Annotated in this window: 38 protein-coding genes and 10 pseudogenes (2 of these 48 running past the window's edge); 36 read left to right on the top strand and 12 right to left on the bottom strand. The window is 58.3% G+C overall.

Features of this window, described 5'->3' with window-relative positions:
- Both JJB99_RS31760 and JJB99_RS37040 read left to right on the top strand, forming a co-directional pair.
- Window positions 1-1,176: the 3' portion of a thiamine pyrophosphate-binding protein gene (locus JJB99_RS31760; protein ID WP_200496095.1), read on the top strand. Its footprint begins 489 nt before the window's first position; 1,176 of the gene's 1,665 nt are visible here — the last part of the coding sequence; the start codon falls outside the window, past its left edge; the stop codon is at window positions 1,174-1,176.
- Window positions 1,176-1,766 (top strand): annotated as a pseudogene (locus JJB99_RS37040) (amino acid dehydrogenase); the annotation flags it as partial. The gene JJB99_RS31760 and the pseudogene JJB99_RS37040, both read left to right, overlap by 1 nt.
- Here the strand turns inward: JJB99_RS37040 and JJB99_RS31750 are convergent.
- Window positions 1,762-2,227, bottom strand: a pseudogene (locus tag JJB99_RS31750) (IS5 family transposase); the annotation flags it as partial. The pseudogenes JJB99_RS37040 and JJB99_RS31750 overlap by 5 nt on opposite strands.
- A gap of 1,003 nt (window positions 2,228-3,230) precedes the next feature.
- Between JJB99_RS31750 and JJB99_RS31745 the strand changes: the two are divergent.
- Window positions 3,231-4,349 (top strand): annotated as a pseudogene (locus JJB99_RS31745) (IS630 family transposase).
- A gap of 390 nt (window positions 4,350-4,739) precedes the next feature.
- On the opposite strand, the gene JJB99_RS31740 reads toward JJB99_RS31745, so the two are convergent.
- Window positions 4,740-5,558 carry an IclR family transcriptional regulator gene (locus JJB99_RS31740; RefSeq protein ID WP_200496094.1) on the bottom strand — a complete coding sequence of 273 codons (819 nt, stop codon included), beginning with the start codon at window positions 5,556-5,558 and terminating at the stop codon, window positions 4,740-4,742.
- Between the two features lie 385 nt (window positions 5,559-5,943).
- Here JJB99_RS31740 and JJB99_RS31735 point away from each other — a divergent pair, with 385 nt between their 5' ends.
- The 12 genes and pseudogenes from JJB99_RS31735 to JJB99_RS31680 all read left to right on the top strand — a co-directional run bounded on the left by JJB99_RS31735 (window position 5,944) and on the right by JJB99_RS31680 (window position 20,970).
- Window positions 5,944-7,014, top strand: coding sequence for an ABC transporter substrate-binding protein (locus tag JJB99_RS31735; RefSeq protein WP_200496093.1), 1,071 nt, complete (start codon window positions 5,944-5,946; stop codon window positions 7,012-7,014).
- Window positions 6,999-8,153 (top strand): ABC transporter ATP-binding protein, encoded by a 1,155-nt coding sequence (locus JJB99_RS31730; protein ID WP_200496092.1) that lies wholly within the window; start codon window positions 6,999-7,001, stop codon window positions 8,151-8,153. Before JJB99_RS31735 ends, JJB99_RS31730 begins: the two co-directional genes overlap by 16 nt.
- On the top strand, window positions 8,150-9,949 hold the full coding sequence (locus JJB99_RS31725; RefSeq protein WP_246775061.1) for an ABC transporter permease subunit: 1,800 nt from the start codon (window positions 8,150-8,152) through the stop codon (window positions 9,947-9,949). Before JJB99_RS31730 ends, JJB99_RS31725 begins: the two co-directional genes overlap by 4 nt.
- A gap of 1,346 nt (window positions 9,950-11,295) precedes the next feature.
- Window positions 11,296-12,122 (top strand): annotated as a pseudogene (locus JJB99_RS36725) (tyrosine-type recombinase/integrase).
- A gap of 109 nt (window positions 12,123-12,231) precedes the next feature.
- Window positions 12,232-13,286, top strand: a pseudogene (locus JJB99_RS37035) (IS91 family transposase).
- 412 nt (window positions 13,287-13,698) lie between these two features.
- Window positions 13,699-14,154, top strand: a pseudogene (locus JJB99_RS31705) (transposase); the annotation flags it as partial.
- Between the two features lie 563 nt (window positions 14,155-14,717).
- Window positions 14,718-14,939, top strand: coding sequence for a hypothetical protein (locus tag JJB99_RS36005; RefSeq protein ID WP_210347631.1), 222 nt, complete (start codon window positions 14,718-14,720; stop codon window positions 14,937-14,939).
- A 30-nt stretch (window positions 14,940-14,969) separates the two neighbouring features.
- Window positions 14,970-15,722, top strand: a complete 753-nt coding sequence (locus JJB99_RS31700; protein ID WP_200496091.1) for an SDR family NAD(P)-dependent oxidoreductase — start codon at window positions 14,970-14,972, stop codon at window positions 15,720-15,722.
- Window positions 15,723-15,919: 197 nt separating this feature from the next.
- Window positions 15,920-17,608, top strand: a complete 1,689-nt coding sequence (locus JJB99_RS31695; protein WP_200496090.1) for a thiamine pyrophosphate-dependent enzyme — start codon at window positions 15,920-15,922, stop codon at window positions 17,606-17,608.
- Window positions 17,609-18,005: 397 nt separating this feature from the next.
- Window positions 18,006-18,290, top strand: a pseudogene (locus JJB99_RS37030) (hypothetical protein); the annotation flags it as partial.
- Between the two features lie 85 nt (window positions 18,291-18,375).
- On the top strand, window positions 18,376-19,152 hold the full coding sequence (locus tag JJB99_RS31685; protein WP_200496089.1) for a maleate cis-trans isomerase family protein: 777 nt from the start codon (window positions 18,376-18,378) through the stop codon (window positions 19,150-19,152).
- A 759-nt stretch (window positions 19,153-19,911) separates the two neighbouring features.
- On the top strand, window positions 19,912-20,970 hold the full coding sequence (locus tag JJB99_RS31680; protein WP_200496088.1) for an alpha/beta hydrolase family protein: 1,059 nt from the start codon (window positions 19,912-19,914) through the stop codon (window positions 20,968-20,970).
- Window positions 20,971-21,065: 95 nt separating this feature from the next.
- Here the strand turns inward: JJB99_RS31680 and JJB99_RS31675 are convergent, their stop codons facing one another.
- On the bottom strand, window positions 21,066-21,548 hold the full coding sequence (locus JJB99_RS31675; RefSeq protein ID WP_200496087.1) for a MarR family winged helix-turn-helix transcriptional regulator: 483 nt from the start codon (window positions 21,546-21,548) through the stop codon (window positions 21,066-21,068).
- A 511-nt stretch (window positions 21,549-22,059) separates the two neighbouring features.
- On the opposite strand from JJB99_RS31675, the gene JJB99_RS31670 reads away from it, so the two are divergent.
- The 6 genes and pseudogenes from JJB99_RS31670 to JJB99_RS31645 all read left to right on the top strand — a co-directional run bounded on the left by JJB99_RS31670 (window position 22,060) and on the right by JJB99_RS31645 (window position 32,430).
- Window positions 22,060-23,562, top strand: a complete 1,503-nt coding sequence (locus JJB99_RS31670; RefSeq protein WP_200496086.1) for a porin — start codon at window positions 22,060-22,062, stop codon at window positions 23,560-23,562.
- A 735-nt stretch (window positions 23,563-24,297) separates the two neighbouring features.
- Window positions 24,298-25,160 (top strand): annotated as a pseudogene (locus JJB99_RS37025) (tyrosine-type recombinase/integrase).
- 8 nt (window positions 25,161-25,168) lie between these two features.
- Window positions 25,169-26,368 carry an IS91 family transposase gene (locus tag JJB99_RS31660; protein WP_200496085.1) on the top strand — a complete coding sequence of 400 codons (1,200 nt, stop codon included), beginning with the start codon at window positions 25,169-25,171 and terminating at the stop codon, window positions 26,366-26,368.
- 707 nt (window positions 26,369-27,075) lie between these two features.
- The gene (locus JJB99_RS31655; protein WP_200496084.1) at window positions 27,076-27,417 is read left to right on the top strand and encodes a hypothetical protein; all 342 of its coding nucleotides are present in this window, start codon (window positions 27,076-27,078) and stop codon (window positions 27,415-27,417) included.
- A gap of 399 nt (window positions 27,418-27,816) precedes the next feature.
- Window positions 27,817-29,469 (top strand): acetolactate synthase large subunit, encoded by a 1,653-nt coding sequence (locus JJB99_RS31650; RefSeq protein WP_200496083.1) that lies wholly within the window; start codon window positions 27,817-27,819, stop codon window positions 29,467-29,469.
- Between the two features lie 510 nt (window positions 29,470-29,979).
- Complete coding sequence (locus JJB99_RS31645; RefSeq protein ID WP_200496082.1) at window positions 29,980-32,430, top strand: CaiB/BaiF CoA transferase family protein; 2,451 nt, start codon at window positions 29,980-29,982, stop codon at window positions 32,428-32,430.
- A 436-nt stretch (window positions 32,431-32,866) separates the two neighbouring features.
- Here the strand turns inward: JJB99_RS31645 and JJB99_RS31640 are convergent, their stop codons facing one another.
- A complete protein-coding gene (locus tag JJB99_RS31640) occupies window positions 32,867-33,013 on the bottom strand; it encodes a hypothetical protein (protein WP_200496081.1) in 147 nt (48 codons plus the stop codon).
- An 855-nt stretch (window positions 33,014-33,868) separates the two neighbouring features.
- Here JJB99_RS31640 and ectB point away from each other — a divergent pair.
- A complete protein-coding gene (gene ectB, locus JJB99_RS31635; protein ID WP_200500382.1) occupies window positions 33,869-35,116 on the top strand; it encodes a diaminobutyrate--2-oxoglutarate transaminase in 1,248 nt (415 codons plus the stop codon).
- 94 nt (window positions 35,117-35,210) lie between these two features.
- On the opposite strand, the pseudogene JJB99_RS31630 reads toward ectB, so the two are convergent.
- From JJB99_RS31630 to JJB99_RS31600, 7 genes and pseudogenes are all read right to left on the bottom strand, one after another.
- Window positions 35,211-35,473: pseudogene (locus tag JJB99_RS31630) on the bottom strand (IS256 family transposase); the annotation flags it as partial.
- Window positions 35,474-35,508: 35 nt separating this feature from the next.
- Window positions 35,509-35,760: a hypothetical protein gene (locus tag JJB99_RS31625; protein ID WP_200496080.1), complete on the bottom strand. Its 252-nt coding sequence runs from the start codon at window positions 35,758-35,760 to the stop codon at window positions 35,509-35,511.
- Window positions 35,757-37,409 (bottom strand): IS66 family transposase, encoded by a 1,653-nt coding sequence (gene tnpC / locus JJB99_RS31620; RefSeq protein ID WP_200496079.1) that lies wholly within the window; start codon window positions 37,407-37,409, stop codon window positions 35,757-35,759. The genes JJB99_RS31625 and tnpC overlap by 4 nt, the downstream gene beginning before the upstream one ends.
- Before the next feature lie 72 nt (window positions 37,410-37,481).
- Complete coding sequence (gene tnpB / locus JJB99_RS31615) at window positions 37,482-37,829, bottom strand: IS66 family insertion sequence element accessory protein TnpB (RefSeq protein ID WP_200496078.1); 348 nt, start codon at window positions 37,827-37,829, stop codon at window positions 37,482-37,484.
- Complete coding sequence (tnpA, locus tag JJB99_RS31610; RefSeq protein WP_200496077.1) at window positions 37,826-38,218, bottom strand: IS66-like element accessory protein TnpA; 393 nt, start codon at window positions 38,216-38,218, stop codon at window positions 37,826-37,828. The genes tnpB and tnpA overlap by 4 nt, the downstream gene beginning before the upstream one ends.
- An 88-nt stretch (window positions 38,219-38,306) precedes the next feature.
- Window positions 38,307-39,315, bottom strand: a pseudogene (locus JJB99_RS31605) (IS256 family transposase); the annotation flags it as partial.
- Window positions 39,316-39,410: 95 nt separating this feature from the next.
- Window positions 39,411-39,587: an integrase core domain-containing protein gene (locus JJB99_RS31600; protein WP_200496076.1), complete on the bottom strand. Its 177-nt coding sequence runs from the start codon at window positions 39,585-39,587 to the stop codon at window positions 39,411-39,413.
- Window positions 39,588-39,917: 330 nt separating this feature from the next.
- On the opposite strand from JJB99_RS31600, the gene JJB99_RS31595 reads away from it, so the two are divergent.
- The 13 genes from JJB99_RS31595 to JJB99_RS31540 all read left to right on the top strand — a co-directional run bounded on the left by JJB99_RS31595 (window position 39,918) and on the right by JJB99_RS31540 (window position 54,824).
- The gene (locus JJB99_RS31595) at window positions 39,918-40,886 is read left to right on the top strand and encodes an ornithine cyclodeaminase family protein (protein ID WP_200496075.1); all 969 of its coding nucleotides are present in this window, start codon (window positions 39,918-39,920) and stop codon (window positions 40,884-40,886) included.
- 394 nt (window positions 40,887-41,280) lie between these two features.
- Window positions 41,281-42,438: a dipeptidase gene (locus JJB99_RS31590; protein ID WP_200496074.1), complete on the top strand. Its 1,158-nt coding sequence runs from the start codon at window positions 41,281-41,283 to the stop codon at window positions 42,436-42,438.
- Between the two features lie 380 nt (window positions 42,439-42,818).
- Window positions 42,819-43,157, top strand: a complete 339-nt coding sequence (locus tag JJB99_RS31585) for a hypothetical protein (RefSeq protein WP_200496073.1) — start codon at window positions 42,819-42,821, stop codon at window positions 43,155-43,157.
- Between the two features lie 187 nt (window positions 43,158-43,344).
- Window positions 43,345-44,436: a uridylate kinase gene (locus JJB99_RS31580; RefSeq protein WP_200496072.1), complete on the top strand. Its 1,092-nt coding sequence runs from the start codon at window positions 43,345-43,347 to the stop codon at window positions 44,434-44,436.
- A 311-nt stretch (window positions 44,437-44,747) separates the two neighbouring features.
- Entirely contained in the window at window positions 44,748-45,464 is a 717-nt protein-coding gene (locus JJB99_RS31575; RefSeq protein WP_200496071.1) for a hypothetical protein, read from the top strand.
- Between the two features lie 587 nt (window positions 45,465-46,051).
- Window positions 46,052-46,216: a transposase gene (locus tag JJB99_RS36495; RefSeq protein WP_246775058.1), complete on the top strand. Its 165-nt coding sequence runs from the start codon at window positions 46,052-46,054 to the stop codon at window positions 46,214-46,216.
- Between the two features lie 42 nt (window positions 46,217-46,258).
- Entirely contained in the window at window positions 46,259-46,930 is a 672-nt protein-coding gene (locus JJB99_RS31570; protein WP_349629029.1) for an IS4 family transposase, read from the top strand.
- Window positions 46,931-47,515: 585 nt separating this feature from the next.
- Complete coding sequence (locus tag JJB99_RS31565) at window positions 47,516-48,544, top strand: radical SAM protein (protein WP_200496070.1); 1,029 nt, start codon at window positions 47,516-47,518, stop codon at window positions 48,542-48,544.
- A gap of 97 nt (window positions 48,545-48,641) precedes the next feature.
- Entirely contained in the window at window positions 48,642-50,093 is a 1,452-nt protein-coding gene (locus tag JJB99_RS31560) for a hypothetical protein (RefSeq protein ID WP_200496069.1), read from the top strand.
- Between the two features lie 160 nt (window positions 50,094-50,253).
- A complete protein-coding gene (locus tag JJB99_RS31555; protein WP_200496068.1) occupies window positions 50,254-50,778 on the top strand; it encodes a hypothetical protein in 525 nt (174 codons plus the stop codon).
- A gap of 739 nt (window positions 50,779-51,517) precedes the next feature.
- Complete coding sequence (locus JJB99_RS31550; RefSeq protein ID WP_200496067.1) at window positions 51,518-52,264, top strand: YqcI/YcgG family protein; 747 nt, start codon at window positions 51,518-51,520, stop codon at window positions 52,262-52,264.
- Between the two features lie 201 nt (window positions 52,265-52,465).
- Window positions 52,466-53,719 (top strand): APC family permease, encoded by a 1,254-nt coding sequence (locus JJB99_RS31545; protein ID WP_200496066.1) that lies wholly within the window; start codon window positions 52,466-52,468, stop codon window positions 53,717-53,719.
- Window position 53,720: 1 nt separating this feature from the next.
- Window positions 53,721-54,824, top strand: coding sequence for a 4Fe-4S cluster-binding domain-containing protein (locus JJB99_RS31540; RefSeq protein WP_200496065.1), 1,104 nt, complete (start codon window positions 53,721-53,723; stop codon window positions 54,822-54,824).
- Between the two features lie 972 nt (window positions 54,825-55,796).
- On the opposite strand, the gene JJB99_RS37020 is transcribed toward JJB99_RS31540, so the two are convergent.
- Window positions 55,797-56,267 (bottom strand): isocitrate lyase/phosphoenolpyruvate mutase family protein, encoded by a 471-nt coding sequence (locus tag JJB99_RS37020; protein ID WP_433995739.1) that lies wholly within the window; start codon window positions 56,265-56,267, stop codon window positions 55,797-55,799.
- A gap of 932 nt (window positions 56,268-57,199) precedes the next feature.
- On the opposite strand from JJB99_RS37020, the gene JJB99_RS31530 reads away from it, so the two are divergent.
- Window positions 57,200-57,671, top strand: the 5' end (the start) of a protein-coding gene (locus JJB99_RS31530) for a cytochrome-c peroxidase (protein WP_200500381.1). 536 nt of this gene lie beyond the right edge of the window; only the first 472 of its 1,008 coding nucleotides appear in the window; its start codon is at window positions 57,200-57,202; the stop codon falls past the right edge of the window.

Here is a 57,671-nt window from a genome sequence, read left to right as displayed (position 1 = left end):
CCGGAGAACATGCTGACCGAAACCGCCGCCGTTGCCGATGCGATGCGCATCGAGCCGGCGGCAAGCTGGCCGGCGCCCGCTGACATCGAGCGCGTCGCTGCCATGCTTGCCAGCGCTAAGGCGCCGCTCGTCATCCTCGGCGGCTCGCGCTGGACCGATGAAGCCACCAAGAGCATCGCGCGCTTTGCCGAACGGTTCGACCTGCCGGTCGCGACGTCGTTCCGCCGGGCCTCGCTGATCGACGCCGATCATTCGCATTACGCGGGCGATCTCGGCATCGGGCCGAGCCCGGGCCTGAAGGCGCGCATCGAGGGCGCCGACGTCATCCTTCTCATCGGCGGCCGCATGTCGGAGATGCCGTCCTCGTCCTACACGCTGCTCGATATTCCAACCCCGCAGCAGAAGCTGATCCATGTGCATCCGGCTTCGGAGGAGCTTGGCCGCGTCTATCAGCCGGCCCTGGCGATCCAGGCCGCGCCTGCCGCATTCGCCGCTGCCGTCGAGACGCTAAAACCCGCCGCTGTAGTTGCCTGGAAAGGCGAGGCCGCCAAGGCGCATGCCGATTACCTCGCCTGGACCGACAAGGCGCGCGAGCTGCCGGGCACGTTCCAGTACGGCCAGGTCATGACCTGGCTGCGCGACCGCCTGCCGAAGGACGCGATCGTCTGCAACGGCGCGGGCAATTATGCCGGCTGGATCCATCGCCATCATCGCTTCCACAGCTTCGCCGCCCAGCTCGCGCCGACCTCGGGCTCGATGGGTTATGGCGTTCCGGCGGCGGTGCTCGCCAAGCGGCAATATCCGGATCGGGTCGTCATGGCCTTTGCCGGTGACGGCTGCTTTCTGATGAACGGACAGGAATTCGCGACCGCCGTGCAGTACGACGCGCCGCTGATCGTCATCGTCGTCGACAATTCGCAATACGGCACCATCCGCATGCACCAGGAGCGCGACTATCCCGGCCGCGTGGTCGGCACGCAGCTGAAGAACCCGGATTTCGCGATGTATGCGAGGGCGTTCGGTGGCCATGGCGAAAGGGTCGAGCGCACCGAAGAATTCGCGCCGGCATTCGAGCGCGCGCTCGCCTCGGGCAAGCCGTCGATCCTCCACTGCATCATCGATCCCAGGGCGATCTCGGTCGGCAAGGATTTTGTGCCGCAGGAAGCGGCGCGCTGATGAGCACAATGATAGGCCATCACGTTACCATCATCGGAGATGGCGCAGTTGGCGCGATCAGCGCCATCGAGGCGCTGCGATCGATCCTCGGCGATCCCGGAGGCACGGACGCCGCGAGCTATCGCAACGCCGGCTGGCTAATCGTCGCATTCGGCGATTCCGAGCATTTGGAAAAAGGTGCCGGGCTATCTGATAGAACCGCTCGGGCCCCCTCGCGATCCGCTGGTCCCAAGGCCTTGCACCCGTTGATTCGGTATCTGCTCGCGGGCCGTTCGGAAGTGCGCGTCGAAAAGACGACCGTGCATTGCTTGATCTCCTGAGGGACGCACCGCTGCTGCACAGGAAGCTCGCGGAAGATGCCGGCGTTCCCCGACCTGATTAAACGCAACCGGGCGGTGCATGTCTTCCCCTCGCGCGCTTTGACGGCGATCTCGGCTGGCGCGTCCGCAAGCGCGTTTGCACCGAACGGCTGGAGATCTCCTGCGACGGGATGCGTCAGCGCGAGTCCAATCTCGATCTGCGCCAGAAATTCGTCAGGTGGCGGAAGAAGCCGGGCGTTGCCGAATCCCGGCGCCTATGTCGCCGCGCTCCCTTGGCCGCGATGGCTTGGCGTAAGCGATCGGAGTCATAGGTTGTATCGTCCATAACGAACTCGGCGGACAGTCTCCTCGATCAAGGCTGCGACTTGCAGCACATCAGCCCTTCTGACCGGCTGTCAGCGTAAACCGCTCAGGACATCCCAAGCCTCGAACCGCCATGTGGATCTTGGTGCTCAGACCGCCGCGAGAACGGCCGATCGCTTGATCTTCAGCCCACTTTTTGGTCGGCAGCGTGCTGATGGCTCGGACGAAGCGTGGAAGCAACATCAGGTATTCGAATTCCGAATCATCCGACATCGCCTCGAAGATACGCCACCAAACACCCTTGATGCTCCAGCGACCGAACCGCCGCGAACGCTGGTCCAATCGCCGAACACCTCTGGAAGATCCCGCCAGGGATCGCCCGTACGCACAATCCACAGGGCGCCCTCCACGAACATCTGGTTGTCGCGTCTAGTCTAGTCGGGCCTCCGGGCCCACGCCGCGTCGCTCAAAACCAATCCATCATCACACGTAAGACTGCCACCCAAAAGCAATCTTGAATCTGATTTGTCGCCTCAAGGGAAATCCCAAAAGTCGATACCACCCAGACCACCGATTCCATGAAACCTGCGGAAATGTAGCAGGTTGAATTGGTGGAACGGACGGGTTGTTGGCGGATTCCTCGCTTGCGGTTGGCGAAACGAGGAGCTGTGCTATGCCAGGATGGCGGCGAGCGGTCGAATTGGCAATGAGTGATAATGAGTGATGAAGAGATGGCGACGTGGGCGGCTCTTTTGCGGTCGAGAACTGAGCTGGCGGGCCTGGGTATCGCGGGCGCAGATGCTGCTGGCGTACCGGGAGAATCCTTCGTTCTGCGCGGTGAGCCAAAGACTTGGGGTCTATCATCAGACGGTGCAGCGCTGTGTCGATGCCCACTGGCGGCCCCTCGATGATCGTCCGCGACCGGGCAAGAAGCCAACAATCACGCCTGAGGCCAAAGCCTGGTTGGTGTCGTCGGCATGCGACAAGGCCAAGGATCACGGCTATCCGCATTAGTTGTGGACGACGCGGTTGCTGGCACGCCATGCACGCGAGCACGGACTGGCAACAGGGCATGCGCGTTTGGCCAGTTTGCTCCAAGGGAAGTGGCTCTGCACCGTGATTTTGACGGGTTGCGTCTGGCGACAGTCAGATTAGCTCCAGCAGGTTTTTGGGATCAAGGAGGACCTCGATGCTGCGACGGGTCCTTGGCTGGCTTGTGATGAGGCCGGCGCGTTCCAGCGTCAGCACCATTTGGTGAACCGACGGCGGGCTGACGTGTTGGTTTCGGCCGGGGACCTGCGATGCAGGCGGGTATAAAGGTTGATAAAAGCCAGGTACTGCCCCTGCTTGGGCGTGAAGATTTTTGCCGTAGGACTCACTCCGGCCGTCCGATTCAGTTGTTCGTGCGTGCCTCGGCCGAGGAGGCATGCCATGAATGTACGCTATCGGGTCGAACTCAGCCAAGTCGAGCGCACGGAACTCAAGACGTTGCTCAGCGGCGGCAACATGCGTCCCGCAAGCTCAAGCGGGCACAGATTTTACTGGCGCCGATGGCGGAGAGCCGGCGACGAGGAGATCGCCAGGAGCCTCGGCGTGGGCGGCTCGACCGTGTATCGGACCAAGCGACGCTTTGTGGAAAGCAATCTGGAGCGGCGCTGAGCGAGGAACCGCGCCCCGGAGCGGAGCGTAAACTCACGGGCAAGGAAGAAACCCTGCTGGTGGCGACCGCCTGTGCCAGTCCGCCAAAGGGGGTGCCCGCTGGACGCTTAAGCTGCTGGCAGGCGCAATAGTCAAGCTCACCGAACACAAGAGCCTGTCGTACGAGACGGTTCGGCGCCGCGTGGCGGAAAATGACATGAAACCCTGGCGCAAAGACATGCGGTGCATTCCGCAGATTGATGGTGAATACGTCGCTCGCATGGAGGACAAGCTCGACCTCTACGCCGAGGCGCCCGACCCAAAGCGGCCAGTGGTATGCTTCGACGAAAGCCCGGTGCAGCTCATCGGCGAGGCGCGTCAGCCGATCCCGGCCGAGCGCGGACGGCTCGAACGTAACGATTACGAATATCGTCGCGATGGCACGGTCAATCTCTTCGTTCTCCTCGACGTGCATCGTCCCTGGCGCAAGGTCAAAGTCACCGAGCGACGAGCGGCCGGAAGACTATGCTCAATGCATGCGCGACCTCGTCGACATCCATTATCCCGATGCCGAAATCAGGCGGGTGGTCCAGGATAATCTATCAACTCACTGTGCTGGCGCCTCGTATCAGACGTTCTCGCCCGCCAAGGCCAAGCGGGTCTTGCGGCGGCTCGAGTTCCGCTACACCTCCAAGCATGCAAGCTGGCTCAACATGGTTGAAATCGAGATCGGTGTCTTTGCGGGACAGTGCCTCGATCGCAGGATCGACGACCCCAACCGACTGCGCTGCGAACATCGCCGGGGAACGGCAGAGAAATGCCTCTGGCTTCCGCATGAAATGGATGTTCACAACGGACAAGGCTCGCGCCAAAATGGGACGCGCCTATCCCGCTACTTCCAAAGAGTCATAATCACTGTGCACAGCCACTAGCTAGTCTCTCTAGGCATTTTAGCTAAGCGACAGTGGCCTTTGCACCGGCAAGTTTGAGGTCGAATCTGTGGCGACGAACCGCCTCCCGCTCATGTAGTTTGCGGACAGGAGCCGCCAGGGTCAGCCGACCGACTCTGCACTTCGGCAAAGCGTTGTCACAAAGGTGCGCCGACCGCTTTGCGTCTATCTGTCGGAGTTGCATGCATCGCGCAGAATATGCTTACGCAAGCGAAGTGCGAGCCCTCCTTGACACGGTGTCGCATCTTTCCTTCGTCACGCGGCCAATTCATTTTCTGCCTGTCTCCACGATGCGCCTCTCTCGTGGTCTCCTTTTCTCAATAGCAGAGGACCTGTGCGCGCGCAAAATGTGTCAACTATGACCAATATACTTCTTGACCTCTCTTGTTAGAGTGGTGGTGTCACTGGCGGGAGTCCTTGTCGCCCAAAATTCATCTCCGATCATGCCGGCGATTTCGATGGCGCTTCGCCTGAGCGCGACAATTGCCTTTACGACTTGGTTTGCCCCTCGCGAGCCGCTCGGCATGGATATGCTGAGCGCCATCGGCGTCGGCTCAGTCGGAGCTGACAGGGCAACGGCCACCGATGTTAATCCCAGGAACAATTCCTCGACGATGATGCTCCAGCCTCTCTCGCGGACATTCGCGAGATCGACCAGCAACTCGGGGAGGTCCGTCTTGGTCCTTTTAGTCCAGACAGGCAGCTTGCCCGATGAGAGAAGTTTCCGGGCCTGGTCGGCAGGCATTCTGGCAAGCAGCGCCTTTCCAGCCGCGCTCGCGTTGCAAGGCAAGAGGTTGCCCGCATCGACGTGGAAGCCCTGGTCGACCTGGCCCGGAAAGCGGCTAATCAGCATAACCTCGGTGCCGGTCAGAACGGATACCCAGCAGCTCAGGCCCGTCTCAAGCACGATCTTGCGAGCGCCCTGGTTCACGAGCTCGGCAAGGCGATTGTGCGAATGATAGAGCAGGCCCAGTTTATAGGCCAAAGGACCGGGCCGATAGGCGCGATCCGGCCCTTGCTGAATCAGACCCGAGGCGGCCATCGACGCAAGGAGGCGCGATGAGCCGCTTGCGGTCAATCCGAACCGCGCCGCAGCGGCGCTGACGGTAACCGCCGGTGTCTCGGAACTGAATATCGTCAAAAGCTGGATGGCAGTGCGAACTGTCTTCACTTCTATCTCACTCCCTCTTTTTTTGGCCCCTACTTGCAATATATGCAATATATTTGAATATTTACAAGTTTATTTCGCTCTGGCATGGTACGTCACACGATGCGAGGGCATTAGCAGTTACTGAGCGAGCAGGAGTGCCGAGGCACAGAAACTCACATGAGAGTTGTCGCTGCTCTGTAGTGCGATAGCGTCGAGGTTATGACCTGCTAAGGCATTCCAGTGGCACTCCAATCTGCTTAAGTGAGACCTCCCGGCCGACTTGGTCCCTGTGCTTCGCACAGACGTGCTGTTGAAACATGCGCAACCAAGGCCGCGGAAGTCGGTCGCGTCCAAAAACTTTGCCGTACCCACACGCGTCACAGAACGGTTCAGCAGGGAGAGGAAAATGGCGATCGAAAAGACGATGTTGAGCCCGGCGCGGAGAGCTTTCGTCAAGAGCATCGTAGGCGGCGTCGCCAGCTTGGCGGCTCCCTTCATCCACCGCGGTTACGCGGCCGAGCAACTCGTGGTGCGCGACCCGGGAGGGGTCGTCAACGACGCGGCTATTAAAGCATTCTATAAGCCGTTCACAGAGGAAACTGGAGTCAATGTAGTTGGCGTCACCTCCCAGCTCGAGCCGCTGAGCCAGATCCGCACTATCGTCGATAGCAAGTCATATCTCTGGGACATCGCGCTGTTGTCGATGCAGGCGCAGCGGATCCTAGGCGAGGCGGGGTATCTGAATGAGATCGACCTTAATGCGCCCGGCATTAGGGATATTCTTTCCCAGGCGAAGTCCAAATGGGGTGTGGGCGTGCAGATCTACGCGACGGTGTTTGCCTACAATACGCAGACTTATGGAGATAAAGCTCTGACTTCTTGGGCGGACGTCTTTGATCTCAAGAAGTTTCCCGGACGTCGCGGTCTGCGGAAATACCCGATCGATACGCTGGAATCCGCAGTCATGGCGGACGGGGTCTCGCCGAGGGACGTCTATCCCTTGGATCTTGAGCGAGCCTTCGCGAAACTCGACCAGGTTAAGCCTGGCGTCGATGTGTGGTGGAGCAACGGGGCCCAATCATCCCAGATCGCTTCCTCGCGCGAAGTCGATATCGTTTCGACCTGGAATGGACGTATTCAGGCGGCCATCGACGATGGCGCGCCCTATAAGATTGTCTGGAACCAAGGCATATGGGCGGCTGACGGCTACGCCATTCCCAAGGGGAATCCAAAGGCGAAGCTGTGCCACGATTTCCTGACGTTCTGCGCCAGACCGGGCCGGCAGGCCGAATTTTCGAAATGGGTCCCGTATAGCCCACCAAATCCTAAGGCCTTCGAGTTCATTGACAAGGCTCGCATCCCGCTGATGCCAACTGCGCCGGGCCGTCTCGAACACATGCTGATGGAGAGCAGCAACTATTGGGCCGAGCATTTGGAGAAGGTCACGGCCCGCTTCAACGAATGGATCGTGAAGTGATCCCGCGCGCCTTTGCCCCCGCAACTGAGACTTCGTCAGCACGATCCATATTGCTGGGCGCCGAAGCACCGCCGCCGAACTCGAAGCTAAAAATTGAGCAGCTTGAGAAGCACTATGGGAACGTCCAGGCGTTGGCTCCCACGAGTCTCGAAGTGCGGGCGGGCGAATTCCTGACCCTGCTCGGACCTTCCGGCTCCGGCAAAACGACGCTGCTCATGGCGATTGCGGGGCTCGTGCAGCCCGATCGGGGCCGCATCTGGATCGATGGCCAGGACAGCACCTCGCGCGCCGTCCATGATCGCGACATCGGAATGGTGTTCCAGAACTACGCGCTCTTCCCTCATCTCGACGTCTTCGAGAACGTTGCTTTTTCTCTGCGCGTCAGAGGTGTCAGCGAGGCACAGATCCGGCAGCGCGCGCAATACGCCCTGGCTCTGGTGCAACTCGATCATCTGATACGGCGCTTTCCGAAAGAACTGTCGGGAGGCCAGCAGCAGCGCGTCGCGATCGCGCGCTCGCTTGTCTACGAGCCGAGCATCATCCTGATGGATGAGCCTCTGGGCGCTCTTGACAAGCGGCTTCGCGAGCAGATGCAGGCGGAGATCCGGCGCATCCATCGGCAGCTCGCCGTGACAGTTATCTACGTTACGCATGATCAAGAAGAGGCGCTCTCGATGTCGGACCGCATCTGCCTCATGAACGGTGGATCGATTGAGCAGATTGGCCGTCCGGAGGAGCTTTATTTTTCGCCCAGCACACTCTTCGCTGCGAAGTTTCTCGGCGAGGCCAATATTCTTGCGGCGAGGCGCACTTCCCACGATAAGTCGGTCATGGTGGCCGGGACAATGATTGAGCTTGCCGAGTTGCCGGATGGTGTACCGGAAAGCCTCTCGGTCTTGATCAGGCCCGAGAGCTTTCTGCTTGAGGCACCGCACACCCCGGCCAACTGCATCGAGGGGCGGCTCGTCGACATTACCATGCTTGGACCACTCACCCGGCTGGACCTCGTCTGTGACGACGATACGTCGCTCGTCGCGAAACTGCCGACTCGCAGGAAGCTAGCGACCCTCGAACCCGGCCAACGTATTAACCTTTTCTTCGCACGCGAGGACGCGATCATCGTTTCGGAGGCACGATGAGCATGCGTTGGGCTACTTTCGCTCCGGCAGCTCTGCGGGCCGGCCGTCTCAGCGATGCCGCTCTCCTCTTCCCGGCTTTGGCGCTGCTGTTGCTGATCTATATTGGGCCCGTCGTCTTCTTCCTAGGATCGAGCTTTATCACCCCGGATCAGGGCTTGAGCGTTGCGAATTACGGCAAGCTGTTCCGTAGCGCTGCGTACTTCACAACAATCATGAACACGCTGAAGCTGTCCCTCACGACCACGGGGGTCTGTATCCTGATCGGTTATCCCGTGGCATATCTCATGTCGACCATGAGGGGCGCCTCGACCTTAGTGCTGCTGGTCGTCCTGCCATTCTGGACGAGCTATCTCGTGCGCACCTTCGCCTGGATCATTCTGCTCGGACGCAACGGCGCCATCAACAACCTACTGCTCTCGACCGGCATTGGCCAGCTGGAACTTTCCTACAGCTTCTTCGCGGTGGTTACAGGTATGACCCATGCGATGCTCCCGCTCGCCATCCTCACCATGTTCTCAACGATGCAGAACATACCTTCCCATTATGGCCGCGCCGCAGGCACGCTGGGCGCACGAGGTGCGCAGGCGTTTTCGCGCGTCTACCTACCGCTCTCGCTTCCGGGTGTCGCGGCTGCCAGCCTCATGGTCTTCATCATCTGCCTCGGCTTCTTTATAAATCCCGCGCTGCTCGGCTCCAGGCGGGAGACCGTCGTCACCCAGTTGATCATTGACCAGCTCAGCACATCGCTCGACTGGGGCTTCGCTGGGGCGGTCTGCTTGCTGCTGCTCGTAGTCGCACTGGTGATCGTTGCAGCCTATCAGAGCTCCTTCGGGCTGACGGCAGTCACCGGCATGCAGTCCACCCATCGCGCCGGCCCGCTTCGTCGGACGCCGGGCAAGCTCGCGGTCAGGCTCGTCGGCGCGTTCGGCCAAATCCTGAGTGCGCTCGGGCGCGGCATTGAGCATATGCTACGTAAGGCCGGCGTGCCGCGCCGATCAGGCTTCCTGCGTCTGCCGCTCGCTGCCTTCGTCGGACTTGTGCTGATCTTTCTGATAGTGCCGGTTCTCTTCCTTGTGCCAGTTTCGTTCTCGCGGACTTCCTTCATGGTCTGGCCGCCGAATCTCTTCACCTGGCGATGGTACCAGAGTTATCTGACCGAGCCGATCTGGATCTCAGCCATTGTCCGCTCAGTGATTGTCGGATTTTTCTCGGCTGCAATCGCGACCTTTGCGGGAACACCGGCGGCATTCGTGTTGGTCAGGGGCAGAATACCTGGCAAGCAGTTGCTAATGAACATTATCATCGTGCCGATGGTCCTGCCGCATATGGTGCTAGCGATCGCGCTGTTTGCGCTTTATTCCAGGATCGGGCTCGTGGGCTCCATGATGGGCTTGGTGCTCGCCCATGCAGTGCTCGCCATCCCGCTCGTGGTAATCACCGTCTCCTCAGTTCTGCGCAATTACGACCACCGCCTCGATCAAGCCGCAGCGATCCTTGGTGCAACTCCGCTCAGGACATTCTGGAGGGTAACGCTGCCTCTCATCGGAACTGGCATGTCTTCGGCTTTCCTGTTCTCGTTCATCAACTCCTTCGACGAGTTGACCGTCGCCTTGTTTGTTACCGGCGGACTGACGGCGACCTTGCCCAAACAGATGTGGGAGGATGCGATTAATCAGGTCTCGCCGGGGCTCGCGGCGATCTCAACGGTAATGCTGCTCGTCCTCACCATGATCCTGCTATTGGCCCTGCTGCTGCAGCGCAAGTCAGGCTCCACTGCGATCGACCTTCGCGGCTGAGCCTACACCCGAACTTCGAGACGAGGATGGCTTCCAGTGAGCACTTTCGATGGCCCTTTACGGCTCCCGACCGTACGCCCTTGGTTCAAAGCCATGCCGCACTGACGGACGGAATGGCGGGCGGGCGAAAGGTTTGGGGATATCCTAAGACCGGCAGGTAGCGGCCAGCGGCTCCATTCGTGCGAGCGTTTCCCGGCTTGGCCACCGCCTGATCGATATCATACGAGCCTGCCGCCGTGCAATTCGACAAACCAATTCTGCATCCGTGGCTGCAGGTGAAGCGCATCTCGCGTGGCGACGGCTCCGGCTTTGATGTCGATCAGATCATTCTAAACGAGCTCGCCGGTGCAAATGTGTCGCGGCAAGGCAGGGGTCTTGCGCGCATCGAGCTGGGTGGACGGCCTGCCATGGATCCGCTTATCGAGTTTGACGTGAGTCGCAGCCGGCGCCGAGCATATCGTGGCCGAGTTCATGCTCAGCTACGGGCGCGTTTTGCACGACAAGCTGGCCGAGGCGCGTACGCCAGTAGAGGACTTAGGTAGTTCCATCGGTGAGCCGCGCGGAATCTCTACGCCAGGCCCTTAAGAAGTTATCTGGCAAGCACTCTCTCGCAGCGCATGCGAGACGCCAACGCGCCGAACGACAAGCCGCCAATATTCGCGCGTTGCCATGAATCAGAAACGCACACACGTCAATAACGCGCGTCCGCTAATGGAAGCCGTCGTCCGCAATCTATCGTCAATTCTGGAAATACCCATGTTGAATCTCAACTTACGTCTCTGCTCGTTTCCAGCACCTGTATTGACGGTGCCCGATGTTGGGTCGCACGGCCGCTCGCCATCGATGCAGCAGCGCGAGCGCAACGTGATTGGGCGTCTCGCACAGCACGTGGTGGATCAGCAGTTTTGCTCAAGTGGACCTGCTTATGCTGGACAATGCCGATGACCTAGCGCGCATTCTGATTGCGGAGATGGGCAAGCCATTTCTCAAGTCGAAGGGCGAAATCGCTTATGGCGCCAGCTTCATCGAGTGGTTTGCTAAGGATCCCGTGTCTATGGGCGATCCCTGGTCATCAGGTCAACAAGCGCATTTTCGTGCTCAAGCAACCGATTGGCGTCGCGCCATAAATTCCACCCTGGAACTTCCCGAATGCAGTGATTGCGCGCAAGATCGGCCCGGCGTTAGCCGCCGGCTGCACCTTCGTCGCGCGTCCTCCGAACTCACGCCGTTATCCGCACTCGCTATGTAACGGCCGCCTCCTGTCTGAGAGGATCGAGGGTTTTCAGAACCCAACCCTTCAGACAGGAGGTTTTTCGAAGGTCCAGGTGAGCCCCCTCCGCCGACGCATGATCGAGGATATGACTGTCCGCAATCTGTCGTCGGCGACGCAGCGATCATATCTCAACGCGGTATCGAAGTTCAGCCGATATTTTGGCCGATCGCCCGACCGTCTAGGCTTGGAGGATGTCCACGCGTTCCAGGTTCATCTGGTGGCGACGGGGATCTCATGGCCGGCCTCAACCAGATCGTCTGTGCGTTGCGCTTTTTCTACGGCGTGACGCTCGGTCACAGCACGATCCCGGAGCGCATCGCCTATGCGCGGGAGTCACGCAAGCTGCCGGTCGTGCTGGGTGCCGACGAGGTAGTGAGCTTTCTGGAGGCAATCCCGAGCCTAAAGAGCCGCATAGCGTTGACGACAGTCTATGCCACCGGATTACGCGTGTCGGAGGTGGTTTTCCTCAAGGTCGCGGATATCGACAGCCAGCGGATGGTGATCCGGGTCGAGCAAGGCAATGGCGGCAGAGACCGTTACGTCATGCTCTCGCCGCAGCTTCTGAAGATTCCGCGGGCCTATTGGCGGCTAACCCGGCCGACGCGCTGGCTATTTCCTGGCCGCGACAGTGAGCGGCCGCTTGATGCGACCGTGCTGCACGCGGCGTGCCGCTCGGCCCACATTGCAGCCGATCTGAAGAAGCGCGTGACTGTGCACGCTGCGGCACAGTTTTGCGACCGATCTTCTGGAGAACGGCGCCGACATTCGTGTCATCCAGGTGCTGCTCGGCCATACCAGCCTGCGAAGCACCGCACGCTACGCCCAGGTTGCCACCAAAACGATCAGCCAGACCCGAGTCCGCTTGACCGGCTGCGATTGGAGATCGTTCCGCCCGGCTGATCGGGCATCATGGGTCCGGCTTTGGAGGTGGCGGACGTATTCCGCCGCCACGGCGAAGCCTTTTCGACAGGCGCATGCCGGTCACCTCGGCCGCATCGAGCGCCGCGCGATGGGCGCCATCACCGCGTGTCGGACGGCGGTGCTCGGCGGCCATGTCGAGCAATGCGACGACTGCGGCGCTACGCACATCGCCTACAACTCGCAATCGGCATTGCCCGAAGTGGCAGGGCGCGGCGCGCGCGCAATGGCTTGCCGAGCGGCAAACCGAGCTCCTTCTGTGCCGTATTTCCACGTCGTCTTCACCTTGCCGGCGCCCGCCGGAGAGATTGCCTTCCATAACAAGGCGATCGTCTATGCCATCCTGTTCTGCTGCGCGGCAGAGACGCTCGCCACCATTGCGGCCGATCCCAAGCATCTCGGCGCTCAGCTCGGCGTGACCGCCGTGCTCCATACCTGGGGCCAGACCCTGCAACACCATCCGCATGTCCACTGCATCGTGCCCGGCCGTGCACCTTCGCTCGACGGCAAACGCTGGGTCGCTTGCCGGCCCGGCTTCTTCCTGCCGTGCGCGTCCTCTCTCGGCTGTTCCGCCGTCTGTTTCTGCAAGAGCTGCAAGCCGCCTTCACGGCCGGCCGGTTGGGCTTCTTTGGCGATCTCGTCTATCTCGCCGATCCCGCCGCGTTCACCCAGCGCCTCGATCAGCTCCGACGGACCGACTGGGTCGTCTATGCCAAGCCGCCATTCGGCGGGCCCGAACAGGCGCTGCTCGGCCGCTATACGCATCGCGTCGGCATCGCCAACAGTCGGCTGATCTCACTCGCCGATGACAAGGTGAGCTTTTCCTGGAAGGACTCTCGGCAGAATCGCAAAGCCAAGGTGATGACGCTTGATGCCGGCGAGTTCATTCGTCGCTTTCTCCTGCACACGCTGCCGGACGGCTTCCACCGCATCCGCCACTATGGCTTCCTTGCCAACGGCGGACGCAACGATAAGATTGCCCTCTGTCGTCAACTCCTCGCTGTCCGCAACGCGCCAACTGATCAAAGAGCCGCCACCGACCCCCTCGTCAAATGCGAGATCCCGTCTGCCCACATTGCGGCGGCCCGTGCGGCGCGTCGATGTCGTCCCGCGAGCCTGCGCCCGCAACCATCTGTTTCGTTGTGATACGTCATGACCGGCGCCTCCACCATCCGGCTCTTCCGTGACCAGCTTCTCGGCGGCAAAGTCCATTGTCGCCGCGGTCGCGTTCGTCACCGAACACCCCGCCAGTCGTTCGGCCACGCCTCCCAGCGCCGCAAATCCGTCACGGCATCGCGCCCTTTGTCCGAGCAATGGGGCCGCTCACATCAGCTCAATGCCTCGCCGACGCGCGGCGACTACAGTCGCACCTTCTCGGCAGCCGCACTGGCTGCACTATCGGCATAGCGCCCCGCAACTCCGCGGCTTCTTCAATCCAGCTTCTATGAGGTCGCACGCTACGACAGAGCGCGGGCTCGCCTTTGCCCCGCTACCTCACAGAACCCTCAAGACTCCCTTTCGCCGCGGACCATGATTCTGTGGTGCATCTGAGGGGCCGATGCGGCCGAAGAAGCACAAGCCGACGGGCTCGAATGACCTGTTCCGGGCGAGGCTGGACCAGATCATCAACCCGAAGCACGAGCTGGTTCAACTCGCTTGCAAGATCGATTGGGGCTGGATCGACGGCGAGGTCGCGCTGCTCTACAGCGAGAATGGCCGGCCCGGGATCGAGACCCGCTTCATGATCGGGTTGCTGTTGCTCAAGCATATTTATGGGCTGTCCGATGATGGCATTTGCGAGCGCTGGGTCGGCGACCCGTATTTCCAGTTCTTCACTGGCGAAGAATTCTTCCGGCATGCCTTGCCGCACGAGCGCTCGGACCTCAGCTATTGGCGCAAGCGGCTCGGCGACAAGCTGGAACGGCTGCTAGCTGAGAGCCTGCGGGTGGCGCACGAAGCCGGCGCGTTACGCAGTCAGGGCCTCAGGCGCGTCACGGTCGACACCACGGCGCAGCTCCAGAACGGCGTCGACTTCGGTCTTCGATTTCTCTGTCCACGCGGAGTCAAATTGCTCTCAGAAGTCTGTGCAGCCCCGGATCCAGGGCTCTTGGAAATTGCCTGGATCGACCCGAAAGCCTTTCGGTTCGGGAAACGGCGGCAGCTTCGGCTTAAGACGTTGTGGGGCGTTGATCCGGTCTGCGACGCGAGTGTCGGCGTGGTGAGTAGACCCAACGCGATTTGCGAGCCGGCTGGCCCTGTATGATCGGTCTGGCTGCCGCTGGACGATGCCTGACGAGGCGAATGGGGCCAGCAGCCGGAAACAAACGCTTGTTCAATCCGAGACGATCAGCAGCGCTGATCGGCGGAGCTGTCCTGGCGGTCATCACAAAAACCGCCTGCATCGCCGTAACAGGCAGGCCGTGCTTCCGTCCACCGCGTTTCCTCAGCTTCTGTCCAAACTCACGAGAGCAGAGTTGCATAATATGCAAGAAATTTCTCTATTGGCAAAAACAAAAAAGGCTGCCATCGTTATGTCGAAGCCGGCGCGGGCCCGGCTGCCATTTGGGAAATCCGCCTATGCCAGTACTGCGTCGGAGGTCGCTTCGAGCCTCAAACCAGGCAGTTGCGCAGAAGCTCATCGTTGATGTCGGGCGTCATGACATTGGCGTGCTGATCGGACGAAGTATTCCCATCGCGCTCTATCGTTCTGTTGTCGATATCGAGCATCCGCTCAATGCTCGACTTGGCCTTCAGCGAAAAAGCCCGGCCAAGAATTCAGACCTTCCAGCTCAAAGCTAGCTGCCAAATAACAAATTCAGAGAGACGGCTATGTCTGAAAGTAAGCGGAAAGTCGCCCTAGTCACTGGCGCTGGTCGAGGAATCGGCAAGGCGACGGCTCTCGTGCTCGGCAGGCGCGGTTTCGATGTTGCAGTGCACGACATTGACGCAAGCACAGCGGTCGAGACCGTCGCGCTTGTTCGCAAATTCGGTGTCGAGGCGGAAAGCTATGCTGCCGATGTGTCCGACCGCGAGGCGATGCATGGTGTCGTGGCGACCGTCGAGAGTCGCTTCGGTCAAATCGACATCTTGATCAACAATGCTGGGATCTCGTCGGACCGTTGTCCGGTCGAAAAAGTCACCGAGACAATGTTCCAGCGCTCGATCGGCGTACATCTCGCTGGAACCCTCTGGACAACGCAAGCAGCTATCGCCGGCATGAAGCGGCGAAGTTTCGGCAGTATCGTCAATCTCTCGTCGGTCCAGGCTCTCGTTGGCTGGCCCGAAGGCGCGACTTACAATGCGGCCAAGGGTGCCGTCCTCGCGCTCTCAAAGGGTTGGGCCAAGGAATTCGCGCCCTGGAATATTCGCGTCAACGTCGTCGCGCCCGGGCATACCGAGACTGAGATGACGGTACGTAATGACCCGCCTGAGTTGCGGGCGGAAAAGGCTAAGACAATTCCGCTCGGACGCTACGCGCAACCTCATGAAATGGGTGAAGCTATCGCTTTCTTAGCAAGCGACGAGGCGTCTTTCATTACCGGGCAAGTACTCAGTCCGAACGGAGGCTTCGTTATAACGTGAGGAATTTCCTCCAGTTCGATCCACGCGAAAATCAGGACCAGAATTCGTATGATTGTTGCGCCGCAGGTGGTGTTCCCGGTTAGCGAAGGGTCGCCGGTAACACATGATTCCAGTCAGTCCCAGAAAAATCCGAAGAAATGTTTTGGATACATCAACCAGGTCACTAATTCCCGAAACTTCAATTCGCAAGGAACGCTATGACTAACAAGAACAGCACAACGGGCGCTCAAGGTGTAAGCGAAGCGCTCGTCAGGCTTGGCGTAACTCACATCTTCGGCATGGATACCCCTGAGCCGTTATATATCGACTTGGATCAGAGCATCCGGGCGATCACGATCCATGATGAGCGCGCGGGCGCAGTAATGGCCGATGCGTTCGCCAGGACATCAGGTCGCGTTGGAGTGTGTGGCGCGATACGCGGTCCCGGTGCAACGAACTTGTTGTCTGGCCTGGCGGAGGCCTACAACTCGTCTACGCCGGTGTTGGCGCTCGTCAACGACGTCGCAACTGCAAATCTCGACCGTAACCCCATCCAAGGTATCGACCATGTCCGCCTATTCGAACAGGTGACTAAGTGGGGCAGGCGGGTCGATACTTCCGAGCGGACGGCTGACTACGTTGTCCATGCGATGCGCGTGGCAACGACAGGTCGGCCGGGGCCGGTTCTGCTCGCCTTTCCAGACTCCGCTCTGACCAACGGCCCCGTTAACCCAGTACAAATCACTGAACCCGCCGCGTATCCGCGCGTGCGCGTGTCGGCTGATCCAGCGCTCATTAAAGTGGCCGCGCAGCAGATCGAGTCCGCCTCTCGCCCAATAATGATCGCTGGCGGTGGACTGCATCTGTCGCAGGGTTATGAGGCGCTGCAAGCGCTAGCCGAGCGGCGGCAAATTCCAGTCGCGACTACCCCATTGGGCAAAGGCGCTATCGCGGAGATACATCCGCTTGCTGCGGGGGTAGTCGGCGCCTACACGGCTGGCCCAGGGGCGCGAGGATGGATCGCGAATCAGGCTGTGCGTGAAGCAGATCTGGTGGTCCTTGTGGGCACAAAGACCGATTCAATCGCGACCAACGACTGGACCATCCCCGCAGTTGGCCAGCAGATCATCCATATCGATATCGATCCGCTGGAGCTTGGCAGGACCTATCCGGCGCTGGAGATCGCCGCGGATGCGAAGCTAGCGCTTGATCAACTTGTTCAGTCGATAGCCCCGCGGACGAAGCCGTGTGCTTGGACACGAGAGCTGCAATCTAAGATCTCGGACTGGCAAGCGAACTTCGAAGCTCTTGAGATGAACTCGGAGACCATCGACCCACGCCTCATATATCGTTCTTTGAACGCCCTCTTGGGCGAAGACGATATTGTAACCACAGATGCTAGTTACTCGTCAGCTTGGGGAATGGATTTGCTTCGGTACAAGAAGGCAGGTCGCAAGTTCCTCGCGCCGCGGGGCTTCGCCGGTCTAGGGTGGGGCGTGCCCGCGGCGATCGGAGCTAAGTTCGCTAAGCCGGAGGCGGCCGTGTTTTGCGTAACCGGTGATGGCGGATTCGGCTACGTCGCGATGGAGATGGAGACGGCGGCTCGCTACGACGTACCGATCTGTGTGATCGTACTCAATAATGGTATTCTAGGCTTTCAGAGGCACTACGAGATCCATCGTTTCGGCAAGACGATCGAGACGTCCTTTACCGCTGTCAACTATGCAGACTTGGCGCGCACGCTAAACTGTGATGGCATACGTGTAACAACTCCAGCGGAATTTGAGGCTGCTCTACAGAAAAGTCGGGGGCTGCGCCGCCCGCTGCTCATCGATGTCGTGACGCCGCCAGATGCCCGTCCTCCGATTAGCACGTTCGCGTACGCACCGGTTGACGCCCGGCATTGACGGTGAATGGCTGGCGATGGTTGGATTCTAGGCTTTGACGTGGCTGAAGGGTGGCCAGTTGTCGTCGGCGGTGCCGACTTGCTCGGCTCGGCGATCGCCCGCGGCTTTCCTCCGAGGGCCCATGCGTTGCGGCCTGGGGTATGAATGAGGCTAGCTGCACGCCCCTCGCGGCGTCTGCTGCCGAACCGAATGACATGACTGCCTCTTTCGACAGCCTGAGTTCTCAGGCGGTCGCGAGAGATTATCCTCAATCCAACAGATGGCCGCCGATCGAAAATTTTCGGGTTCAAGCTGACTACAACGATGGTTCAACTTAAGGACGGCTCAACGCACGAGCCGCCTCGTGTAGTGTGAGAGAGATTCTCTGGCCTAGAAAAGCAGACATCAAAATTCGTTGGTGACCGATTCAAGGGACGGGCTGCGCTTGCAACAGGGGGGCTGGGGCCATTGGCAGAGCGACAGTAACGGCCTTGCCGCAGAAGGGGCGCGGATCGTGGTCTGGGATCGCGATATTACGGGAGGAGAGAAGTTCCTAGGCGAGATGCGTCACGCCGGGCACGGTGTCCCCTTTGCCGAGGTAAATGTAAACGACTCATCCGCCATTCTGGCAGATGCCGAAGCGCTTAAGAAAGAGTTGATCCCCGACATCATCGTGAACAATGCTGGCGGCGCTCTCGACAAGCATCACGGCTTCACCGATCGGTCTAACGATGATTGGGCGCAGGTTCTCCAAATCGGAGCACGGGAGAAGAGTGAGGTTGGATTACATGAACAAAGTATCGGATCGCTATATACGCAACATGCCGTTCGAGACGGACGCTGGCGTTTCTGCGCGTGCGGCACTCGGGTTAATTGTACTGGCAAGCGACCAGAGCATCGAATACGAGTTCCGCCGCGTCGTCACCCTGCCGGGAGTCGGAATTTACGAGTCGCGGATTTACAATGCGCCGGAAGTGACGCCGGACACGTTGAAGGCGCTGGAAAAGGAAATCACTCAGGGCGCAAAGTTGATCCTACCTGGCGTCCCCATCGACGTTATGGCCTTCGGCTGCAACTCGGGAACAATGATTCTCGGAGAAAACGTCGTCTACGAAAAGATCAGAGCTGCGCGGCCTGGCGTGCCCTGCACCTCTCCGGTCACGGGCACGATCGCAGCATACAAGCGGCTTGGTGTGTCGCGCATTGCGGTGCTGACGCCGTACAGCGACTCGGTCAACGATTTCGTATCCAACTTCCTGCGAGAGCGTGGTCTTGACGTGGTGGCGTTAGGTTCGTTCAATGAGGAAAACGATCACAAGGTTGCCCGGACGTCACTCGCGTCGATTAGCAAGGCCGTGCTGACGCTTGGCCGGATCGAGGGCGTCGAAGCGGTGCTCGTTGGCTGCACGAGCCTTCGCCTTGTTGACGAGGTCGCGAAGATCGAACAAGAATTGGGCAAGCCTGTTACATCGAGCAATCACGCAATGGCATGGCACGCCTTGCGATTGGCTGGCATTCACGACACCATGCCCAAGTTTGGCAGATTGTTCGAACTATCGGTTTGACAAGAGCACAGGATGGCGTCTCACCATTGGGACAACGACCTCCGCCAGAAGATCGCAGAATCGATCCTCTGTCTCCCGAGGCCGTTGTTATTTGGGACAAGCATGACCAGACTCCCGTTCTGGAACGAAGTACTGTGAGCTCTGCCCGGAAGTGGCCGCAATGATGCAGTCGGGTATGTATTTTCCTGACATCGTGGGGCAAAGCAGTCGCCGCAATCAATTTATGATCGAGGGGTCAATCGAAGACTGGTATTCGCGGCGGTTGGAATTCCATCATCGCTGTGAAAGCTACATAGAACAACAACTCGCCAGCGGCCAATGGTGCGGATGTCGGACGACCTACGCCATGAGGGCGGGTGATCAGCATGCACACGGATCTCAACGGACCATCCGACCGTCGGCGTCATGGTGGCATTTAGTGCGTTGGCGCAACGGTTCGATTTGTATGCAAGCTGCGTTGTGGCTGCTCGATGCTCTGTATCGCACAAAAACCCGCAAATTGTAGTGATCAGACGCAGAATTTCGGAGAGACGATCGGGTATCTTGAGGAATTTCGACTTCGCGCTTCTCGTAATATTCTCGTAACAAATGGAGAGTCTGAGAACTGAGTTGTTGCTGACAGACTCGACGCGGCTCCTACTATCTCGACGCGCAGAGTGTTCATTCACGGCCGGCATCTTACACGCTGCTAGATAGCTGACCAATGAGCATCAGCACCAGGGGGCAAATCGGATGGGGTACGCTACTAGGCCTTATTTAATGGGCGATCTTTCGTCCACACGGCGAGGCGCCGCGGCATTCTTGGACAATTTACCTGTCGACGACCCCCACGCGGCTATAGGTCAGCAGAACTGGATCACCAGATGGACAAAGATCGGAGATGAGTACTGCCTTCTTGGTGACTTGAATATCAAGAAAGGAGCTTTCGATGAGGCGACCGACGCTTGGCTCTGTGCGCTAACTGCCTTTGAAACTGCCAGGCGACTAGTTGATCAAGACGATCCGCGAAGTGTGGACGTGTTAGCCAAAGTCGACGGCGGCATTCAGAGGTTCGAATTGTCTCTGGCGCAAAAAATAGAGCGGGTAAAAATTACGTGTTGCGATCACGCTGAACTTTCAGCCTATTATCTGCCGGCCGGTAGTCCCGATTTGCCCGCATCCGCAGTCATTTGCATCAGTATGGAACAAGAAACAGGAGCGACGCTGCTCGGAAGGCTCTTGCCCGTGGTGATTGGCCGGGGCATGTCACTTCTCGTTATCACTCACGACGACGTCTCAAGTCACTCGCGCGGCAAATCCGAAGCACTGTTGTCGTTCTGTTTGGATTACTTATCAGCTCGGCGGGACGTTGATGACACTCGGATCGGTGTCTATGGAGAAGCATTTTCGGCCGTTCTCGCTACTGAATTTGCTGTGTCCGATGGTCGCCTGGCTGCGGCCGTCTGCGACGGTGGCCTTTGGAATTGGGCTCGGATCGTAGCGTCAGTCGATTGGCTGACGCGGACAGCAAACATCGCCCTGGAGAACGACGCAATATCGGCACGTCGCTTGCAGTTTATACGACAGTTGAGGTGCCCCGTCCTCGTGGTTGCCGGTGGACGTGGCATCGTTAGCGTCTCGGAGGCGACCAAGTTACAAGCCTATTGCATGGCAGCGCGAATTGATCTGGAGCTAGCCCTACCGCGGATGATCCGGAGCCCCGGGAGGGGAATCGAAAATTTCGTGACTTCCGACGATTGCATCTTTGGATGGTTGGAGCACAAACTTGCGCTCAATTCACATCAATATGTTGTAGGCCAAGATAATCAGATAACTTGAGACCAAATCGCTGCCAACCGTCACACGGTCCGTCATTGCATGGTGCCGAAACGATAGGCTTTGTTGGCAAGCTCGGCCACCGGTGAATCTGGTCCCTACAATACGCCTATACTCAGCTTTTGAGACGCCAGTCGGCTATTTTTGGCGATCGAGACTAGTCGTTGATTCAGGTAATGAACGGACGCCTCATCTAGCCCGTCGAACATCGTTGTGTTAAGGGCTTGTCTCTTGATTGACAGTTTCTCGATTTCTGCACGTGCCTTTTGAGTCAACGACATCTGGACAAACCTTGCATCATCCGGCGATGGCGCGCGGGAAAGGAATCTGATCAATTCTAGTTTCTTGGTTTGATTGGTAACAAAGGCTGGATGGATTCGTAACTTGTTTGCAACGGCTATTCCCGAGACACCACGACCTTCATCAAGTGCGTCAATTGCCATTAGAATCAACCATTGCGGTTCGGTTATTCCTAAGATTTGAGCCCAGCTCTTATGTATTTCCTCAAGTTGAGAGTGGATTTCGACAATGTTCCAGATGAAATCCCTAACGGCTCTATCGAGTTGTTCCTTTTCGGCCATGTTGGTTTCTCCGCTATAATTCGGTGCCGCCGACAGGGCGCACAGTTAATCCCTTAGTTAGCGGGAACACCTGTATTCTACTTGGGACATCTGAGGCCCCCGAACAAGCGTCTGCGCAACATGGTGGCCATGCTAAAAATTAATTGACGAAAACAATTGATAGTGATAATCAACAGCTAGGCCGTTAACAGCTTCTGCCAACGGTCATCGTTTAAGACCTCCAAATGGAACCTCCGGGATGCCCCCCGGAGGTTTTGTTTTATTCTATCGATACGACCGACATTGGCATGGGTTTGGCGCAAACCAGGCGTTACTCAAGCGCAACAGATAGCGCCAAAATTAGATTGCAAAAATTAATTAATTGCACCAATGAATTTCAGAAATTATAGGTCGATGGACAGCGAGGGGGCGCCTCGAAGTCGTTCCGTCGAGCATTGGCCCGTACGACGAGGCTAGCAGCGGTGGATCTATGAAGGGCGGACAAAGACGTTTCCAACTCAGAGGTTAATCGATGAAACTGACAAAGAGTGTTATCCTAAGTTCTGTAGCAATGTTGACCGGAGCCGGGGCGCAGGCGGCCGATCTTCCGGTAAAGGCGAAGCCGGTCGAGTACGTGAAGATCTGCTCGTTGTACGGGGCCGGGTTTTATTACATTCCGGGATCCGACACCTGCATCAAGCTCGGCGGATATGTGCGAGCAGATTTCACCGCACACGCCTTTGACTTCACGGCCTACAACAGTGGTTCGGCCGCTGCGAACAACCGTTTGACGAACTACTTTGGCGCCCGATCTCGCGTAGACCTCAATATCGACAGCCGCACCGCGACCGAATATGGCACGCTACGTACGTTTGCCGATGTGGTGTACACTTGGACGACCGGTAGTACCACCGGCGCTGGTGCCGGCCCCACTGGCGGTGCCACGACCTATAGTGGTGACGCCCTCGCGGGCGGTTCGCTTGGCGTCTACACTGCCTTTATCCAATTCGCTGGTTTCACCTTAGGGCACGCGATCTCACAATTCTCCGCGCCCTGGACTAACTATCCGGCGAACCTCTTTGATGGTCTGCCTGGCGGCGGGGGCACGGTCGTTGGTGTCAACCAGTTCAGCTACACTGCAGACTTCGGGCAGGGTCTCTCGCTCTCGCTCTCGGCGCAGGACCCAACGCTGAACTACCAGACTAACCTCTGGAACGTGAGCGCCGCCACCAGTGCGGGCGTCGCTGGTGGCGCTTATGGTGCCAGTGACTTCGGTGGCACGCGAGCTCCTGACCTCGTTGCCATGTTCCGCGTCGATCAGGCTTGGGGGCTGTTTCAGGCTTCATTCGCGGCGCATGACAACCACGCCGGCTACTACGGCCAATACGAAACCTCCGGCTATCCCGCCGACAAGTGGGGCTGGGCTGGACAATTGGCGTTGTCGATCAAGAACCTGCCGACCGGGCCGGGCGACACGATCAATATCCAGGGCGTGTATACCAATGGTGCAAGCCGTTACAACTTCCAGGAATTTACGAGTACCAGCTACTCGATGTTCGGTGGTACTGGATTGGCCGGTGCCTATGGGAGCATCGGTTTCGCCGGTCTGTCCGATGCAGTATTCGTGGCTGGCTCTGGTATGGAACTGACCACAACGTATGGTATGAACGCTGGTTACACGCACAACTGGAATCCGAACTGGAACACGTCGCTCTATGGTGGTTGGGGTGCGGTCCGCTACAACGGGACGGCCAAGAGTTATATCTGCGGTGGCGCCGCGATGGGGGCGCTCTTGACGGCTGGTTCGATCTGCAACCCAGACTTCGACCTTTGGGTTGTCGGTACGAAGGCGACTTGGACGCCCGTGAATAAGTTTGCCATCTCGGGCGAGGTCAATTACGAGCGGCTTAACCAGAACTATTCGGGGTCGATCGTCTACCCCGGTTCTGCTGCGACTGCCAAACCGCCTGCGATCTATCAGGTCAAGGATCAAGGCACCGTCTCGTTCACGGTTCGCGCGCTTCGCGCTTTCTGAACCTAGTCGCCGATCATACATGTTGACAAGCCCCCCGGCGAGAACCCGCCGGGGGGTTGTTTATCGCGAAACGTCGTTTGAGCAGCGCAGCATCTGGGCAATCTGATCGCGAAGATTGGTTGCGGTTGGAATCAGAAACTCTCTCCCTTGAGGGTTCTGTGAAGTCGCGGGCCCGGCGGTGCCTATTGCGCAGGGCGCGAGTACGACCTGCCGGATTGAACGATGCCGCGAGTTGTTTGGCACAATCGAGAAGCAACGCGGACGCGAGCCAAATTTGACGGTAGCTACGCAATCGTTGCAAAGAGCGATTGGCTCGGCAAGGACGCTCTCGCGGATCGGCTGCTGGGAGTGAGAAATCTTCAGATCGCTACGCGGACGGAGTTGCCATAGACGACCCAATCATATGTCTGAGTTGATTGAGCCCAGTGGAAGGCTGTGGGCTCCGCAAGCTCCAGCTCGCTATGCTGGCCTGCAAGGCCGAGTTCATCGCGCGGCGTCAGTTGCAACGGTCGTCGGCCAGTATCATTGGATTCCACGCCGCAAGATCGTATGTCGCGCTTCGGCCGTGGAGTTGGGGGACATCACTTTTGAGCCGAGGTCCGAATTGGACAGAGGACTAAACCGCTCGCGCGGTAGGGCGCTGCGGCTGGCGGCACGGCCAAGAGGATAGCGCAATGGGGCGTCCTGTCTTGAGATGAGGGGTTCGCAACCTTCACTCAAAACAGGAGCATCCCCATGACCGACGAGGCAATGAGCGCCGTTGCGCCGGCGCATGATCGAAGACAGACGATCCGCAAGCTCGCGCCGAAGACCCAATGCGACTACGTGCAAAACTTCGCGGCGTTTCTCGGGCGATCGCCCGATACGGCGAGCTTCGAGGACGTGCGCCGCTACCGGTTGCATTTGATGGCGAGCGGCGTTGGCCTGTCGACCATCAATCAGACCGTCTCGACCCTACGGTTCTTTTTTAAGGTCACACTCAAGCGCCATGAGATCGTCGAGCACACGCATGTCATTCACGAGCCGCGCAAGCTGCCGGTAGTACTCAGCGTGGAGGAAGTGGCAAGGCTGCTCGATGCCGCGCCGGGGCTGAAGTACAAGGCGGCGCTGAGCGTGCCTACGGCGCCGGCCTGCGCGACACCGAGGTGATCTCGCTCAAGGTCCCCGACATCGACAGCAAGCGGATGATCATCCGCGTCGAGCAGGGCAAGGGCGGCAAGGACCGTAACGTGATGCTATCGCCGAGTCTGCTCGAGTTGCTGCGGGCCTGGTGGAAGGCGGCGCGGCCTCAGGGTTGGCTGTTCCCAGGCCGCGATCCGGCGCAGCCGATGACCACCCGCCAGCTCAATCGCGCCTGTCATGCCGCCGCCCTGATGGCGAAGATCAATAAGCGCGTCTCGTTGCACACCTTGCGGCACAGCTTCGCCACCCACCTGCTCGAGCAGAACATCGATGTCCGCGTCATCCAGGTGTTGCTCGGTGACGCCAAGCTCGACACCACGGCGCTCTATACCCGCGTCGCTACCAAGACGATCAGCGAGGTCATGAGCCCGCTGGAGCACATCGCGCTCAAGAAGGAGATCCGGCCGCCCGGCTGACGCGGCGCGTGTCGCGCCCGGCCTTGGAGGTTGCGGATGTCTTCCGCAGCCATGGTCCGGCATGGCGTCGAGCCCATGCCGGCCATGTCAGCCTCGACCAGCTGAAGGTGATGTCGGCGATTGAGCGTTGCCGCACGGCAGCGCTCGGCGGCCATGTCGCGCGTTGCGCGGACTGCGCCTATACGAGTATCGCCTACAACTCCTGCCGCAATCGGCATTGCCCAAAGTGCCAGGGCGCCGCGGCGAAGGACTGGCTTGCCGACCGCGAAGCCGACCTGTTGCCGGTGCCGCACTATCACGTCGTGTTCACGCCGCCTGCGGCGGTCGCCGACATCGCCTACCAGAACAAGGCCGTGGTCTACGATCTCCTGTTCAAGGTCTCGGCCGAGACCATACTGACGATCGCCGCCGATCCGAGGCACCTCGGCGCCCGCATTGGCATCACCTCCGTGCTGCACACCTGGGGCTCGGCCATGACCCATCATCCCCATGTGCACATGATCGTACCGGGTGGCGGCATCTCCCTCGACGGCAGCAAGTGGATATCGTGTCGACCTGGATTCTTCCTCCCGGTGCGCGTGCTCTCGCGGCTGTTCCGCCGGCTGTTCCTGGAGAAGCTCATGGCGGCGTACGCCGCCGGCCGCCTCAACTTCTTCGGCGATCATGCCCTGCTTGCCGACACGCAGGCCTTCGCGACCCATCTGGCGCCGCTGCGCAGAAGCGAATGGGTGGTCTACAGCAAGCGCCCGTTCGGCGGACCCGAGGCGGTGCTGGCCTATCTGTCGCGCTACACCCATCGCGTCGCCATCGCCAACAGCCGCTTGATCGCCGTCGACGAGCAGGGCATCACCTTCAAGTGGAAGGATTACCGGATCGAGGGCCACAATCGGCACAAGCGCATGACGCTTGCCACTGACGAGTTCATCCGCCGCTTCCTCATCCATGTGCTGCCAAAAGGCTTGCACCGCATCCGCCACTACGGCCTGTTCGCCAAAAGCGCGTGCGCCGATAACGTCGCCCGCGCGCGTGAGCTGCTCACCGTTGCAAAACCTGAAGGCGAGCCCACTAGCGCTGCCGTCGATCCCAACAAGCCGAGTTGTCCATGCTGCGGCGGTCGCATGATCATCATTGAGGTGTTCGCGCGCGGTGCAACGCCACGACATCAGCCGACAGCGCCAACGAACCGCATCAGGATCGACACCTCATGACCGCGTCACAACCCTGCAAATCTGCTCGTCGTGATCGCCAGCTCTCGACCGGCCACGGCAGGGTGCGTTCAGATATCCGCCAGCCGTCGCAAGTCGTCGGACAACTCATCGAGTTCGACGCCAACCGCCGCTCATTCGTCAGCCGCTTCACCGTCGTACGACTCGTTGCATCGGCTTGATCCAAATCAGACAGCTCGCCCGCGGCACTCAAATCACCAATAGCGCCTGCCGCACCGCTCTACCTTCCCCAATCGCGGTTTCCTCCCTTGGAGGCTTTCGGACGCCGGCCGCCGAACTCGTGGCGCCGTCCCTCAAGCGGCCAGCATCCGAAACCCTTCACACAAGAGGAAATCGTCATCATACGCTCCGTTTGTCGTGTCAGCCATGTCCGGTTCAAGATGACTATGTTCAGATTCCGACACTCACGCGGAGGTACTCGCTCGGCGCGGCGCGAAGTGCATCCTTTGGCTCCTCTCGAGGCAAAGTTAGAGCAATGTCTTTGACGGCACGAAAATTGCTACGATCGGCGCAGGATCCTTTACGACCATGGTGGGGCGCACCGTGCAAAGATCGACTATTAACATAGGCGTAGGCGGCCAGATTCCAAGTTGCGCGGGAACCGCGGTTGAGGGCGGTCTCCGCGCGCTCAAAGTTTTCCTGCGCGAGGAGTTCTGGCTGATCGCCAATCTGCGTCCGTTGAAGATGAGGTGCCTGCTGGTCAGTGTGAGGGTATCGATCTCGTGCTGGTGCACGAGAATATCGAAGCACTCTGTTTGGCCATCAAGCCCTTCACTCGTATCTGCGATGCATCCGCATTCGGTTGCGGCCTCTTCCGGCATGAACGCGCTTGCGCGGCGCACAGCATCGATCGCTTTGCTTTCGACTGTGCACTTGTCAATGGGTGCAAGGTCATCGTCGTCCACAAGGTCAATGTGCCCAAAGCGCTCACTTGGTTGTCCCTCCAAGCCAGCCGCGAGATCGCGCAAGAACATAAGTGTCGGGTGGCGATGGACGATCGCATTGTGGTGCCTCCGCCATGCAGTTTGTGATGAAACTCTGCGCGGTGCGATGTCCCATACTGACCACGCTTCTGTTAGACCACATCTTGTAGGGCCAGATGGCGGCCGTTATTGGGATCTCGGCATCGTCGCCAAGCCTCGGTATTGGCGAGCATGGCCCGATCTTTGAGGCCGACTCGGCGCAGACTTTCGCGGTAGGGGCGTCGCCGACGCCTTGGCCTTGCTGCCTGCCGCAAACATGATGCTCGGTCCCGTAAGATCGATCTCGCTGCTCGCCTTGAATCAAGTTGATCTTCCACGTCCAAGACGCGCGCGCCCGATCTTGGCGGCAAGACGTCCACCTCCCGAGTTTTCGAGGTCGGTGATCAGGCGCGTGGTCAACTGACGGCGCGAGGCGCAGATCGCGAGCCAAAAAAAGGAGCATGGCACATGGTAAAGGGCTCGGATCTACTGGTTGCGGCGCTGGAGCATGAGGGCGTCGACCGGATATTCGGCCTGCCCGGCGAAGAGAACCTTGATGTTGTCGAATCGCTGCGTTGCTCGAGCATTGAGCTTGTTCTGACCCGGCATGAGCAGGCGGCCGCCTTCATGGCCGCGACCCACGGCCGGCTGACCGGCCGGGCCGGCGTCTGCATGTCGACGCTCGGTCCGGGTGCCCTCAATTTCACCACCGGTGCCGCCTACGCTCACCTCGGTGCGATGCCCATGGTACTGCTCACCGGCCAGAAGGCGATCATGCGCAGCCGCCAAGCCCGCTTCCAGATCGTCGACGTGGTCGCGTCGATGAAGCCGTTGACCAAAATGTCCCGCCAAATTGTCAGCGCCTCAAGCATACCCACCATCATTCGCGACGCGTTCCGCCTTGCCATGGAGGAGCGGCCAGGGCCGGTGCATCTGGAGCTGCCAGAAGACATCGCTCGCGAGGAGGTCGAGCCGGTCCCGATGGTGCCGATCCATCCTATGGAGATTCCGGTGGCGCATCGGGATGCGCTAAAGCGCGCTGCGGAGATGATCCTTGCGGCCAGGCGTCCGCTGATCATGTTAGGAGCGGCGGCGAGCCGGCCGAAGTCTTTCGGCATTGCCGATTTCGTGCGGCGCACCGGCATTCCCTTCTTCACCACCCAAATGGGCAAGGGGACTGCTCCCGGAAGTACCAGCCTCTATATGGGTACGGCCGCCCTCTCGGAGCGCGATTACGTCCATGAGGCGATCGACCGGACAGACCTGATCATCGCCGTTGGTCATGATACGGTGGAGAAGCCACCCTTCATCATGGGACCCAACGGACCGAAGGTCGTGCACGTCGGCTATACGCCGGCAAACGTCGAGCGGGTCTACTTTCCGCATGCCGAGGTCATTGGCGATTTGGGACCGAGTCTCGAACTGCTAGCCGACCGTCTCGAAGGCAAACTACCGAATGCCGACGCGCTGTTGCCGTTGCGCGAAGGCATTCTAGGGCGTATCGCCGATCGCAACACCGAAGGCCGCTTCCCTGTCACGCCGCAGCGGCTCGTGCACGACATTCGCGCTGTCATGCCTGAATCCGGGATCGTCGCGCTCGACAACGGCATGTACAAGATCTGGTTTGCACGCAACTACCGGACCTATGTTGCCAACACGCTGCTGCTCGATAATGCACTCGCGACGATGGGGGCTGGGCTGCCCTCAGCGATCACGGCGGCCATGCTCTATCCGGACCGCCGGGTGATGGCGATCTGTGGCGATGGTGGCTTCATGATGAACAGTCAGGAGCTCGAGACCGCGGTAAGGCTCAAGCTCAATCTCGTGGTTCTGATTCTCGTTGACGGCGCTTATGGCATGATCCGCTGGAAACAGGCGGTCGACAACCTCCCGGATTTCGGACTAAGCTTTAGCAATCCCGACTTCGTCCGCTACGCCGAATCCTACGGCGCTAAGGGAGCGCGGGTGGCGTCGATCGATGCGCTGGTACCCACGCTTGAGGCTGCGTTCACGGGCGGCGGCGTCCATGTTGTCGATGTGCCGATCGACTATTCCGAAAACATCCGCTTGCTGGTCAAAGCACTGGGACCCCCAAGCCGGTCGTCGAGTTTGCGCGAGTGAGGAGAAGCAAAAAAGGATCGCAAGGATCAACTTTCAGACCCTAGAATGTTTTGTTTCAAGTCGGCGTCTCGTGCAAGCTCGGCGAGCTTGCAATGGGTTAGTTGCGGAGCTTCTAGCGTTCGCAGAGCGGCCTCCATAAGCAGGTGATCTAATCTCCTGAGAATTGCAGCGCTATTTGATTTGGTAGCTGCCCGACGACGCAGCTAGTGCTTTAGTTCGTTTGAACCAAGGAGACGACATCCCGCAAGATTTATACAGAACTTCCACGTCAGCCTGATGTAACGGAAGATCCTGTCGAGTACCTCGATCTTCGAGATCGACGACGCCATTGATTCTGCGGAGACGCTGCGATGGATCATGGTGCGCGCCCGCCCTCGGTGGCAGTACCGCCACATCGTGCCAGTCGCAAAAGACGGTGTGTCGTAATGCTAAGCAGCGCTGCGCTCATGGTGACACCAGGCTTCCACTGCGCGGCTAATTATCAGCATGGCCAGGAAAATGGAGCCATCGATGGGAGTGTTATCGCATCTACGGGTCGTCGAGATCGGTAGCTCGGCTGCAACAAGCTATTGCTCGCGGTTGTTCGCGGATTTCGGCGCCGATGTGCAGAAAGTCGAGCCGCCAGCCGGCGATCCACTTCGCCGCAGCGCGCCGCTTACCCCAAAGGGTGAGAGCGCGTGGTTCGCATTCCTCAACTTCAATAAATCAAGCAGAACTATCGATCCCACCGCCCGAGACGCGAGCACGCAGCTAACGGCATTGATCCAGCATTGTGACGTTCTGGTCGATGGCTGCGACGTCGATTCAGCAGATTGCCCGTCGATTGATATTGCCGCGATCCGCCTCTTGCATCCCGGGTTGATCTATGTTGAAGCGAGCTGGTTCGGCCGCGAAGGTCCCTATGCAGGATTTTCCGCAACCGACACGACCGTCCGTGCGCTCGCCGGCCTTATCAAGCTGGTTGGACCGGTCGAGGGGCCGCCATTGCACGCACCGGATTTCCAAACGGGTCTCATCGCTGGGCTTTGGGGGTTCATTGCCGCGGCTTCTTCAGCCATTGGACGAATGCAGGGCAGGGCAGGACGGTCGTGGTCGCTCAATATTTTCGAATCGAGCCTCGCTCTCAGCGAGTATCTCATGTTCGAAGCCTTTGCGCGCGGCGACGTGATGCGCCGGATTGGCATTAACCGCTTCTGGCCAGGCTTTCCCGTCGGCATTTACGAAACCAGAAAGGGTTGGCTCGGCGTTACCGTTGTAACGCCGGCACAATGGCGCGCATTCTGCGACATGCTCGGCCTGTCTGAATTGGGTGGTGATCCGGCTCTGGCCCGCGGCGAAGATCGTCTGAAACAGATGGAACAGATCGAACAACAGTTTGTGCCGAGGCTAAAAGCGCGGACAGCGCGTGAGTGGTTTGCAGAGGGACTGAAACGCAAGATCCCGGTCGTGCAAGTACCCGAAATATCTGATCTGGTAGAGGACCCGGAGAAGAAGGCGCGCGGCGCAATCGTACCGGTCCTGTTTGGCGAAGAAGAAGATGGCCTCACCGCTGGATCGATGCTGCGGCTGACATTGACACCGCCGCGCCGTGGGGGAAAGGTTCCGGCTCCCGGCGAGCAACGGGCTTTCGCGAACACCCGAACACACATGTCCTTCGCTGCGCCGGAGTCGTCCTACTGCATCGATGCCGATCGGCAGCCGTTGCATGGGATTCGCGTCATTGACTTCTCGATGGGCTGGGCTGGCCCGTTGTGTACGCGCACCCTCGCTGATCTCGGCGCCGACGTCATCAAGATCGAGGCCATCCAGTATCCGGACTGGTGGCGCGGTGTTGATCGGCGGCCTGCTTACGTCGACGGCCAGATGTACGAAAAGACAGTGCGCTTCTGCATCATGAACCGCAACAAGCGCGGCATCACACTCGATCTGACGCGGCCGCGGGGCCTCGCTCTTGCCAAGCGGCTTTTGGCGGAAGCCGATATTGTCGTCGACAACTATTCTGTTGATGTGTTGCCGAAGCTCGGGCTTGGCTACGACGTGCTCAGAACGTTCAATCCGCGCCTCGTCATGATGTCGATGTCAGCCTTTGGGGCGAACAGTGTCCATCGCGATTGCCGGGCCTACGGCTCAACTCTCGAGCAGGGGTCGGGATTGCCGAGCGTGATCGGAAGCCCCGTCGGGCCACCCGTCATGAGCCATATCGCGTTTGGGGATGCTGTCGGCGGGTTGAACGGCTGCGCTGCAGTTCTGGTTGCCCTGATTCATGCGCGCAAAACTGGGGAGGGGCAATTCATTGACCTTGCGCAGATCGAATGCATGATGCCGTTTGCGGCGCCATGGATCACGGTCCACTCAATCTGCGGTACGCCGCCGACAAGATACGGCAATCGCCATCCGCAATTCGTGCCGCACGGCTGCTTCCGATGTGCTGGTGAGGACAACTGGATCCTGGTAGCGGCGACGGACGCCCGCATGTGGCAGAGGCTTGCGCTGCTTATTGGCCGACCCGACTGGTCGATGGACGCTTCGCTGAAATCTGCGGAAGCTCGCCGGTCAGTTCAAGATGTCATAGAGGCAGGCATCTCAGCCTGGACGATCACCCGGAACGCGGACGAAGCCATGTCCGAGTTGCAGGCCGCAAAAGTTGCTGCCGGCGTGGTCCGCCTGCCAATTGACCTGCTCCAGGATCGGCATCTCGGCTCGCGGGCATTTCTGCAGGAGGTCGAACGCGCTTTCATAGGGAGGCATCCGCAGCCCTCGATGCCGATTCGCGAAGGTGCAGAACCATATGCGATCCGCACAGCGGCGCCGACGCTCGGTCAGCACAACGGAGAGATCCTATCAGAGCTTCTCGGCCTCTCCGACGCCGAGATAGCGCAATTGACGATGGAGGGCATTATTGGTGCGGAGATGCTCCCTGAACGGGAGCTCGCAAAAAAAAAGAAAGCATCTTCAGGTTGACAATCAACGCCACGGCTTGGATGGCGAGATGCTTGGCACGTAAGCTTCCTGCGCCGTGGCCGTGAGCGTCTTACTCGGCCATGCGGCCGGGCTCCAGAACCTCCGCACAGTGATTATGACTCTTTGGCAGTGTCGGGGTTGGCTCGGGCAATTTTTGGCGCCGGCCTTATCTGTCTCCATTTGACGGGGGGCGAGCGGCAGCCATTCCCGGGCGATAATTTCCCAGCACAGCCGCTTCTGGCATCTACCCTGCGATTGAGGCATTGTCCCCCGTAAGAGTCGGATCTCGATCGCGACCGTTGCGGGCGGCTTCAATCCATCGTGCCCAGGCGTAATACATCATGAGACCAAGGATGCCAGCCGCTCCAGAGCCTACTCATAAACGCCTGTACCCTCGTGCCGATCATTGCGGACACCCGAGCGCCTCAAATTCTCGCTACCCCTCTGAGGTACGACGAACGTCGCTCACTGCTGGGAAGAAGCCGGCATTCACCGCAACCCGCTCCTGTGTGAACAGCGGGCGTGTCCACTTCTCGATCTTGATGCCAGGAGCCGGGATCGCCGGCGGCTTCAGCGCGCGCATCCACCGAGTTCTCCCTGAAGCGACGCCGCCGACAGCGCAAGTGTCTCCTCAATCGACGCTGCCTGCATTCGCGGTCTTCGAATCATCATTGCCCGTAAACTAGAAGCCCACAAAAACCGCAACTGCAATGCTAGCTGGCCCACGCCCTCCACTGTTGCTTGCGGCTCGCGAGTTTCATGATTTTGGCGGCGCCGCTCTGCCGGTAATCCCTCGAGGTGAAAGCGACCCTGATCGTCGAGGGCGAGGAGGAGGCTGTTGGCGATCATGATCGGTGCGCAAGCGCTGAATCGGCTGCCAAAAGGCTCTCTGGCATAGACCACCAATGGACGCGGGCTCTTTTGCGAGATGGGCACGCAAACTGGCTAGATTAGCTCAGTGTCGCCTCCCGCTCTCCGAGGCTGTAACCGCCGCTAGATGAAAATACAGGTGCACTTCGGCAGCGCCACGCCCAAAATCAGCGAGCTCGCATCCTTGGACTCAGAGCCAAGTGCCGCCGAACAATCCCACAGCGCTTTCAGCAAACCCATCCGAAGATCGGAATTCAATGGTGTCCGAATGCGAGTGCTCGGAAGATCGCGCGAAGGACCCACAGAAGCCTCCAGATTCTCCAGTCCGAACTCATCGAAATACTGAAAGGCGCTTCAGTTTTCTGAAATCGACGACTCCCGCCTACATGGCAAGATCCACACGAGCCTTTAGATAAAAGACTACTAATCTCAGTAGGTTCGTTGTCCGTGGTTCTCAGATAAGTGAGCTGGGGTCATTTTGGGAGACACGCGCAGACAAGCGTGCTTGTTCATTGAACCACCTGCGAAGGAGACGACCATGGGTGAAGTCATCGGCAATTCTCATATTATGCAGGCCTTCGAAGTCCTGGAATCAAACGTCCGCTTATACTCGCGTTCGTTTCCGGTTTCTTTCAGTCGCGCGCGGGGCTCTACGATGTTTACAGAGGATGGTCGAAAGATCATTGACTTTGTCTCTGGTGCTGGCGCGCTGAACTACGGCCACAACAATTATGAGATCAAAGCGGCTATTGCGGAGTATCTGGCGTCGGACGCCGTAATCCACGGGCTTGACATGGCCACTCCTGCAAAGCTCGATTTTATGGAGACCTTCAACTCTGTCATACTGCGGGAACGGGGGCTGCAATATCGGTTCCAATTCACGGGGCCAACAGGCGCTAATGCTGTCGAGGCAGCCTTGAAGCTCTCACGTAAGGTAACAGGACGTCAAAATATCATTTCATTCACACACGGATATCATGGCCTGAGTTTAGGAGCGATTGCAGCGAGCGGCAATCGCTTTCATCGCGCAGCCAGCGGCATTTCCTTGTCTGGCGCAACTTTCATGCCGTATGATGGCTATCTTGGGCCCGCCGTTGATACGGCTCAATACCTACAAAAAATGTTGCTGGACAAGAGCAGTGGCATCGATCTTCCAGCTGCCATTCTTGTCGAAACTGTGCAGGGAGAAGGGGGTATAAACGTCGCTCGGAAGGAATGGTTGCAATCAATTCAAGCCATAGCAAAAGACGCCGGCGCTCTTTTTATAGTTGACGATATCCAAATGGGCTGCGGTCGCACTGGCGAATTCTTTAGCTTCGAATTCGCAGGGTTATCGCCAGATATTGTCGTAATGTCGAAATCGCTGAGTGGCTACGGTCTGCCGTTATCATTGTTGCTGATCAAGCGAGCGGTCGACGCATGGCGACCAGGGGAACACACCAGCACGTTTCGAGGAAATAACCTTGCGCTTGTATCTGCCACCGCAGCTATAAATACTTATTGGCGCAGCCGGACGTTCTCGCAGGGCGTTCAGCGCATGGGAGAACTTATGCGGAGCCGACTTGAAGCCATTGCATCCGAGCATGGAAATAGTTTTGCTGTTAGAGGACGGGGCATGGCATTGGGGTTCGATTGCCAAATGGTCGAATTAGCAGAGGCTACGACACGCAAAGCATTTGAAAAGGGATTGATCGTCGTACGATGCGGACCCAACGATCAAGTCATAAAATTTTTACCTGCACTCACAATTGACCATGAGACATTAAATCAAGGAATTGAGATGTTTGAGGAATCTTTGGTCGAAACACTGAGATAGCTAGCAGTCTGCTGAAATCCTTCACCGATGTGAGCGTTTGCTGAGTCAATCAATCGCCTGCGAATCGGCTGAGGGATTTTGGGTGACGAGGTGATCAGGCGGCGCGGTTCGCCCGCACTTGGATGACCTCGATGCCGTCATTAAATTTGCACCTGCGATGACCTTGGGCAACTGATTTGTTCCTTTGAGCCGCCGCCAGGCCTTTGACGCTGCGATCACCAGCTTGAACACCATCAGCATGGCGGTGGTCGGCGACAACGAGCCCTTCGTTCGCACCGTCCTGTGCCGCACGGTGGCGAACACGCTCTTGATGGGATTGGTCGTGCGCAAGTGATCCCAATGCTCGCCAGGAAAGTCAGTACGCATCCGGCGTAGGCCGCATCCTGATTGGATTATTCTGGCTGCCAGCGCTTGAGCCAGGTCGGATTTTCTTTGTACATGCGGACGAGCTCGATCAGGTTTTCGATACCGAAGTCGGTGAACGCTTGGATGCCATCTTCTCCGACGCCATAGACCCAGATGACGCCGTCCTCGATCTCCATTTCGTTGGCGACGTCCCGCAGCCAGTCTTCGTCCTCGCCGAGGTCCGCGGCCACACGGGCAATGGTGGTGACGTGATGAACCTTGTTGACGTGCGTGGTCATGCTGCTTGAGCGGAGATCGTTGCGGTCGGTGGCGTCCAATTCCAGGGCAGCAATTCGTCCAGCCGATGAGCCGGATGGGCGGCGATGCGAGCAAGGATATCTTTAAGCCAGGCTTGCGGGTCGACGCCGTTTATTTTGCAGGTGACGATCAGGCTGTACATTGCCGCGGCCCGTCGTCCCCCGCGATCGGATCCGCAGAACAGCCAGGATTTACGGCCAAGAGCGATGCCTCTTAGGCCTCTTTCGGCGGCGTTGTTGGAGAGGCACACACGTCCGTCCTCAAGGAACAGGGTGAAGCTCGCCCAGCGCTTCAGAATGTAGTTGAACGCCTTGGTCAAGTCGTGGCCCCGGGAGAGCTTGGCGAGTTGTTCGCGCATATAGACCTGAAGATCCTCGACCAGGGGTCGGCTCAACGTCTGCCGCACCTCCAGGCGCTCCTCGGCACTCTTGCCATTGACGGAGCGCTCGATCTCAAACAGCGCATCGATCCGACGCACCACCTCGATCGCGATCGGAGACAGAGGGATTTCCTTTTTGCCGGCAGCCTTGCGCCGCGCATTCTCTTCGATATCGGCCATGGCGAAGAACGGGCGCCGCGCATGGACCCAGCACGCAGCTTCCCGGATCGGTCCGGGATGGCGTCCCGCCAGATAGAGTTGATTATATCCGTCATAGGCGTCGGCCTGCAGGATGCCGGCATACCCCGCCAGATGCGCCCGAGGATGCTCACCTCTGCGGTCGCGTGAGTAATAGAACATCGCCGCCGGTGGGCCCACACCGCCAAAGGGCCGATCGTCCCGGACGTAGATCCAGCACCGTCCCGTGTCGGTCTTTCCCTTGGCCAGCACCGGCACGGTCGTATCATCAGCGTGAAGACGCTCGGCCGCCATGACATGGGCCTCGACCAGGCGCAGCAAGGGATCGAGTGCCGTACAGACCGATCCCACGGCGTCGGCCATGGTCGACAGCGCGATTGGCACCCCTTCCAGAGCGTAGCGCTCGGCCTGGCGGTTCAGCGGCTGATGTTGGCCGAACTTCTCGAACATGATCATGGCCAACAGGCTCGGGCCGGCCCATCCTCGTGCGACGGCATGGAATGGCGCTGGCGCCTGGCTGATCTTCTCGCAGTCACGGCAGGAGAACTTCTCCCGCACCGTCTCGATCACCTTCCACTGGCGCAGCACCGTTTCCAGCGTCCGGGTCACGTCCTCACCGAGCTTGCGCAGGCGATTGCCGCCGCAGCATTCGCAAGCGGTCGGCGGATCGATCACCACCCGTTCGCGTGGGAGATGCTCGGGGAACGTCTGGCGCTCGGCGCGCTGGCGCGTAAATCCGCGCACCGTCGTCGTCTTGGCGACAGCCCGTTCCGCCGCAAGCTCGTCCTCGGTGGCGTCGGCTTGAAGCTCCTCGAACGTTAGCGCCAACTGGTCGATCAACCGCGACGAACGCTCCGAGCGCTGTCCGTAGATCTGACGCTCGAGCTTGGCGATCCTAAGCTGCTGCTGCGCGATCAGCGCGCTGTCTTCCGAGGCTTTTGCGCGGGCGACCGCGAGTTCTGCCGCGATCTCCAGGGCCTTCGCACGCTCGAGCGCCAACGCCTCTTTCAAGGCAGCAATGTCATCCGGAATCGCTTCGTGCTCAGCATCCATGCGACGCAGTGAATCACAGATTGGATGCGTTGTGATTCCCCAAAGTGGCCGGCACCCCGCAAATTTCTTTGCTCAGCCCGCGCTCTCTGGCCGCCACGTTAGTTGAGGATTCCTCCAGTCGATTCCTTCCAGCATATAGGCCATCTGCGCCGCCGAGATCGACACCGCGCCGGCCGACGCTGAGGGCCAGATGAACTTGCCGCGGTCCAGGCGTTTGGCGTAGAGCGACATGCCCAACCCATCGTGCCAGAGGATCTTGACCAGATCGCCGCGACGACCCCGGAAGATATAGAGATCGCCGGCATGAGGATCGCGCTTCAAGCTCTCCTGAACCGCAAGAGCCAGGCTTTGCATCCCACGGCGCATGTCGGTGTGGCCAGTGGCGATCCAGACCCGGACGCCGCTCGGGATCGGGATCATCGCCGCCTCAGGAGCTCAAGGACCCGCTGCAGCGCCTCGGTGTCCACGTCACGGTCAACGCGCACGCGACAGCCGCCAAGTTCGATCTCGATTATTCCGGCCCTTGCGCGCTGCGCAGGAGGCGAAGATGACGGCAGCGGTGCGCACGCCGATGCCGGAGCCGGCGTGGATGTGATCTCGACGGGAACAAGAGCCGGCATAGCCTCGCCGCCTAGACCGCCCTGGCGCGCCTGCCGACGCCAGGTGAACAGCAGGCTCTGAGCCATTCCATGCCGGCGCGCAACGCCGCACACAGTCTCGCCAGCTTGCAAGGTCTCCTCAACCAGACGAACCTTCTCGTCGTAATTCCATCGGCGCCGACGCTCGGCACCCAGCACCTTGACCTGCATTCGCCACATGACCTTAAGGCTAGACTTAAGGTCACATCCTCAGAAACGCCGCCGAACTCCACAAGGCGGCCGTCGCCGGAGGGAGACGAAAGTCATAGAAGGCCAGCAGCGCGTCGCGATCCTTCATCAGGCATTCGACCTCCCGGCCGTACTTGGCGCGGAATTTCTCAGTGAAGACATCGATCGCCACTTCGGCGGAAGCCCGGTTCGGCGCCCAATGGACCTCGTGCAAATCCTCCTTCATGGTGGCCTGCACCGAGCGGGACTTTGTCCAGGACGTTCACGGCCTTGGGCCCCCAGCAGCGCTGGTGCCACGTCCCGGGAAAGATCTCGTCTAGCACCTTCCACAACTCGAGCGCACCGTCACCAACGGCAATTTGCGGAGCGATCTGCAACTCGCGCTGCTTGACGTTGATCAGCAGCTCGCGCCAGCTCTGCGCGCTTTCCCGCACGCCGACCTGAAAGCCGATCAGTTCCTTCTTGCTTTCGGGTGTCGCGCCGATCAGCACCAGCATGCATTCGCCGTGATCCTCCATGCGGGCCTGTAGGAAGACGCCGGCGGCCCACACGTAGACGTACCGCCGCGCCGACAAAGCGCGCCTCCGCCAAGCGTTCATACTCGCCCTGCCACTCGGCTGTCAGCCGCGAAATCACCGCCGGCGACAGGTTCGGCGCGTCCTTGCTCAGCAGGCCGTCAGCGCCTCCTGGAAATTGCCGATCGAAATGCCGCGCAGGTAAAGCACCGGCAACAGCGCTTCCAGACTCCTGCTCCGCCGCGCGCACAGCGGCAGGATCGCCGAGCTGAACCGGACCCACTCGCCTTCATGGGCTGCCCCGCGGTCCCGAATCTTCGCCCGCGCCACCTCGACCGCGCCGATGCCGGTCGCAATCGGTCGCGCCCGGCCCTAACCATGCCGCACGACACGAGCGCGGCCGTCGGCAAGCTTCAAATCATTCACCGCGGCAAGAAATGTCTCGACTTCGACCTCGACGGCCTGCGCCAGAAGCTGCCGCGCACCAGCGCGCAGAATATTGGTCAGTGGATCATCGATCTCGTCGGGCTGACGAAGCTGGAAAATGTTGCTAGTCTTGTTGATGGCGTATCGCTCTCTTTGAGAGATTCTGGCAGGCTCGACACCGCCTCGATACGCCGCCTATCTCATGCCGTCATCACCCACTTTCCCACATAGCTCTACTCGGCGACCCAATTGGCCAGCTTGGCGCGGGCGTCGTCGAGATCGGAGAACATGGCTTCGTGCATCCGGCCAGTGAAGCTCTCGATGAAGCCGTTCTGCATCGGCTTTCTCAGCGCGATGAAGTGGCAGTCGATGACTGTGCCCTTGCTCGAAGTGCCAGCATGGCATTGCACGTGAACTCGGTGCCATGCGTCGCCCTCCGAAGCCACCAAACGAGTAGTTCCCGTTTCGAGAGAGTGGACCTAAAAAGCGCTGCGAGTGCGCTCCTGCCGGTCGGATTTGCGACCACTGTCCGGTTTCTGACGGTGCCACAAATCTTTGTCAGATTCAAAACGCCTACCCGGCAGCCCTGACCGCAATTTTTGAACGCGTAGTCAGCCACTTATTGGGCGAGGAGCAAGCTGGCACGGTGGTTGCTGCTAGGATCCAGCAACACTCACTGAAGCTCAGTTGTTATCCCAATGCCCGGGTTTTCCGCCTCCCCGCATAAGAAAGGACCAGCGATGTCCGCCGACCTACTTTACCTGTCGAATGCCGATATCCAACATCTGCAAATTTCGCCTCGGGAGGCGCGTGAGGCAATTATTGCGGCTTTTCGCGACAATGCGGAAGGCCGCAACGTCGGCTTGCCAAAGTCGGCCATCAACATCGGCCCGGACTCGTGGTTGTTGTCGATGAGTTCGGCATCCGAGGCCAAGGGTCTCGGGACAATGAAAATGGTGGCGATCGTTCCGGTGGAAGGGAATCAAACCAGGCCGAGAGTTAACGGCTTGGTATCTGTGAGCGATTACGAAACGGGGGTACCCATCGCGGTTCTTGATGGGAACTCCGTCACGCTAATAAGGACAGCGGCGATATCAACGGCGGCGGCCGTCTATCTCGCACCTCAGGCACCCGTTACCATTGGTTTGATCGGCTGCGGCTTGCAGGCGCTTAGCCACCTCGATTCGTTTGTCGATCTGTTCCCGTCTCTGCGCAGAGTCTATCTCTTAAGTCGGAGCGTCAGCTCCGCCGAGAGAATTGCGACTGCTGCCTCCGAAAAACAGCTCGACCCGATCATAGCGAACGATCCTGATGCACTATTGAGCGAAAGCGAGATCGTGGTCTCAATGATTCCGAGCTCGCACGGATTGAAACCGTTTCTGGACGCTCGATCGCTGCCGCGCTCGTCATTTGCCTCGGCTATCGATAGCGGCAGGAGTTGGCGGCCGGAGACGCTCACCGCGTTCGACAGATTTGTTACAGACAGTTTGGAGCAATCCAAGTCGCCGGTAGACGCATCAGAACGACGCGTCGACTCCGTAAGTTATGAAGATGACCTTGTGCACCTTGCTTCCGGTTCGTCGCGGCCTCGTCCACGAATAAGGGCTTTTTTCGGCTTTCAAGGCTTCGTAATAGCAGATCTGGCGCTCGCGGAATTGGCAATCCGAAAAGCCCGGGCTTTTGGGATAGGAACGATTCTGCCTCGGTGAGGCTAGAGCCAAGGGCGCGATGAGTTGCCCGGCTGAAGAAACACGAGAGTCATATGAAGCGAGTCACCAGCATCTTACTCTTCCAGCATGTCCCGAAAGAGATATAAGCTTTCTATAGTGTCGAATTTCGTAAGCATGTCTCGATCGCACGAGCCGCTCCAATCAGGACTCGAACTTATCGAAATCTCTGGGCATACCGCTATCCAACCAAGCGTGAGAATTGGATTTGAGGCTTGAGCAGCTAATTCAGCCCAGGAACAAATGCGCTTCTTGCCAGATCAAAGGTGCTCGCGCTCCGGGAACGGCTGTCGACAAAGCCGAACGGGCAGTGGCTCCGCACGTTCGGTGCTCAAATACGTAAAACGGACAATTTGTGATAGAGGAGAAAAGAACGATGTCTGACGTATTCGGAACTCTCGATTTGTCGCTCGATCCAGATGAGGAACGGCGCGCGCAGCGCCTACATCGGGACGCGATCATCGTCGACACAACACATCAGGGCCCCTGTGGCAAACGGGCCTTCACTGAGGAGATGATCAATGTTTTAGAAACGCAGTATGCTGAACATCGCGATTCTTCGCGAGCACTTAAGGAAACCTGGACGATGCCGGTCCGACTCGCGCTCGAGGGACGGTTTCCTGCACTTGAGCAGACTTGGCGGGAGTCCGGACTGACCGTTACCAGCAAGGAAGTCTGGTGGAAGGACAGCAACTCCGCGCTCGCTTCGTTTTCCTTCCTGCAGAAACAATTTGATTCGTTCCCTTGGCTCCGAAAAATCCTCGTTGCAGATGACTTTGCAAAGGTGAAGAAGGAAGGGCTACTTGGATCTTTCATCAGCAGCCAAGGCTCTGACGCTCTAGGAAAGGACATTACTCGCCTGGAGGCATATCATGACATGGGCATGAGAATGCTTCAGTTGACGTACAATTCGGTCAACTATATCGGCGGAGGTTGCATGGACCGCACGGACTGCGGAGTAACATCATTTGGCAAGTCTTTCATCGATCACATGAATGGCATCGGTATGATCGTTGACATTAGCCACTGCGGGCGATCAACTACCGTTGATGCGTGCAAGATCTCCTCAAAGCCAGTAGTAGCATCGCACAGCGGTTGTTGTTCGGTATGTGAAGCGCCCCGTAACAAGACCGATGAAGAAATAAAGTACATCGCCGACAAAGGGGGGTATATGGGGATATACTGCCTGCCGAACTTTTTGACACACGCGGAGCAGCCAACAGTCGAGCATGTGCTCGATCATATCGACTATGTATCGGACCTCGTCGGCTGGCAGCATGTCGGGATCGGGTCGGACTTTCCCTTTGCTGCGCCTGACGAGTGGGGGAACGCTCGCCTAGCTGAGAATCTGCTCGCATCGGGGTTCACTTCCAAGGATGGCTTCGCAAACCCAAAAGCGTTGAAGGGTTTCGATGACTATCGCGACTTTCCAAATATAACGCGCGGGCTGGTTTCGCGCGGGTATAGTGATGAGCAAATTCGGGGCATTCTCGGCATTAATTTCATTCGGGTGTTTCGACAGGTGTGTGGGTGAGGGCAGGCCGTCGACACACTCCAAGCGGGTCCGAAGCGGAAGTTTGAGGAGCCTGTTTCACCGGAACGACAGCTTCAACGAACGCCGCAACCCACAGGAGAGGCGATGCGGCAGCAGTCAACCGGTTCGTGGACACCCATTCCGAAAGCTGCAGGATGACGTCGCAAGTCGACGCACACTGCGAACGAGGAGAATTTGGCTGAAGCAACAGTTCGTGACGAGCATTTAACGACTACCTGGTTTCGAATAGTTTCAGTACCTCGTCACTGTGGCGAAGGTGATTCTGACCTGGACGATAGTGTTGAGACAAAACCGGCTCACGTTGGGTACACCTGACGGAGGATGCAAAGGCGGGCGACCGAGAGGTTGGTGATCATCAAGTGTCGCTTCCGTCGAATCGACGCCTTGTTCAACAAAGCCGGATCTCGTCGGACCGTCGCCCGATCGAGAAAGTCACCGAGGCAATGTTCCAGCGCTCGATCGGCGTACATCTCGCTCGAACCCTCTGGACAACGCAGGCAGCTATCGCCGGCATGAAGCGGCGAAGCTTCGGCGGTGTCGCCCCACATTTTCCTGATTCCAATCCCAGCGAGAACGCCTTAATCAAGCTGACGACGCTCTCATACGATGACGTCGAGGGATCTGCCGACGGGGTTTGGGATCACTCATCGTCGCTCTCACGCCAAGCAAATAGCGACAATTTCGCCACCGCAGGATAAATGCAAGCTGACCGAAAATGGTCCGCATGACACGGTTGTTACGTCTCGTAATCGCATGACACGGTTGATGGGGCACACTCTCAGCGCTGGTAGGTAGCGTGCATCGTGGGCCTAGTTTATTGTGCACCGAATATTCGGTAGATCAATAGCGCTGCTTCATTAGAAGCCTAGCCGAGGCGACTTCGTCATGACAGTCAAAATCATGAAGTTCGGCGGCTCTTCGTTTCGTGAAGCGCACCACTACCGGTCCGTTTCTGCGCACATAATGGACAGACTCGTCACTGACGCGGATCAAATTGTTGTCGTAGTTAGTGCAATGTACGGCGCAACTGATTCATTAAAAGAACTGGCATTATCTGTAAATGAACGATGCGAAGGTGCGGCATTGGGCACTGTCCTCACGACAGGGGAGATTGTTTCGGTCGGCTTACTTGAGGCTGCGTTGAAGAGATATTCGGTTCCGGTATCATCACTGTTTGGGTATTCGTTGGGAATCCAAACATCCTCGGGAGCCACGCGATCGTGCATCGAAAATATTGATAAATCGCCACTTCGTGCTGCTCTGCAGGCTAGCCGGATCGTGATAGTGGCCGGCGCACAGGGCGTAGATAAGGGCGGGCGCCTCTCAATGCTTGGCCGCAATAGTTCGGATTTGACCGCTGTGGTGGCGGCTGACATCGTGGGAAGTAGTTCGTGTGAAATCTATTCAGACGTGTGCGGCATCTACACGTCAGACCCGTACCTAGTGAATGGAGCGAGGCTCGTTCCGAAAATTTCTTACGCTAGTGTCAATCGTATGGCGCGCCGCGGGGCTCGAGTCGTTCACTCTGGAGCCGTTGAGTACGCTTCGACCCGTGGAATTGTGATCTCGTGTAAATCGCTGGTGCCGCGGGAGATTGTCGGAACAGTAGTAGGCAGCATAGGAGATGCTGCTACTGTTGTGATAGATAGATCAGCTAAAAAGGTAAAATTCAAAAGTCTTTTTGTACTTCAGGTAGCATTAGCCCTCCTCGACACGCTCGACATCACGTGGGTCGAGGTAGATCAAGATAAAGGATACGACATCTATTTAAGCCATGACGTAGACTTTGCTCTCAATGAGTTGGTACGAGAAGGGATCAAGCCTCTGTATGTTTCGAACATAGTTTTAGTAACTGAGATTAGTAGCGGCAGACAAAGGACATACGAATTCGAGGATCTTGAATCTGCCGTCTCTTGCGCTCGAACGGTACATGCGACTCTTTACCCTGCGGAGGAGGCTGCTCGACCCTCTCACTGATCACTGCGATATCGATCGACAGTATCGCCAACAAGAGTTGGCGCTTCAAGAGCTTCGTTGCTCATCAGGGTCTGCTGATCCAACCTATTGATCTACTCAAGGAGCCGCCCAGGGTGTCAAGTTCGACGTCGTGTGAGCGAGGATCAGGGGTGAACGCTGATACATGCCAACACGGCTTCCTCAAATATCGAAGCGATATTCTTCACCAAATCAGGTAGTGCCTCGATGCTCATTAATGGGTGTACTGTACAAGCAACTACTGACTTGCCGATAGCTTATCTCAGCTCATCACGATAGCATCAGGTGCAGCAATGCAAAACCTAGTTAATCCGTTGCAGGTCTCACGCTTTCTTCAAGTATATGATGATGCCGCCGCCCAAAAAGGCATCAAGCTTTCGATCGGATTCGATTTTCATGAGTATGTCTCGATCACACGGGCCACTCCAACAAAGCCGCCGACATATCCAAACTTCCGACCAGATCGCTCGCTAATTAGACCAGGTGAGGGATATTGTATCATTGGCGTCGACAAGAATAACGAGGTCGCGCTTTTATCGGCTGCTCGACTGTATGACCTTTCGCTCAGCAACTTTGCGGAACATCTTCAATCCCTAAAGGCGTTTTACGCTGACCCCATCGTGCATGCACATCCACAGGATCGTTGCACTTGCATAGCGCCAAGCGCGAAGAAGATGACCGGAAAAGTAGCTTACCACGGGGATTTTTGGGTGCGCAGAGACTTTAGGGGGCAGGGTATGACCAGGATCGAGGCAGGAATAGCACACGCCGTGTCGTTTGCCATGTGGTCTCCTGACTTCATATGTGCGCTCGTAGGGAGCTGGTTACTGGATAAGGGTCTCTCCGAAATGCCGCATTATGAACCGGGGGGGTCGATTTTAAAGCTGGTGGAAGAGGGTATTGCGGACGACGATTCGCTTAATTGGATAACCGGCGAGGAGTTGAGGAGCCGTGTTAATCGTCACGATGAAAGAGAGCAGATATCAGCTACCAGATCTCCACCCATATGACCGAGCGGTACCTAAACCTTGGTCCGCAGCCGCGCAAATGCTGGCGGCAGGAATTCGGTGACAATCGGCGAGCGTTTGCCATGGCCGCCCGCCAACAATGCCGCGCCCCCGGATACGTCGCGAGTAAAACTAGAGCGGGACCCGGAGCCGCTCTATATCGAGTGGGCATGGCAGCCATCTGTTCGGGTGTCGCTGGCCGCCGGTATCTCGACCTCAATTCCACTTCGCGCCGTTGATTCATCGTCACAGTTTCGCTTCAGTGTGGAAGCGCTAACCCATCACCTCGAGCGCGGCAGTTGCTTCGCAAATCCGAGAGGGCGAGATCAAACCCGCCGAAGGCCTTGAGTCCGGATCCGGTTGATCGTGTTCGCTTCCTTGCTCCGGGACTGAGGCCCTGCTGTTTGCGAAGGGCTGCGCGGGCCTTCACCAGAAATTGCCACGCTCGTGGCGCCTTTCATAGTACGCGTCCGGTGAAGCTTTCAATTACCCACATTTAGCCTAGAGGGCTGAGGGAGCGCACCAACTATTGCATCGCAAGAATCGACCGTGATTCCTTGTCTGGCAGCGATTCGCAGGTGGCGGTGCCAATGGACGAAGAAGCCGACGCATGGTTTGATTGCGAGCTCGCTGGCTGCAGCCTTGCCGACGAGCGCCTGAATAAGCGTCTCGCGGTCTGCGGCATCCTGATGCACTCGAGCCTGGCGGTGACGACCGAAGGGCTGCCGCTTGGACTGACGGCCGTCAAATTCTGAACCCGGAAGAAATTCAAGGGGACCGCCGCGCTTAAGAAGAAGATCAATCCGACGCGCGTTCCCATCGAGAAGAAGGAGAGCATTCGGTGGCTGGACAATGTTCGGCAATCCACGGAGCTGCTGGGCGATTCGGGACGATGCGTTCACGTCGGGGATCGCGAGAGCGACATCTATGAGCTGTTCTGCGCGGCTCGAGACGCTGGAACGCATTTCGTGATTAGGACTTGCGTTGACCGTTTGGCTGGGGATGGAAATCACGCGATCGCCGACGAAATGGACGAGGTGGCCGTCAAAGGACGGCATTGCATCGACGTCAGAAACAACAACGGCGATCCCGATGAAGCCGTCCTCGAGATCAGATATCGCAAGCTTCGCGTCCTGCCGCCGATCGGAAAGCAGAAGCGCTATCCCGCGCTGACCTTGACGGTGATCCATGCCGAAGAACGCGTGACGCCGAAGAATAGAAAGAAAATCGAGTGGAAGCTGATCACAAATCTGCCTGTTAGCTCCCGCACCGACGCCATTGAGAAGCTCGAATGGTATGCTTTGAGATGGAAGATCGAGGTATTCCATAAGATCCTCAAATCAGGCTGCAAAGCTGAGGAGTCAAAGCTCAGGACCGCCCAGCGTCTGACCAATCTGATCTCGCTCTTTTGCATCCTGAGTTGGCGGGTCTTTTGGATGACGATGCTCAACCGCGTCGTGCGGGTCTAGAGATGCTTGGAAACATTTTTTGGGACGGGATTGATCAAGCCATCTCAAGCCGAGCCGCGTTCCAGTGGGGTGGCGGTACACCGAGAAGAGAGGCTCGCGGTTCATTTCGTGTCCGAGTACGACAGTTCCTATGTCGCCCGAGATGCGCCGCATTCCCAGCGTTGACCATGTCTCCAAGTCTTAACCTGTCCTGAGTTCGCTCCGGGCATCGTTATATCGGGCAGCATCCAACAAATGACATGAACCGCGTCTCGTTTGACATTTCATCTCGCAGCGACCCCTTCAAGCTTCGAGAAAGTTCTGCATGAAAAGGATTCTCTCGCCGTTGTCGCGAACACGAATTGGCGATGGACGCCGTCACAAGGTCAGGCGGCTTCGCGAAATCCAAAGAGTAACGGAATGCTTTATTGTCCTACATCCCGGGGTATGCGTGCGCTTCTGTCCGAAGAACGCACCTCACGTCTGGAACCCGCGAAATCCTGTTTGGAGCGCGACATCGCGCCCTCAAAAACTGTCGGCGTTTCGTCGGGTCGTACTGGCATAGATCCTGCTCCGCCCTCGCTAGGAGAAAGCTAGGAGGACGCCATGCCAGTCGAGAGTCCGCTTCCCATTGTCTTCAGCCACGCGAGAATTTGCGTATCTTTCTACTGCAATCTTCATTGCGAGCACTGCTATGTTCCCGAAGAGTATCGAGATCAGTACAAGCGGCTTTTGGAGCCATCACAACTGTCTATCGAGGAGATGACAGAGTTCGTCGACGTTCTCGTCGACAAATATTCCCTGAGAAAAGTGTCTTTGACGGGTGGCGAGCCGCTTCTCAACCGCGTGTTTCCGCGCACGGCAGCCGTGATGGCCCATGCGAGCAAGCTCGGCGTTCACGTACAACTGAACACAGGAGGTCTCGGCCAGGTGCCAATTTATGACGTCGCCTCGTTCTTTGACGATCGCGAGAAGCTGACGTTCCAGTTCAGCTTTGACGGTGCGGAGCGAAACACGGTGGACCGCTTCCGGGGCAAGGCGGGGGTTTACGATTCTGCGCTCCGGCAGATGGCTGAGGCGGCCAATTGCGGGGCCTTGGTGCAGGCCAGGATGACTGCCAACCGGCACAACATCGGTGAGGCGCTTGACGCCTACCGGCTCCTGTCGTCAATCGGCGTCTACTCCTTCAGGGTCAAGCCGATGTTCGCCTCGGGCGTTGCCCTCGGCAATGAGGATGCGCTCTTGGGATCGGCTGACGAAATTCGAGAGCTGCAAGAAGCCCTGATGGAGATTGCTGCGCAGCCCAGCTCTGCGCAACTTGAACTGCCGCCGCCGATTTTCGTCGATACCTCGCAGCCGCGGCCAAACGTCAGATATACCGAATGCGACTGTGGTGCCACCGCGGTCTACCTCTCTACAAACGGCGATTTGTATCCCTGTTCCTTCGTCGTCGGGGATCCCGATAGCCGCGAGTTCCTCCTCGGCAATATCCGATCGCCGGAATTCGACCTGGAGAAGGTTTGGCGTACCTCGCCGGCTCTGAAGAAATTTCGGGCGAACAGCGGCTGCGGCCAATGCCCGAGCCAGGTCGCCCTCCTGAAGAATATCGAGAACCGTGCGCTCGCCTGCGCATGACGTAGCGATCGATGGACTCAAGGCGTCTCCATATCGGCGGTTCTCGGCGTGCGAGGAGGCAGTATCTCACCCTATCAGCATCCGTCAGGTCGACCAAGTGTCTGCCCTCATCGCATCCGAAGTTCTGATTGAGAAAAGTGAGAGAGTATCAGAAGGCATGCGAGGAGATATCATTCTCGTCGGGCTCGGTGCTTATGCCCGGGCGAAATATATTCCTCTGATCGAGGATGCCGTGGCCAGCGGTCGAGCATCGGCCTTCCATGTCGTCGAGCTCGACAGTGCGCGAGACGATGTGGATGCCTTTTTCCGGACCCGCATTTGCAAGCCGGCGAGCCTCTCATGGGTACCCGATCTCCGGCGACGGGCGATCTGGTATTCCGGCCATGGGGAGGACGTCCTGACGGCTCTTGCACGTCCCGGCGCAAAAGTCATCGTCTCGACCGAACCCAAGGCTCATTTGGGCTACCTTCGCGCGGCTCTTGGACTTGGCCTTGATTGCCTGGTCGACAAGCCCGTCGTTCTTCCGATGGGGTCGAATGGACGCCCTACAGCGGACCGTCTGGTTGATGCGGTAGCCGAGCTCAAGGAAATCTGCGATCGGACTGGCGGCCGTTGCGTGGTCATGACGCCGCGCCGCTACAACGCAGTGTATGAATTAATTGGACGCTATGCGCGCCGCGCCTCCCGAAACCTCGGCACGCCGGTCACCTACATCGGTGTCGAGCATCACGCGGGAGTGTGGAACACGGAGGTGGAGATCCTCTCCCGGGAGGACCATCCTTACCGCTACGGCTACGGAATGCTTTGCCATTCCGGTTATCACTACATCGATATTCTCTCCGGTCTGCTGGCTCACAATGAGGACCACTTCGGGAGGCTGGCGGTCGAGCTTGATGTCCACCGGGCGACCGCCGCCGACCAGGTCGGGCAGATTGGCCCGGATCCGGTCCGCAGGCTTCGTGGCGATGCGCCAGGCGCTGCACAGTTTCCGGCGCCACCGTTCTGGGGTGAGACGGATATTGTCTCGTCTGGAGCCGCAAGGCGTCCCGGAAGCCGCGAGACCGTCTGCCTGTTTCGCCTCGACCTTCTGCAGACCAGCGTGTCGTTGCGCAATTGGCGGCAACTGCCGGCCGATATTTACAACAAGAACGGACGGTACGGGTCCGAGACCATTCGCTTGAATATCGGTCCCTTCGCAGCGATCGAGGCCAGGATCTTCAAGCGCCCACAGTTAAGCTTGGAAGGTCATCCGCAACTGCGAAGGGAGGCGCACATCACGGTATGGCGGAATGCCGGCTTCCTCGGAGGCGTAGTTTTACGCGAACGGATTTATCCCGCGCGGGACACGCTTGTCCGAAACGCTGATCTCGGCGCTGGCCGCAAAAGGCTGTTTGACGATTGGCTGGCGGGACGGAGCGACAAGAGTTCCCTTGATTCCCACACCCGAACGATATCGCTCTTTGCTCACTATTTGGCGGCGCTCACGACGGATGGAGCGAACCGAAATCAAGCGACCCCATTGCGCGCCCTCAGCAAAGTGCCGGCATGAATGTCGCCGCTTTGGCTTCAGCGCGCCCTCGGCAGTCTGGGCTTGCAGTGTTCGCCCGGAAGCGATCGACCTTAGCCATCGTTGATCGTGACCGGGAAGGTGGGGCTCTTGGCCGTGCGTACGGCATGTCAGATGTATTTTCCGACCAACTGCGAGACGAATGATGAATGGTGACCGTCACGACGTTCTATTTGACGGGAGCCATCCTCCGCCGAGCGACTACCGCGCGTACAGGCAGTCGGTTCATGCACGGCTTGTCCAGCTGCTTCGGCAGCATCCGGGGTGCCGCTTTCTCGAGATCGGTGTAGGACCGACGTTAAGGCAGGAGCGGTTCAGGGCTATCAGTGAGCTCGGCATCCAGTATGTCGGCTTGGACTTCGAACATGTTTGCGCGGAACGCCGGGCCGATCTGGCGGCGGCCGGCATCGCCGATCGAAACATCACCTTTCTGGGAAATGCGTCAGGAACATACCTTTTCAACCTGATCAGGTTGGCGCGAAGTCGAGAGACTTTCGACGTCATCTATCTCGACGGGAGCCATTCGATCTATGTCGATCTGGCGGCTGCCTTTGCAGCAGTGCGGCTGTTGAGCACCCGGCGCCCTATTCCTTTTCGACGACGTGAGGTTTTGCTTCGGAAAGAGACATTTGGTCCAGTCGACGGCTCAATATGCGGATGCCGATGAGAGCAGGCAATTGACCGAGGATGAGGCCCACGAACCTCACGTCATGATCATCATCCGGGACTATCTGATCCCTTTGTTCAGCTTTGAGGTGGAGCGGTCGTGGTCGGATCCTGATTGGATCGCACTCCGGACGCCCAAATCCGCTCCGTGGATGCGGATTTGATGGTTCTCTCATGATCGAGCTTTTCGATCGACGTCTGCATGGATCGAATCACGACCGACGCCGGAAGGCCCATCATGTTGGGGCGCATCGCTTGCGGTCGCGGTTTGCTTGAAGCCACATCGTACATCCTTCTCCCATCAGCGAATTCGCCCCATAGGTCCGCGTCCGAAGGATGCTCGCCGATCCGAGCTCTCGCTTACGCTTGCACGCATTGTCGGATCTCCGACGATGTCGGACATGAGACGCATCGCTATCAGATTGATCGTGTTGAGTCCCGGTTGGCACGACACATGCACGACTAGCCACAAACGCCTGCGCCAACAACAGGAGATGCCATGATCAGGTTCGCCGCGCAGCGATCACTGAGCGAAAAGCTGCGCTTTCCCGAGTCGATGCGGACGCTGCACGACAGTCGTCATGTGATCGATGGTTCACGCCGTTGATATGTCAGACCGAGCGGTGAGCCGACATGCTGCAACAGGTTATGACATCGCTCGCTGCAGAAGCGGTTGGTGGGACGCAGAGGGCTCGGGCAATCGCACACCGGCGCCTAATGCACAAATGAGGGGAGAAAACATGCTATACAGTCAGGACGAACTTGCTGGGCTCGCTGATAAGTTCCGCTGGGGCCAATCAGCGATTTCGCACATCCTTTCGAAATTCGAAAATGAAGCAGGCCCCCGCACTGCATTTCCTTGCGTTTTCGCGCGCAACACGGTCAAGCGCGGGAATTTGCGTTTCCTCCTCATTCCATACGAACCCGAAAATTCACGGTATGAACTGAGCCTTCTTGCTTCTGGCTTATGCACCTACATTGATCAGATCAATATCGACGCGCTCGACATCAATCACAATCGTTCACTGCTGGTGCTGTTTGAGCCGGTCGCTACCCTCACGACCTCGGACCAATTCAAAAACATATTCATCGAAGCGATGCAGTTTCTACTCGATGAAGATCAGCGACCGTGGCCTTCGCACGTGTCCAAGGATCCCGCGCATCGCACTTGGACGATGTGCTTTCACGGTTGCGAACTCTTCGTGAATGTAAGCCATCCAGCGCATGTTCTCCGCAGAAGCAGAAACATGGGCGCCGGTCTGGCTTTCATTATCAATCCACGAAAGATCTTCGACATTGCTGCACCTGCCAATCAACAAGGCAGCGCCATCACGGCCAAGATCAGACAGAACGTCGACACCTACGATGACGTTGCACACAGTGGGCTGCTGGGATCGTACGTTCTGGGCGAAGCGCAGTGGCCGCAGTACATGATACCCGACAACAATGAGGACGCCCCGCTCGAGTGCCCTCTGCACTTCAAGTGACGGTCAGTACATCAGCGGCGTGGCCGTTCTCGCCGCTTGAACCCTGAGCCTTGAATGTGCAGGACCACGGCTCGCCAATGGCGAACTCAGCGGCGGCGTCGATGACAGCATAGGTTTTGCAGATTAGCTTACCCCTCTCGTTAGCCCGGCGATCGACAGATCGTGTGGCCGGCTATTGCGGGGAGCTCATGCGAGGTCAGCGTGAAACATGGAAGCGAGAGCAAACTCGAGGGACATCTGGGGCTTGCCTCCGGGATTTTACTCATCGTCACAGTCATCATTGGATCCGGGATTCTTGTCCTTCCAGGATTTGTGTTCGAAAACATTGGCCAGGACGGCATTTACGCGTGGGTCGCCTGCGCCTTGCTCTCTGCGCCGATCCTGGCGACGATGGTCCTGTTAGGGGGCGCATATCCCAGTTCCGGAGGTGTTGCATACTATGCCAGGCTGGCTTTTGGCCAATACCCGGAATTGCTGGTGTCATTGCTGTTTCTGGGAGCGACAATGGTGGGCTTGCCATCCATCACGCTGGCGGGGGCTGTCTACCTCCAGAAGCTGACAGGCCCCAGTGTCGACGTCCATCTGCTTGCCGCGTTGCTCATCCTACTGGCTGGCGTCTTTGCCCTGTCCGGTGGCGAGGCACTCCATCGTGGCGTGAAGCTCATCGGCAGTTGGTCGGTCTGTTTTTTGGTAGGCACTCTGTTCGCCCTCATGGTGCTGGCAGCGCGGGCCAAGGGTGTTCAGTTCGATCGACCCGCAAACCTATTGTCCATTGCGAGCCAGATTCCCGTGATCTTCTTCTCCTTCAGCGGTTGGGAGATTGCGACCCATCTAGCTGCAGACTTTCGCAATCCCAAAAGGGATTTTGGTCTGGCGATGCTGTTGGCCTTTGTTGTTGTCTGTGGAGTCTACATTTGCAGCGCAGCGCTCGTCCATGTCGCTGATATAAAATCGAATTTCAGTGCGCCAGTCTTTCAGGCGGCGGCGGAACTTGCACCATCCGCACCAGGCTGGCTGGTTCCCCTGCTAGGCATATCGTTGATCGCCGCGAACCTCTTCGGGTCAGTTGTCGCGATCTCACGGCTCGTTCTGTACCTCTCCGGACGACACGTCCTTCCGGCCTGCCTCGGGCGCTTGCACAATGGTGCACCCCGGACCGGTGTCTATTTCGTGGTTGCATGCTTGCTATTGGTTCTGGCCTGCGACCTGATTGGCTGGCTCGACGTCGAAACGATGTTCAGTCTTGCTGGAATGAATCTTCTTTTCATTTACATGATTTCGGCGCTTGCACTCGTGAGGCTCCGGGGAGGACTGGTCTCGTGGTTCCTCGCTACTCCGATTGTGATTTGCTCTGTCCTGATCATCGCCGGCTTCAGGTCTTCTCACCCTTTTATCGCATCGAGTGCCATCCTTGCATACGTCTTGAGCCGCAACAATCGAACGGAGTTGACCTGATATGGATCAATCCGTTGTCAACGAGAGGTTCAAGACCATGTCGATCAAAGAGGGTCTGCTGCCGCTGAAGGTGACGCCGTTCTATCACAGGAAGATCAAGGAGGAGGTCGCTGCGTTAGGCAATCATCTGGGCCCGCTTCACCGAGTGTCCTTTCCAACGCAAGACAGACTGTTGTTAAGGGCGCCGAACGAGGTGAAGGACTTCGTCGACGATCGGTCCAATGCGTTCGGCCGCACCCACAAAACGTCCATCGTCAGAAAGTATGCTGACCGCATACTTTTCCTCACCACATCGGAATGCTTTGGGAATTGCCAATATTGCTTCCGCACAGACGTGCTTACAGAAATCGGTGCACCCGACAAACGAGCTGGACGACTTGCTGATCTTCACCTGCTGCGCGACTATCTGGGCGACCACCCAGAGGTCATGGAGGTTATCCTGTCAGGCGGTGATCCGTTGATTCTGCCGGCGTCCAGGCTGGCGGAAATCATTGAGGGAATCCGTTCGGTTCCATCCGTTAAGTCAATCCGAATTCATACGAGAGCTATTGTGTATGAACCGAAAGCCTTCACCGCCGAGAAAATTGATCTCTTTGCAAAGCATAACATCCGTCTCGTCTTTCACATCGTGCACCCATATGAAATCTGCGGGGACGTGTCTGAAAAGATCAAAAAACTTCGAGAGCGCAAGATCAGGCTCTACAACCAGTTTCCGCTGTTACGTAACACGAATGATCACCATTTCGTCCTCTACCAGCTCCTGGAGATGCTCGACGAGATGGACGTACGTAATCTCTCGATCTTCATTCCAGATCCCATCAACTTCTCCGCGGCATTCCGCGTGCGCTTGAGTCGTGTGTGGCGCATAGCTGATCGTCTTAACGCCACCTCCCCATCATGGATCAATTCGACACGCTTTGTATTCGACTCCAAGAGCGGAAAGGCGCGGCGAGAAAACTATATCGCGACGGATGATCGTGATGTTGCGACCTTTGTGCGCGATGGAAATCCGATTTTGTTTCCTGACTTTCCTGAGCATCTTGATGTCCCAGGAAGGATCGAATTCATGCTATGGAAGGAAGGGGGCCATAACGGCTCAAATTGAGGGAGCGGGGCCTCCTGATGGGAGAAGGGGTGCGCAAAGGCCGCAAGAGTGCGAAGCGGAGAAGGAAAGTCTGCGGCGAGGGTGAGAGCGGAGTGTGAAGACTGGTCGAGGACGTGAATATGTCTGTTCGAACTTCACGCGCGACCCGGAGTGCGGATTCCGCTCTATGTCGGCCACCCGGTCCGAGATGTTCTCACCCATCATTCTGATCTCAAGTCGCTTCCGTTCCAAGAAGAGGTCGCCCAATAATCTGCGATGATGTCCCGGCCTTTTTTGGCTCCCAGACAGCCGCCACTTCCGGCTTTGCAACGGGGCGACCATGGACGGAGAGGCCTGCGATGTGCCATGTGCGCGAGTGATGAGGATGAACGCGGCCGACGCCGAGCCGCGAGATTGCGGGCGGGTCGGGCGGCGCCCTCGACCATGCGGAAAGTGAGTCGTCCGGAATCCTGCATAATGGTACAAAAAGAGCTGGAGTTCTGCGTGTTTTGATCCCTGCGCGGCGAGCTTGCAGGCAAAGGAACTGCTATCCGGATTAAAAACGGATCTTAGGCGAGTGTGCGAAGCGAGTTCGGTGCGCCCAAGGAAAAACATGCCGGCTGAATACCGTCTGGGCCTTACGCGCTCATCAAAGCCTTCTGAGACCCCGCGCCGCGGGCCGTAGAATCACTGGAGCGAAATACCAAGCGGCACGGGGTAGATTTGGCTACCGATGCAGAAATGCAGACTACGAGTGGAGGTTGTTTCTTGAGGGGCTGAACGACATGTCTGATCGATTTCCAATCTTCGGCGTTGTCTTGGAACGGCGAAAACGAAGGTGGGTGTGGGCGGTCCGCACGAACGAAGGCATGCTGGTCATCACGGGCTCAAGAAGCAGCCGATCCGCTGCTCGCTATGAAGCTCATAGGGCGCTTTTTCTGATGCTGCTGAGCGCGCCGTACCGTTCGCGGACCTCGGGGCGAGAGATCCAGGTCAGCCAAGCTTCCGCGCGGCGCTCGCTTCCGCGAGGTTCGCTCGGCGGCAGCCAAACCGGGTGTTCCTAGCGTTGCGATCTGGTCCTGTGCGGAATTCGAGAAGTATGTCCGGATAGGAGCACGAATTCGTCCTGCGGTGCTGGTCGAGGGCATTCCGTTTCCCGAGAAAGGCGAGCTTCGCAATTTCGTCGATAAGTTTCAGGACGTCAACGATGTGCAAGGAAGCCTCGTTGGCATCGCGGTAGCCGAGGGAGCTGGCAATGGACAGGCCTGACGCCCAGAGGCCTTTGAAGCCTGCGCGTTTGGCAATCGCGCCGGAAAGCGCATCATGAGCCTCCGTGAGGAAGGAGAGGATGCTCCTGGAGCAAATCTCAGCACGCAGCATTTGCGAAAGTAGGGAGCCCGCGCGTCGCTCAGGGACATTCGTGGCCGCCGGATGTAGTTGATGTTGTACGCTGTCTCCTTGCATGAGCGCTCGACTCGTCGGGCTCTCAACACGCGCTGCTCCGGCTGCCCGTGACCAAAGCGCTCGGACAACCCCACGGCTCAATCAGCAGGTGACATGCAACTATCATCCGGATCAATTGGCGGGGTTGGTAGTTGCAACGTGCCAAAAATGATGCAGCGGTTGTGGCGAACCTCCAGCAGCTGCAAGATGTTGATCATTGATTGCCGAACGTAGATGCGCGTACGCGATTGACGCCCCTCGGCGTAGCTTGGCGTTGTCAAGCGTGGTCCAGGTAAATGGGGTGGAAGTATCCCTGGTGGACGCAGCGCTCATTCACGTCCCTCGCTCTCGTAAGAATGCATCGAGCAAATGCGTCCCCGGCCAGGCTCGTTCGGTATTGGCTCGTGTTCCGGCTACCTCGAACCGGCGGTGTCTGATTTCGGACATAGGTCGCAATCGCTCTGATCGTGTGACGCGATGCTCTTAACGTGCGATTTTGCGCTGATTTCACGCGCGCCAGAACTGGTACAAGACTTGCTATTCTCACGCCACGTCGTCGGAAGTTGGAGACCTGTGCGCACGGAATCGCCTCGATCAAGTTGGCTGCCGATTGCGCCGAGCTGAGCGTACCCGCGAATCGTACCCGCGGGCCAAAAGGAAGGTATCGTTGTCAGATTTGTCTTAGCTGAAGTCGCGGCGCGGTCCAGCCAGTCCAAAACGCGCCCACCTGCGCCGCGCGATCAGATCGAACACCGCAAATAGCTACGAGGTAGCACCAGCCCGAAGCGATTTCGCGAGACCGGACTACCCCATGCAGGATAGCCGAACGCGGCGCCGTGCCTTCCAATTCCCCAAAGCATCAATGAGAACTGGCAGCGATGGTACTTAGTAGAAAGAAGTGCGTGATCCTGGAATTCCCCCTTGTACGCAAGGTGTGTGTTGCAGCCATTGCGATGCTGGTCACATCACACGTTGATGCAGAAGATGATTTGATGAACGCTGCCAGGCGCACGTTCAAACCGATCCCCTCGGTCGTCCCGGCGGTGAAGGACAACCCGGTCACCCACGAGAAGATCGCACTCGGTAAGATGCTGTTCTTCGATCCGCGGATGTCGGCTAGCGGGATCATTAGCTGCAATACCTGTCACAATCTTGGTACAGGCGGAGTCGATGCCGGTCCAACATCGGTTGGACACGGCTGGCAGCTAGGACCACGTCGGGCCCCAACCGTCTATAACGCAGTCTTCAATGTGGCGCAGTTCTGGGATGGACGGGCGCCGGATCTCAAGGCGCAAGCAAAGGGCCCCGTGCAGGCGAGTGCTGAAATGAACGCCACCCCAGATCATGTCATCAACACGCTGAACTCGATGAGCGAGTATGTGATCATGTTCAAAAAGGCGTTTCCAATCGAGGCATCGCCAGTCA

It is taken from the genome of Bradyrhizobium diazoefficiens, from assembly GCF_016616235.1.
In the GTDB taxonomy this organism is placed as follows: Bacteria; Pseudomonadota; Alphaproteobacteria; order Rhizobiales; family Xanthobacteraceae; genus Bradyrhizobium; species Bradyrhizobium diazoefficiens_H.
Note: the sequence above shows the minus strand (reverse complement) of the source record. Positions and strands in the feature narration are given on the sequence as shown.

Bases quoted from the DNA above. Each gene is read 5' to 3' on its own strand.
- JJB99_RS31580 (WP_200496072.1), top strand. From the start codon at position 43,345: ATGACAGTCAAAATCATGAAGTTCGGCGGCTCTTCGTTTCGTGAAGCG.
- JJB99_RS31590 (WP_200496074.1), top strand. From the start codon at position 41,281: ATGTCTGACGTATTCGGAACTCTCGATTTGTCGCTCGATCCAGATGAG.
- JJB99_RS31695 (WP_200496090.1), top strand. From the start codon at position 15,920: ATGACTAACAAGAACAGCACAACGGGCGCTCAAGGTGTAAGCGAAGCG.
- JJB99_RS31595 (WP_200496075.1), top strand. From the start codon at position 39,918: ATGTCCGCCGACCTACTTTACCTGTCGAATGCCGATATCCAACATCTG.
- JJB99_RS36495 (WP_246775058.1), top strand. From the start codon at position 46,052: ATGGACGAAGAAGCCGACGCATGGTTTGATTGCGAGCTCGCTGGCTGC.
- JJB99_RS31575 (WP_200496071.1), top strand. From the start codon at position 44,748: ATGCAAAACCTAGTTAATCCGTTGCAGGTCTCACGCTTTCTTCAAGTA.
- JJB99_RS31540 (WP_200496065.1), top strand. From the start codon at position 53,721: ATGGATCAATCCGTTGTCAACGAGAGGTTCAAGACCATGTCGATCAAA.
- JJB99_RS31680 (WP_200496088.1), top strand. From the start codon at position 19,912: ATGGGCGATCTTTCGTCCACACGGCGAGGCGCCGCGGCATTCTTGGAC.
- tnpC (WP_200496079.1), bottom strand. From the start codon at position 37,409: ATGGATGCTGAGCACGAAGCGATTCCGGATGACATTGCTGCCTTGAAA.
- JJB99_RS37020 (WP_433995739.1), bottom strand. From the start codon at position 56,267: ATGCAAGGAGACAGCGTACAACATCAACTACATCCGGCGGCCACGAAT.
- JJB99_RS31725 (WP_246775061.1), top strand. From the start codon at position 8,150: ATGAGCATGCGTTGGGCTACTTTCGCTCCGGCAGCTCTGCGGGCCGGC.
- JJB99_RS31650 (WP_200496083.1), top strand. From the start codon at position 27,817: ATGGTAAAGGGCTCGGATCTACTGGTTGCGGCGCTGGAGCATGAGGGC.
- JJB99_RS31550 (WP_200496067.1), top strand. From the start codon at position 51,518: ATGCTATACAGTCAGGACGAACTTGCTGGGCTCGCTGATAAGTTCCGC.
- JJB99_RS31730 (WP_200496092.1), top strand. From the start codon at position 6,999: ATGGATCGTGAAGTGATCCCGCGCGCCTTTGCCCCCGCAACTGAGACT.
- JJB99_RS31675 (WP_200496087.1), bottom strand. From the start codon at position 21,548: ATGGCCGAAAAGGAACAACTCGATAGAGCCGTTAGGGATTTCATCTGG.
- JJB99_RS31735 (WP_200496093.1), top strand. From the start codon at position 5,944: ATGGCGATCGAAAAGACGATGTTGAGCCCGGCGCGGAGAGCTTTCGTC.
- JJB99_RS31555 (WP_200496068.1), top strand. From the start codon at position 50,254: ATGATGAATGGTGACCGTCACGACGTTCTATTTGACGGGAGCCATCCT.
- JJB99_RS31640 (WP_200496081.1), bottom strand. From the start codon at position 33,013: ATGCGCGCGCTGAAGCCGCCGGCGATCCCGGCTCCTGGCATCAAGATC.
- JJB99_RS31565 (WP_200496070.1), top strand. From the start codon at position 47,516: ATGCCAGTCGAGAGTCCGCTTCCCATTGTCTTCAGCCACGCGAGAATT.
- JJB99_RS31700 (WP_200496091.1), top strand. From the start codon at position 14,970: ATGTCTGAAAGTAAGCGGAAAGTCGCCCTAGTCACTGGCGCTGGTCGA.
- JJB99_RS36005 (WP_210347631.1), top strand. From the start codon at position 14,718: ATGCCAGTACTGCGTCGGAGGTCGCTTCGAGCCTCAAACCAGGCAGTT.
- JJB99_RS31685 (WP_200496089.1), top strand. From the start codon at position 18,376: ATGAACAAAGTATCGGATCGCTATATACGCAACATGCCGTTCGAGACG.
- tnpA (WP_200496077.1), bottom strand. From the start codon at position 38,218: ATGCAGGTCAAGGTGCTGGGTGCCGAGCGTCGGCGCCGATGGAATTAC.
- JJB99_RS31645 (WP_200496082.1), top strand. From the start codon at position 29,980: ATGGGAGTGTTATCGCATCTACGGGTCGTCGAGATCGGTAGCTCGGCT.
- tnpB (WP_200496078.1), bottom strand. From the start codon at position 37,829: ATGATCCCGATCCCGAGCGGCGTCCGGGTCTGGATCGCCACTGGCCAC.
- ectB (WP_200500382.1), top strand. From the start codon at position 33,869: ATGCAGGCCTTCGAAGTCCTGGAATCAAACGTCCGCTTATACTCGCGT.
- JJB99_RS31670 (WP_200496086.1), top strand. From the start codon at position 22,060: ATGAAACTGACAAAGAGTGTTATCCTAAGTTCTGTAGCAATGTTGACC.
- JJB99_RS31625 (WP_200496080.1), bottom strand. From the start codon at position 35,760: ATGACCACGCACGTCAACAAGGTTCATCACGTCACCACCATTGCCCGT.